Origin of the sequence: Citrobacter sp. Cb080 (assembly GCF_030334745.1) — a bacterium.
GTDB classification, from domain to species: Bacteria; Pseudomonadota; Gammaproteobacteria; order Enterobacterales; family Enterobacteriaceae; genus Citrobacter; species Citrobacter braakii.
The window spans coordinates 57,672-103,909 of sequence record NZ_JAOWDG010000025.1; the positions used below are offsets into that span (position 1 = coordinate 57,672).

The following is a 46,238-nucleotide window of genomic DNA, read 5'->3' on the forward strand; positions in this document are numbered from 1 at the left end:
TGCGCGAGCAGCGGGAGGCACTATGAGCACCACGCGTCTGCAACAACTTCTCCCGCAGTTACGCACACAGCGACCCGTTACGGTGGTGGGTGCGGCGGTGATTGATGTCATTGCCGATGCGTATGCCCTTCCCTGGCGCGGATGTGACATTGAACTCAAACAGCAAGGGGTGAACGTTGGCGGCTGCGCGCTCAATATTGCCGTAGCACTCAAGCGGTTAGGTATCGACGCCAGTAATGCTTTACCGCTGGGTCAGGGGGTGTGGGCCGATATTATCCGCAACCGGATGGCAAAAGAGGGACTGCACAGCCTGATCGATAACGCCCCAGGCGATAACGGCTGGTGCCTGGCTCTGGTCGAGCCGGATGGCGAACGTACCTTTATGTCCTTTAGTGGCGTCGAAAATCAGTGGAACGCTGACTGGCTGGCACAGCTGGAGATCCCACGTCACAGCCTGGTTTATCTCTCGGGCTATCAGTTAGCCTCTCCGTGTGGTGAGTTGCTGGTGCATTGGCTGGAAGAGCTGGAGGAAGTGACGCCGTTTATCGATTTTGGCCCACGCATCGGCGACATTCCCGAGCCCTTACTGGCAAGAATTATGGCCTGCCGTCCACTGGTATCGCTCAATCGGCAGGAGGCGGAAATTGCCGCCGAGCGGTTTGCATTAAGCCAGGATATAGAAGGTTTTGGCGCACAATGGGTGCAACGTTTTGCCACACCGGTGGTGGTACGCCACGATAAAGACGGTGCGTGGTATTTCAGCACGCAAACTTCCGGTTGCATACCGGCATTTGCGACAGCGGTCGTTGATACCATTGGCGCTGGTGACAGCCACGCTGGCGGCATGCTGGCGGGACTGGCGTCTGGCTGGTCGCTGGCTGACGCGGTACTGCTTGGAAACGCCGTGGCGTCCTGGGTGGTAGGGCATCGCGGGGGCGATTGCGCCCCTACGCGCGAGGCGTTACTCCTCGCACACAAACACGTATAGATCGCTTCGACAATAGCTGATGCTGTATTCAATAGGCCGTTGCTGCTGGTCAAGCGCTACCTGCTTGATCACCAGCACCGGCACTTTGCTGTCCATTTGAATGTGCGCCTGGAATTCTGCGTCAGGCATTCGGGCACTGACACGTGAGCGCGTGCGCTGCGGGAAAATATACTGGCTGCGAAAATAGTCATACAGTGAAACGCCGATGGCATCCACGTCATGAATTAGATGGGCAGGAACCCATGACTCTTCAATAGAAGCCGCATCTTCATCTACGTAGCGAATGCGCTTGAGCAAGAAGACGTCACTCCCCGTGGCAACAGCCAGCTGCTGCGCTACATCTTCCGGGCAAGGCACAATCCGCTTGTTAACCCACAGCGTATCTGGTTTTTTACCGCGCAACACCACCTGCTGTGAAAAACCACGCGCTTCTTTTAGCGAATACTCGAAGATGTTATTGATTTGCGTCCCGTAACCGCGGGCGCGCGTCACGACGCCTTCTTCTTCCAAAGCCTGCATCGCCTTACGAACCGTAATTCGCGAAACGCCGGTCAACTGGCTGAGATCGCGCTCGCCGGGCAGGATGTTTCCATGCTCCAGAATCCCGCTACGCACAGCGTTTTTCACCGTTTGCGCAAATTTCATATACAGCGGCGTGTTATCTGCCGCGGAAATACGTTCATTCAGTTGCGCGATAAGCTGGGTATGCGCTTGTTCCATTTATCTTTTTCCTGCAGCTGTTTCTGCAGCCAGTATACTCATTACCACCACGCGTGGAAATGATGCACCGGACCAATTCCCTCACCGACTTCCAGGGTGTCGGCCTGCGCCAATGCCGCTGAAAGCCACAACTTAGCTTCCTGCACTGTCTGTGCCCAGTTGTCATGGCGCGGACGCAGCGCCGCCAGTGCCGCCGATAGCGTACAGCCAGTACCGTGGGTATTTTTGGTCATCACCCTTGGCGCGGTAAAACGCTGCTCGCCATCACGGGTAAAGAGCCAGTCGGGGCTTTGCGCATCCTCCAGATGACCGCCTTTCATCAACACCGCCTCGCAACCCAGCGCCCGCAGCGCCCTTCCCTGCTCTAACATCTCCTGCTCAGTCTGCGCATGGGGAGCCCCGAGCAGCGCCGCAGCTTCGGGTAAATTTGGGGTGATAATCGAAACCTGCGGCAGCAAATGGGTACGCAGAGTTTCAACCGCCGAAGGAGACAGCAACGGATCGCCGCTTTTCGCCAGCATCACGGTATCCAGCACGACATTTTGCACCCGATGGCGACGCAAACGTTCGGCGACCGCTTCAACAATATCCGTTTCCGCCAGCATACCGATTTTAGTGGTGTCGATACGCACATCACTGAACACCGAATCCAGCTGCGCGGCGACAAAGTCAGGTTCAATGCGATACACCGACTGCACCCCGCGCGTATTTTGCGCCACCAACGCCGTGATAACCGAGCAGCCGTAAGCGCCAAGCGCCGAGAACGTTTTTAAATCGGCCTGAATACCCGCACCACCGCTTGGATCGGTTCCGGCAATCGTTAATGCGTTAATCCGTTTCATAGTTGCTCCTGCGCGTTCAGGTTATAGAGGGCGTCAATAAATGCCGGGACAAAACTGCCCGGTCCGGTTGATTGTCGAGTGGCTATTTGTCCGGCCTGTTTCATCCAGCTACAGGCGGAGGCGACGTTATCAAGCCGGTCACCGTGCAGGGCGCAACTGGCCGCAACGACCGCCGACAGCGCGCATCCGGTGCCCACCACGCGCGTCATCAACGGGTCACCCCCGTTCACGCAGACGGTACGCTGACCATCGGTGACATAGTCAATTTCGCCGGTAACCACGACAATGGTCCCAACCTGACGAGCCAGTGCCTGCGCTTCGGGAAGCGCAGCGGCTGCCGTATCGGTCGTATCCACGCCGCGTCCCCCGCCGTTCATACCCGCCAGAGCCAGTATTTCCGAAGCGTTGCCGCGGATAGCTGCAGGCTGTAGCGCCAACAAATCCAGACAGAAGCGACGACGAAACTCCAGCGCCCCCACGGCAACGGGATCGAGCGTCCACGGAGTTTTAGCAAGTTGTGCCCGCTCAACTGCGGCGCGCATCGCCGTAGCCCGTTCCCGGGTTAAGGTGCCGACATTAATCAGTAATGCACTGGCAATAGACGCGAACTGACTGGCTTCCTCGGGCTCGATTACCATTGCAGGTGATGCGCCCAGCGCCAGCAGCGTATTGGCCGTAAAGCTTTGCACGACCTCGTTGGTCATGCAATGTGTGAGAGGGGAAAGCGTTCTAAATTGGTGTAAGGTGTGAGCCGCGAGTGTGCGGCTGTGCAGGTCAGGCTGCATGGTTCAGCTCCTGCCCGCGCGAAGAAGGGACACGAGCAGTGTCAGACTTCCCTACGCTGGCATTATCCAGATCAGGTTGTACGCCATATGATAAACCGCATCTGTTACGGGATACACAGGCACTTATAAACTTTTAAAAACATATTTACGTGCATTTATCTGGGTGCTTAAATGGGTACATTCTCAAAAATTGGGTAATTGAAATGAAAGCACCAAAGAAAATCACTAAACAATCCCAGGTTGACGCACTAACACTACCCGCCGATAAAAATGTAATGCGGATCTCTGTACTAAACGGCGCGTTGACGGGTCTTTCGCTGGTTTTACGTCGTACTTCTTCCGGCGGCGTCACTGGCAGCTATATCACCCGCCGAGATGGTAAGGACATATCAATTGGCCCGCGCACGTCCTGGACGCTTGCGGCTGCACAGGAGCGCCATCGGGAAATCATGACCAACATGACGCGCGGTATTGACGCAAGGACAGAAGCGATCACCGTTCCGCACGATCTTAACGCCCTATTCCGCGCTTATATTAATAATCCTGCTTTTGCGCCTGCTGATTCAACGGTTAAAACATACGTTTGTACCTGGCAAAAGTATTGTAACCGCTTGTCGGCTTACGGCGAAACCACGATCGAAAACTTCACGCGCGCCAGTGCTCACAGTCTGATCCGTACCGTCGCCGAAAAGCACAGCGTAAACAGCGCTAAAAAACTGCGCGACATTCTGTTAGCACTGCGCCACTACCTGGAAAGCCAGTTCGATATAGAAGCGTTTGAAACGCTTATGACGCTGCAAAAACTGTTAGGCAAAAATAACACCGAGCTTGAACGGTCGCGACAGCCGCGCACGAACTACCTGGAAAAAGACCAGCTTCGCGCATTATGGCGGTATTTGTGCGAAGACGAAACCAGGCCTGCACATCTGGCTGCACGTATGCTTATCTGTGCACCATTGCGTAAAGGTGAAGTCGTCGGCGGGCGATGGGAGGAAGTCGACGAGGATGCGGGCTTATGGCGGATCCCTGGTTCACGTACTAAAACAGGTTTTCCGCTCAACGTGCCGATCAGTCCAGCAATGGAAGAGATATTCGAAGCGGCACGCAGATGCGTTGACGGTGGTTTTATTTTCGGAATCAGTTCGTCGGCGATTAATCACCGCTTGCCGGAAATGCGCGCGGCCTGCGGTAACGCCGAAATGACGGTACATGATTTGCGTCGCACTGCTTCGCAATTGTCGGCTAGCGATGAACTGAACGAACCAGGGAGCGGGTTAACGTTTATTGAGGCGGATCTAATTTTAAACCACGTCAAAGGTGCAAAGAGCCAAGCGAGCGCTATCGCGACCACATATCAACCTGAAACACTACAAAAAATGGTTACTGATGCGATCGCTAAGTACCAGAATTGGTTAGAAAAAGAGATAATAGACATCCCGTAACATATTGATTTAAATGAAAAAGTTATTGCCTTAGTGAAATGCGATGCCCATACTAAAAACACGTAAATATGCTCATAGAGGTAACTAACGTGTTTTTAAATAAAACTGAAGTCGCACATCGTATCGGGGTAGGTAGAACCAACGTCGATTACATTATCAAGACTGATCCGACATTCCCTAAACCTGTTCAACTCACCCCATCACGCCCGCATTGGCTGGATGTCGCGATCGATGCCTGGGCGCTGGCGCGCAGTGAGATGGTGAACCAAAAACAGGAAAGAGGCCGTGCAGCATGAATCACAAGGGAAATAAAAAAGCCCGTCCTGCCAGACGAGCTTTTTTTAATCGGTCTAAAACGCGTAGTTTAACAACAAGGGGCCTGTATGCCGCGTGCTAAACCAGCTTTAAAAATTGTACCGAATAACGGGACAAATGACAACCGCCTGAAAGAAGAAAGCGATCGCAGCCTGGAAGAAGCAATCGCCGAAGCTGAAGCGCACTGTGCCGCTGTCGTTGCGGGCAAAAAAGTAGCCGGTAACAGCTACCGTTTAGACGTCGCCAACTGGCGATCTGTCGATCTGATGAACCCGCCAGGGCTGGCGGGCGAAATTGTCGACGCTATCGAAGCACGTAACATGCGACCGTTACGATGGGCGGCAATTCCGGCAGCGCTTCAGCTAATGGCTATCGCCGCAGGGATCGGTAAGCGCAAATCGCTTAACGGCGCAAAGATGAACATTATCACGATCACGATCGCCGAATCCGCAGCCGGTAAAGACGCGGCACAAAGTTTTATCAGCGACGTGTTGCTACGTATCAGTAAAACGGCGCACCTGTTTAACCGTCCGCGTACTGACAAAGACATGATAATGAACGCCCTGGACGCCGATGGAAAAGCGCTGTACGTCGTTGACGAAGCCCACGACCTGATCGGCAGCATTAACGACAAAGGTTCTTCTCAGTACACTAAATCTATTGGCCCGCTTATCCTGGCAATGGCTACGGCGAAACTGTACACGCTGTCGGGTACGCATAAACGCGAAGTGAACGCACTGATCAACACGGCGCGCGAAAAGGCCGTTAAACGTCTTGAGCGCATCGATAAGCAGATCGACGCAGACGAAAGCAATAAAGACCTGCACAAAGCACGCACGGGACTGGTGAAGCAATTAGCGACGCTGGACGTGCAACAAACTATTGTCGACACCGGCATTAAAGATCCGCTCGTCTGTTTAATGTTAAGCAGCACGCCAGGTAATTTCGAAAAAGTAATCGACTACGGCAACATTGCAAGCGGCCTGATCGGTCGTGGCTTGTTGTTTCACTGCGGCGACGAAGCAGCGCGATCACGTGCAGACGAAATAAACGTCGACAGCACTGTCGCAGATGCACTTGCCGATCGTGTTCGTGATTTAACGACGTATGGCAGGTCGTTAAAAGTGCAGCCCAATACGCGCGCTTTTTTAAAAACTATCTTCGAATACCTGGAAGACGACGACCGCCGTAACGCGCCGATCGTTGGTGCGCTGTATCGCCGTGCTTATGAACGAGTAATTTCTATCGCGTCGTTGCTGGCTACCGACGAAGGGGAAGTCACCGACGAACACGTTAAATATGCCTTTGCACTTGTAATGCGTAACATCGAAGACGTCACCAGACTGTCGCAGCAAAACGAAATTGAAGACATCCAGACCGCGTTACAGCAACGTGTAATTGACGTAATTAAGCATTCGCCGGTAGGCGTTAAGTTTTCGGCGATAAATAAGCAGATTATGCGCCGTAGTGTTTTTGCAGAAGCGGCAGAACGTGCGCGCATTAACGGCTATAAAGATCCGCTCGCGCTTGCGATCGCTGCACTGGAACGACAACGCGTCATTGAATGCGCGGAGATCAGAAACGGTTTAAACATTCGCTTATTACGGCGAGCATAATTTATGTAATAAAGCCCGCTTCGGCGGGTTTTTTATTGGTTTCGCAAAATCTTGTACCCCGTAGCTGTCCCCCTTGTAGCCCGCTACTGGCACGGCTCTCAGCGATTACGGGGGACATGGGGTACAAACGCGCTGTCCCCCTTACAGCCCGCTACTGGCGCGGTCTGGATGGGTAAAGGGTACAATATTTATATAATTTTATTATTTTTTATATAAAAACCCAAAAACCACTGTATTTTAATTCAGTAGTTTTAATGTGTTCAAAAATATTATTATCCTTTTAGAATCGTTTTTTATCCCCTTTACCCTTCAAACCCCCGTCACGTCTAGCTTTGAAGGGGTACGGCTTATTGTCCCCCTTTGTACCCTCATTACTTGAAACCCTGTAACCACGCGGGTTTAAGAGGGGACAACATTTTAAGCCATCTTTGTACCCCGTTGCATACGACATAAGCGGTTGTCACTCACCATATACATCACTTCGACACCGTAAAAACCGGCATCACCTGTTCCGCTTTTTCGAACAGGTCGAACAGGTCGAACAGGTCATTAACAGGTCAAATACAAATTTCAGGCATCCGCGATGGCCATCGTACGCTTGACGGCGTAAACCACTGCAAAAAAGGACTCACAACGATGCCACGCGCGCCGAAACAACCTGTTAAACAGTCAACCGCTAAAGGTCGGGCTAAAACTCAATTCCAGAAAGGCCAGTCGGGTAATCCGGCGGGCAGACCGGCGGGTCGCATGAACTTCGACCGCATGATCCGGCTATGGGTCGCCGACCACAACGCAGAACACCCCGATGCGCCGCTGGACGCTTCCGGCCTGCTTAAAGATATCGGCAAGCGGGCATCCAGCGCGAAGGCGGAAACCGTGTTTAAAGCATTGCTGTCGCATATGCCGAAGCCATCGATCGATCCAATCAACATGGACGCGGTCGACTTAAGCGATCTGGACGGTCTGACGGAACGCCTTGTCGAGCAGTTATTCACCGGCGCTAACCCGGACAGCATTAAATTCGCGCTTGATTGCGTGCAGCGCCTTTCCGATATTCGCGCCGCTGAAGCGGAACGACGCGCGCTGGAGGCGTTAAGCAAATGAGAACAGGAACGACAGCAGCACGCCTTAAGAAAGTCCGTCAACGCCTGGAAGCGGCGAACGCGGAGCGGGATCTTGCCAGCGGTAAACCAACATGGAACATGCATCCGCAGTTCGTCGAAGCGTTGCGCGAATTTAAAATCTATATCGGCGATCCGGTCGACGTGTTAGGCCCCGATTGGGAAGCGTTCTTCCTGCCGTGGGAAGTCATGATCGCCGGATATGCAGATCACGACCTGAAGCGTGAATTTATGCAGCACCAGAAGGCTGACGCGGAAGAGTTCGACGCGCCATCCTGGTCATTCGGCGAAATGGTCGTCCGCCAGCACAAGGAGGACACCGGCGCATGATCATTAACACCAACCAACCGCACCCAACCAAAACGCACAACGGACTAACCAGGCAGGAACGCGAAGAACGCGCAGCGGCTGCGGCACGTCATCGGCAATTAGACGCCCTGCGCGCCCGCGTACGGGCTTCGATGGCTGACATGGATGAAACACCGGCGGATCCTGCCGCGTACCGTCAGGCGGGCGTACAGGCCGATGCAACGTGGGAGGACGTCGAACGCCGCGCACCAACTGGAAACAGGAAGATAGTCAAAGGGCGCATATTATCGGGGCGCGGTGGAAATAAGCACACGTACGGACCCCAGAAAGAGCAAAAGGATTTACCCGACCTACCACACACCACAATAGACGATCGCAGCGTGGCTGGCGTCCTGCGCACGATTGCGGCGATTAAAAATAAGGGCGACCGCCTGACGGTGTTTTATCACGACGGTGAGAGCGAAACATTAGCCCAGGCGCGCCCCTTCCTGGTTGAAATTATTTCGACAGAACTAAAACGCAAAGTCACGGCGGGAGAAGTCAACGCCGCCGCCTACTACATAGCCACTACCGGTAGTCAGTTAGTTGTTACGGGACGTTAAGTTATTGTTTTGCATCTATTTTTTGTCTTTACTTGTCCCTGGATTGTCCGTAACTTGTCCCTTGTTGATTCTCGTCAACGTTGATCATGAAACACCCTTGACCCGAAAGCGCACCCCGATGCGTGAGTAGGGTCGCTCAATCCGCCGGAATCCAACCAATGATTACACCCAAAAAACCGTAACTGTCGTAACACTGGACGCAGGCAGCAGCAACGAAACGGAGATCGAGATCCGCAGCATCGTTGACTGTTCCGTCTTGCCGCCTCCTGGACGTTCGCCAGCCTGCGCACAACTGGCGCGCTGGTTCGCGGATAAAGTCGCAGAGGGTCAAAAATTCCGCCTTTGCAACGCACCCGATGCCCTGATTAAAGAGTTTCGCCGCGCTTCAGAACGGCGAGGCATCAAAGTAAGCGCCGGTATGCCGCGTAATGAATATGGCGAACTGATCGGCCTGAGTCACATTGAACTGAAACAGAAGGAATCAAACTGATGCAAAAGAACAGCGTAGAAGTGAAACGCCACATCCTGAACAGCGCAGGCCAGCCGCATAAATACACCGGCGCAAGTGTCACGCACGTCGAGATGGCCTTCGCTGGCTATATGGCGCAGCACCATCCCGAAGTGCGCACCGACGAAGTAGACGGATGGGTCGCGGCGTATGCCAACAAAAACAAACTGGCTTAAGGTGCTGAATATGGTCAACGAAAACGAACTACGCGCCCGCCGCCACCTGATCATTTTGCTGGCTAACGGCGTACATGAAGCCCTGGCAATGGATGCCGACAAGCTGGACGACCGCATGAATGATTTATTCATTGAGAAGGTCGGATGCCGTAACTTCGCCAGCGACGAAGAGGAAGACAGCTACGTCGACGGCGTCGAAAAAATGATGTTAGCCGAAGCATTGCAACGCCTAACCCGCGCTTAAACAGTCACACGGAGACTAACCACCATGACAGCACGACGCTACATTTACCGCCGCAGCCGCGCAGAGATCGCCCGCACTATTCGCCTTGCAATGAAACGGCGAGAAGAACGGCAGCGCGCCGCAGCCGCTGCAACAAACACCAACGAAGCCGCCAATTAAGGCGGCTTTTTCTTTCACCAATAAAGTGACAATCGCTTATGGCTGACTTAACGCAATACCTGGGGGATCGTAAGTGGTCGCCCGTTAATTTCCTGTTTAACGACACGTCCGACACCGTGTTCCGTATCGATGGGACGAACCTTGCTTCCATGACGTTTGACTGTGTGGACAACGAACAGCATCACTGGTCGAACACTATTACTGAATTTCCTGTCGAAGAAAGCGTCAACATCAGCGACAACATTAAGCCGAACCCGCGCGAACTGACGTTAACCGGCTTTATCAGTAACACGCCCATCAGCGGCCTGGTTGACGAACTGGTCAACTTTACCGACCGCTTTTTAAACGGACGCATACAACCAACTGAAGGCGCTGTCGGAACTTAAGATCCCTGTAACCGTGACGACGCGTTACGAAGTCTACGAAAACATGGGGCTTGCGGACGTTTCTATCGTGCGCAGCGCGGATAACGGCGATGCGCTGGTCGCGGATCTGGTCTTCCGTCAAATCAACATTGTGTCGACGCAAACTGGAACAGTACCAGAGGGCATCGGTAAACCAGGTGCGCAAAGCGACAACGCCACAAAGACCCGCGCAGGTTCGAAGGTAGACGCGGGTAAATCCACCGGCAAAGTTATGAAAGCGGACGATCCAAACGTACCGAAGCCCATCCAGCGTCACCGGTCGGCGTTGCTCGCGATGTCAGGTGAAAAAACGGGGTATCACAAATGAACGTCGAACAAATCGCCGCACGCCTTAACACTGGTCCCGCCACACTCGGCGAGCTTGTCCGGGCAGGTGCAAGCGCTGTCGTGATCGCCGATATGGTGCGCGCAGGTGTCGCCGTGGTGCTGCAATTCCACGAGGATAGCGACGCAATGATCATCGGCGGATATGGAACGCCGGCCCCGCAATAATTCGCGACCGGTCCCGCCAGTAATCCAGCCCGCATCAGCGGGTTTTTTAGTGCTTACAGTTTAATTATGACTGTTCAATGCATCTACATCATTGATGCTTTGCCGATGTGCATCATATACTCATTACACGTTTATTAAGTGGTTGCCACTTAAACGCAAAAACGCCGCTACTGCGTCAACAGTAACGGCGTCTTCTAATCTCACAAATGAGGTAAGCATCTGTGAAACTGATCGATACTTTACCGCCTGCGCTGGATGTCGTCCATTACAAGCAAACGCCCTTCCCTGTATGCCAACTGCTCTGCGGGGTACAGTGCCATGATTAAAAACGACCGCGACGTCGCACGACTGCGGATCCCTGAAGGTAAAAAGTCCGTCACGCAGCCAGTGAAAACCATCGCGCCCGCTGGCGGGCTATACCTGCTTAAACGCGTCACGCCAGCCGGTAGCGAAGTGCTAACGTGGTTTTTCAGGCACGGCGGCAAGCGTCATACCGTAGGCAACTCAAAAACGGCCTATGCGACCGCCTGCGAGCTTTACGGCGAACTAGTGGCACAAGTGCTACGCAACGAAGTAAAACCGGCTGACGAGCGCCCACGGTGGACAATGGACACGTTGTTCAACAAGTGGATCGACGCCGAAGGGACGCCAGGCGCAGCGGTCGACCTTTCCCGCCTATGGCGTAAGCACTGGTCGCCGGTATGCGGCAACCTGGTAGCGGTCGAAATGAACTACCGGCGCATTGTGGAAATCGTTAATAACGTGCGCGCCGGTATGATTGAGCGTGATGGCAAAGTTCAGGCCAACGCCTTAAGCCGTGGTGCGCGCTTTATCCCGCGCATGTTCGCTTACGGCTTCAAACACGGTATAGCCAACGAACAAGACGAGCCGATCGCCGTACCGCAAACGCTGAAGGCCAGCATCGATAAGAACCAATTACCACCGAAGACGGAACCACGACAGGCCACCTTAACGGCGGGACAATTCCGCGAACTGTTCAACCAGCTACCCGACAACGATGCCGGTAACGCGCTGCGGGTCATTATGCTGACAGGTCGGCGTAAGCGTGAAGCCACGGAGATGGCACGGCAGGAACTGCGCGGCGACATTTGGGTCATCCCTGGCAAGCGCACGAAGAACGGCAAGCCGCAGGAAGTGCCGATCCTTAGTAACCTGCGCGCGGTGCTGGCGCGTTCCACCAACGAGATCGGGCGCTTATGGGAAGTCGGCGCGACAACACCGAACCTGGTATTAAACCGGCTGAACGTGATGGCCAGTTACGAAGACGAGAACGGCGAACCGGTAGTCGTACCGTGCACCGTGCACGACCTGCGCCGGTCGTGGGCTGAATTGCTGCGCACTGAATGTAAGTTAGACCGTGAAACTGTCGATCTGATGCTGGCGCATACGCCGCAGAACGCCGATACAACATCGACCACGTACCAGAAGTTACGCATCGATATGCAGAGCGCCGCAGTTGTCGACGGTTGGCAACGCTGGGATGCGTGGTGTAGTGAAGCAATAAGCAAAGCGGAGGGCTTTTAATATGGCACGTTTATTTTTAGCGGTAGTTCTGGCAGTGTTCACGGTATCCGCGTTCGCCGAAACAACAGAACGTTGCCGGATTAACTCGGCGGGCGACACGGTATGCACTGGCAAATACGGTAAGATCACGAAGCGATGCCACACAGACGGCACCGGCGCGGAAACATGCACCACGTATTAACGGCGTGAACAGTCATTCGCAAACCATTAACGACGATAGCCCGCTTTAGGCGGGCTTATTACTTTTTAGAAGTCACAATAGATTCTATGGTTGTTCCTCTGTTTCTTCTGAAATTACTTGTACTACTTCCCCGCACTCTCCACATACTACATGCAGTTGGCTGTCTTCTTCAGACTCGTAAATTTCACTATTTAAGCTATGACAGTTAGGGCATTTTATTTCGTTATCAAAACCAATGAACTTAAGGAATAAATTTTGAATTAATGAAACAGCAGTGCAGGTAAGTAAAAGGCAAATTTTTGCATCGGGAATGTTTTTATTTGAAGAGTGTACTGTTTCCGCTGATAAATCCCATGCAGATTCGATCGTCGATCGGCAGTACTTCCTAAGACTCGAATTACGTTTCCCTGCGGCGTATAATCCAATGATAATACGGCAGATATTTTTAAAATCAGCAGCCTTAATATTTTCTTTCTTCAAGATATCTTCATGAGTTTTATAAAGATGAGCGGCAAGCTCAACCATGCTTTCTCTGCATGTCAGCCCAATACTTTGTATGTCTTCAGGTGCGTTAATATCATTCAGTGCAATGGCGGAGGCATTTAGCCTACGACTGATGGAACGCAGCATATCTATATCTAAAGGCAATTCATCAATGACATGTTTGAAATTATCATGATGCCTTGCTTGCAGTCTTTGTGTTATGCCTAGATGAAAAGAGTACGCTTCATCGGCAGAAAAGAAATATTCATCTTGAGTGTATAAATTTAAAGGAACATTTTCACCTTCAGCAACCCACCAGTTACCATCATTTTTCGTCTTAACATTCCAAATATTAACTTCAAAACCTAAATCATCAAATGTCTGCTCGACCTACATATACTTTATATTTTCGACATCTTGTGATTTTAAATAATCAGTAATTCTTTTCTCTGCGTCAATTCTATATTCAGGTGTCATTTACATTCCCTTTAATAATATACTAATCATGAAAACACATCATCGCATAGTGATGTAATCCCTGAATACATACAGGGTTACGATTCTAAGCACTAGCAAGATTTACCAAACAATACTCCCATCTACAGTATGCCCCTTAGCAATTTTGACCAAATCAAAATCAACTAATCCATACGGATAAATTTTGTTGATTTTAAAAACAACGTTAGCGACCAATTTTATTTTAGAATTAACGGATTCGGGGCGTAATACGATGTTTGATGTCCCTTTCACTTTAGCACTAGGGTATATTAAACCGTCAACGTCTGGGTGTTTACCCAAAAGAAGACGACAAAAAATTCTTGAGTAAACATAATTTACCTCATGCGCATTAGTGCTGTTTAATAGTTCTGCCGAAAAAGCATCCATATACAAATATGACAACAGAGCACGGATATCATCTTTACCAATTCTGCCAATGGCGTCACGTATTTCATTAGAAACGCCTGGTGAAATAGTAGTAACCCCATGATAGCTATTGTAAATTTCACCTATAGCAAAACATCGCATTCCGTGTTCTGACTTTTCCGGTAACTGAAAATGCGCTAAATGAACATAATCCCCTTCTCGGGCATTAATTTCAGCAAGGGCGGTACCTGGATTAAATGCGCCATAGAAAATTGCCTGCCCTTCTTCATTCATTCGACCTGTTTTGCATTTATCTAACGGCGGAGGATATATCTCACTGATATTATTATACCCGTGTTCAGTTAAACATTTCCTTGCCCGAAAAATTTGCCTATCATAGCCAAACTTAAAGTTAATACCCCCAAACGATTCAAGATACCAGCTTAACAACTTTTCTACTTCTTCCGGTTCAACTGTGCTTAGCAAATCATTACGAAATCGATCAAGACTATTTATCTCAATCACTTTTAATTTATTATCCATGTACATCCCCATTACTTCTTAATCCTGTGCATAGCTGTGCGCTTCATGCTGGCTTGTTCCCATACTTGCGCCCTATGCACAGGCTAACGTTTCCAATCTACTTTTCAATGAGCTGGTGCAAAAAAGTGTGTTTACCGGTTGTAATCAAAGATGGGTGCTTTTCTGGGTGTATTACGACGAAGGATGCCGACAATACTGGCTCTGACATCCCCCAGATCAGGTGGTACGGGTATTTCTCAGCCCATCAGCGATGGGGCACCCCGAGTCGTTGAAACACAAGTTTCGGTAACAGAATACTGCCAACGCTTGATGATGTAAATTAGCGCAGCACCATGGCCCTCCACGAAATTACGGGGTAAGGTTGCAGCTATTCTGTACATTCATTTACACTTTTTACGAAATGACTGGCGTGATCACAAAAAAGTTCTTGTCAGATGCCCTATAAGCCAGGAATGATACACGACTGATGTTGATGACCCGAACAGGTAAAGAGGATGGGTATGAAGAATAAAATGTTGCTGGGTGCACTCCTGCTTGCAAGCAGCGTCGTCTGGGCCGCACCGGCCGCAACAGCTGCTCCCACCGGAATTGATAAGTATGAGTTGAGCGGTTTCATCGCCGACTTTACCCATTTTAAACCTGGTGACACGGTCCCACCGCTGTACCGTACTGACGAATATGCGATTAAGCAATGGAACCAACGCAACCTGCCAGCCCCTACCGCCGGTACCCACTGGACCTATATGGGTGGTGCGTACGTGCTGATCAACGATGCTGACGGTAAGATCATTAAAGCCTACGACGGCGAGATTTTTTATCATCGTTAATAGAAAAAACACGTACTTTCAGCAAGAAAGTACGTGAAATACCCGCAAATCAATTAGTCATAAGATACTGCAAATATCACTTTACTTTGTATTTCACCAGGCAGTAATGATTCCCCTGTCACGCGAACATATTTCGCAGTAATAGGGAAAGTATACTGATTACTGATTGCTTCCAGTTTGGTCATTCTGTTCATCAGATTATCCCCCTGTTTTAGAGGAGAAGTCGCGGTGCCATTATATATCTGGAACCCCACCCCTTTGGCGCCATTCGCTATCGTGTTTTTTAGTATTTTCCCGCTTTCATCCCAGTCACCGCGCACCACTTTAAAAGTGACGGGATTGGTAGTAACGTTATATATACTTTCGCAATTCAATACCAGATTTGTGGAACCCGATTTGGTATTATTAACCGTGAGCATCTCATTCAATGTGGTATCTGGCATTTTAATTTCGTATCGGGGTAATGAAAACTGACACGTGGTGGGTTGATGCGTTACTGTAAAGCTTAAATTCTGTGTAAAAGCTGAATTACTCGATAAACGTCCGGTAACCCAGCAATAAAGATAAGCTAGCCAGTTTGAAGTACAAGAATTATCAGAGGTAATACTTACTGCCGGGTCGCTCAGACTAAACGCATCACCGGATACTGTCTGCTTAATAGTCCCTGAATTTACATATCTTGCTGAGATGGTGAAACTTTTGGTATCCAGCACTTCGCCGGCACTAACCGTTTTCTTACCAACACTTACTGGAAAATCATTGCTGGTCAGATTGATATTAATTAAAACCTTCTTGCCGCTGCCCCCCTGAATTGCAACAATGTAATCCTTGAGCGGTGTTGTATAATATAAGCTATCACTGTTGGCTGTACATACTATATTGCCACTGGAACTGAGATTGATTTGATTCGTTGCTATTCCAGATGTCATATCCAGATTAATTGTCGTTAACCCGCCATTTTTTGCCTGAAATGTACACCCGGCATCAGCACCAAAGGATGACAGCAGCAAAAATATCAAAAATACGTATCCTTTCATATCTTGCATCCTTATCGGCAAATATAGACTTTATTCTCATCAATCACCCTATCGAAGGTAATTTTACAGAACTGTCCCTGCTGTTTATTAACTGCAACATGTACCGACGCGGGAATGTCGTTGGTGCGAATAAATAACCGACTACCCTGCCCCACCAGGCCAACATTATTACCGATATCATCTTCCACTTCATAACCGAAAGATAACGGAGAGCCGTCCGGACGCTCGGCAAGGAAGTACCAGGGTTTGCGCCGATCGGTTTCAAACTCCGTCATCACGACCGCACCGCGATAAGGTACTGTACCTTTTCGATTGCCCAGTAATGCCACATCGCTATTAGTGTCGGAAAGATCCAGCATCAGCATATTTTCACGGTACGGCGTCAGACTGTCGTAAACCGCGTAACCTTTACTGTTGGTTGTTAGGTAACGATGCCCTTGCACAGCCGCACCCTGTAACCCAGGCGCTTTAACAATGGCGAATGTATCTGAAAGCCGGGGAGTCAGAGCCACGCCCTCAGACCACACCACGATCCCCCCCTGAATATTGCCGCTGGCCTGTTGATACTTATTCGATTGGCTGTAACTACTGCCTACAGTCGCCACTGGCGCGCGCCAGACCATGCTAACGCCCGCCGTTGTCTCGTTCCCCTGTCGTTGCTGACTGAGGTTGGCACCATAGCTGAATTGATCGCGATGACCCGTCACCCCGCTTAAGCTGGTGTTATTCGACTGAAAGCCGTCATTATCAAACGTCGTGGAATTAGAGACGAATAGATCGCGTCGAGGATTGGAAATACCGTCCCCCCACGAGAACGGGATGGAGATATACAGGTTAAAACGCTTATCCTCGTGGTTATCCTCATCGTACGTTTGACTCACGGCAACGGTATAGCTAACTCGCTGCCAGGCGTTAGAGTAGCTAAGCTGATAATCTTTGCCGTTTCCACTGCGTTGCCAATAGTCGCGCCACAGGCCGCTAACCGCCAGGGATCCCCAGTTTTCGGGTAACGCTTGATTTATATTCAGTGAAAAACTGTTCTTGCGGCCAAAGTCGTTTTGATAGTAGTCCGCAATGTCATAAACATCGTTTTTATCGCGATTATAGTTATTTTTATTATTCGCCCACACGTAGTCATTAAAGGTACGATAATCCCGCGAGGAGTAACGATAAGCTGCCAGTGCAAACTGCGTACCGGTCTGCGTGACATATTTGTTCCATGCAACCTGATAGCTCTGACCATCAAAAACATCACCATTATCCTGCTCGCTATGCGATCGCGTGGCGTCTACCGATACTGCGCCAATGGGGGTATTCCAGCCAGTCCCAAGCACAAATGAAGAATAGTTTTGCGACAGCATTGTACCGCCATAGACCGTTAGCAGATTGTTCAGACCATACTGATAACTCCCTTGCAGGAAATCATACTGATTGCCAGCCCCTTCAATATGGCTACGCCCTGCAGCGAAATCATATTTCGATACGCCAGACTGCAGCATATTTGGCACAGATGAAAAAGGCACCAGATAATGAGATATCGAACCGTTAGCCTCTTTCACACTGACATCTAAATCCGAACCGCCACCAGCGAGTTGTAGATCATCAATAGCAAATGGGCCTGGTGGCACTTCTTTCTGGTAAATAACAAAACCATTTTGTTCGATGGTTACCAGGGCGTTGCTCTGGGCAATCCCACGAACTACAGGGGTAAAATTCTGTTTTGAGTTTGGTAACATTTGCATATCGCGCCAGATACGCACACCACGAAAACGTACGGCATCAAAAATATCAGCCCCGGTATACATGTCACCGGCGCGCAATGTACCAAGAATCGACGGCACACCACGTTCCACATATAACGTGTTGCTCTTCCATTTGCCGTTGCCCTCGTTACCTTTCGTATAGTTGTCACTTGAATGCAACTGCCACCCCAGCAGGTTCAACCCGCTATTCAGGTTCACATAGCTGCTTTTATCATCACCACCGTGTTTATAATTACTGTAATACTGGCTGGCGTAATAAGAGGTATAAAAAGCGTTCACCCCACGATCCCAGGTTTCAGGCGGCATATATCCTGGTTCATATTCAATCACATACGCCTGAGGCACGCTTAAATTTAGAATAAACTCCCCAATGTCATAACTAACACTGCCGCCCTGCACTGCTGCACGCAGCGGCACGCAGCCTTCTTGTTTATCCGTTTTAATGTTCCCGGTGCGAATACCAATTTGCTGCAATTGTGCCCAGGACAGACATGTCAGTTCGGGATCGTCTTTAATATCAATATCGTACCGACCACGCCACTTATTATTAAGATAAACATCCATTTCATATATACCGGGCATTGGCTTATCGCCATCAATTTGATAGCGAGAGATTTTCTCACCATTCAAACCACCGATCATAAAGTGGGTATCAAACGTGTCTTCTTCAGCCCATGCGGATGAAGCAGCCAACACCGACAGGATTGACAGTGTAATAGAATTTATCGTTGACATAATCAATCCTTGACTATCTTTCCGTTTTTATTTTTTCACTTAAGTAGTTTCCGTGATCATCAACAAGAGTAACCTTGTAATGATTAACGACAGCAGTGGTGACGACCTTTTTATCTGACCACGGAGCAAGTAACACTGTCTCGCTGTTTATTTTTGAATTACCCACTAGTTCAGGAATAGTAATCCAGTTGGCAGAATTATTTTTGATATTAATTCCACCGCTGACATCTCTGACGCTTAAGCGAGAAAAGCTTTTTTCATCTACACCGGCGATACCCTGCGGGCGATATATAAATTTGATGCGATTCTGCATAGCAAATTTAATCATGTTCTTACCTTCTGATTCCGCAGAATTAGGAGGAATATCTAACACATTCAGAAAAAAAAAGACTTTCACGATCTTCCGGTAGCGTATTTGCCAATTGCTTAATTTTCAGTTGTTGGCCAGAGCCTCCGCTGACCTTTGCCACCGGAGGGCTCATTACAAATGGCACGTGGATTTTTTCGGGTGGCAGACTGGTATCTCCGTCATCTATCCAGGATTGAACCAGCGAGCTGCGACTGCCTTCATTCATTAACTGCACGGTGATTTCTTGTTTCTGTGCCGGATAAATGACACGGGTGCCGTAAATGTATATGCCGCCCCACGCAGGCATTACTGTACCGGCCAGCAAAAATACGAGTATTTTTTTCATTATAATTATCCTTACTGCAGAAATAATCGGCGGCCGGAGCCGCCGACAAACAGGATAGTCATCTTAATCAGTAACAACAGTCATCGTCAGCGAAGAGGCCACATCACCAGCGGAGACATCGGCAGTACCAATTTTCGCATAGCGTGCGCTAAAGTTCAGAGTATATTTATTGTCCGCAGTTTTAGTTAACTCAATACCTGTATCGGGGTTAACCTGTTTAGTAAAATCATCACCATAGTAAACGGTGAAGCCAGCGCCATTATTTGCTGCGGTATTTCGTGTAATATATTTATTTTTGCTGTCAAATTGGGAACTGGAGAAAGTAATTTTTGGCGCTTTACTTCCTGTACATTCAACCGTCAATGGCACGGTGGTTTTATTTGAGTATCCTTCATAAACACCACCAGCACTTAAGGCATTTAATCTGTCAGCACCAATTTGGTTCATACCAATGGTCGCAGTGGTATCCCCTGTAAATTTACAGGTGGTCCCTACTACCTTACCAGTAATAATCAGTTCACCCTGATCAGAATCAGCAGCAAAAGCCCCAGCGCTCATAACTACAGCGGACAGAACAGCAGCGGAAATAATTGAACGTTTCATCATATATTCCTTAATGAATTAACTTCTATTGGTTAAGAGGACTTAACCCGTGAAATTAAATTCGCACACCAGAAACGTTATCGCAATGTAAACGCGTTGTTTTATTGATTTAAAACAAATTGCAAAGCGCAATATAATAGAAACAAATCAGTCGATTTTTTTATTCTTTTAAATTAATAAATTTACGAGATTAACTGTTGGGATGAAATTCTTCAGAGAAATGATCAGCCACGTATTATTCACAATAATAATGCATGGCTGATAAAAGACCTTTAATCGTAATGCGTCATCACAATTTGTCGTGTAGCGTCACCGGTGATAGTAACAATTTCAGTTACCGCACCTTTTGTTGGATTGGAAACACCCGCTCTGACGTTTGAAAAGGAAATGGCATTGCCACAGCGTTGCTGCACTTCGTTATTTACAACATCAGCGCTACAGGTGGGTTCAGTTACCCGACCATTGATATTCAGGGTGGCAGTATCTGTGGCGAAAGCAGAAGCGCTCATTCCATAAGCCAAAGTAATAACTCCCAAGAATAAATTTTTTTTCATTACGTTCATTATTCCTGTATCGGTTGGGAAACAGCACACAAGCCGTCTTTCCAGTAGATTATGGATTAACTGCCTCGCTAAGGCTAATTGAGATTGTAGATTAATTCGACCAATTTTATCAATTTAAATGATGCATTGAGGGTATTTATTCAGAAAAAGACATGAATTATACAGTCCGGATAAATAATTGAGTGAGATTTTTCATCCAAAATATTCACCGCATCAATACATTATTGATACGGTGAATATTTTTAACGCTATTAATTACACCGCGCGGAAGGCAATTTCACCCGGGATCACTTCCCCTTGCCAGTAGAGCTGGGCAGCGACACGTCCTGCCAGGTCGCGGTAAATGGCGGTAAATTCGCTGTCAGGACGGCTGATGACCGTCGGCGTACCACGATCCAGGTCTTCACGCAGAGAAATATGCAGCGGCATCTGTCCCAGCAGTTGGGTGTGATACTGCTCAGCCAGTTTCTGCGCGCCACCGGTGCCGAAGATTGGCTCGTGATGACCGCAGTTGCTGCAAATATGCATACTCATATTCTCAACAATACCCAGCACTGGCACTTCGACTTTTTCGAACATCACGATGCCTTTTTTCGCATCGATCAGCGCGATGTCCTGCGGAGTGGTCACCACAACAGCCCCCGTGACCGGAATGTTTTGCGCCAGCGTCAACTGGATATCACCCGTACCCGGCGGCATATCCAGTACCAGGTAATCAAGATCCGGCCATAAGGTTTCTTGCAGCATCTGCAGCAGGGCTTTGCTGGCCATCGGGCCGCGCCACACCATCGCATTATCGTCAGTAACCAGATAACCAATAGAGTTTGTCGCCAGGCCGTGAGACATGATCGGCGCCATATGGGTACCGTCTGGAGAGGTTGGACGCTGATTTTCCGCACCGAGCATCGTCGGGATTGACGGGCCATAAATATCGGCGTCCAGTATCCCTACCTTAGCCCCTTCCGCAGCCAGCGCCAGCGCCAGGTTCACGGCAGTAGAGGATTTACCCACGCCACCTTTACCCGAACTGACGGCGATGATGTTTTTTACACCATTAATGCCCGGCTGGTTTTTCACGCGTTTCAGCGTCGCAATGTTATGCGACAGTTTCCAGTCGATCGCTTTCGCACCAGTAATACGCAGCAGATCGGCGCTACATTGCTCTTTTAAGTCCTCAAACGCGCTCTGCCAGACAAACGGCATGACCAGCTCAACGTGCAACGTGTCATCCATCCAGGCGACGTGGTGCAACGCTTTAAGCGTCGTCAGATTATGCTTCAGGGTTGAATGCTGAAAATTCGCCAGCGTCCCGGCAACCATCGCGCGCAGGGTCTCTGGTGATTTGGCCTGGGATTGTGCGTTCATCCCGACTCCTTTTTGTTGTTCTGAAAATACAATAGTCACCAGGTAGTTTACTCCAACCGCAACAATTATTCATTTACGGATAAATGCCCTTATCGCTTGGCGCAGTAATTACCATTTTGGTACTATCAAAGCCCTTTTCACTACAAAAGAAGTAATTGCCCACTATGACTCAAGTCGCGAAGAAAATTCTGGTAACGTGCGCGCTGCCGTACGCCAACGGCTCTATCCACCTCGGCCATATGCTGGAGCACATCCAGGCTGATGTCTGGGTCCGTTACCAGCGAATGCGCGGCCACCAGGTTAACTTCATCTGCGCGGACGACGCACACGGTACGCCAATCATGCTGAAAGCACAGCAGCTTGGGATCACGCCAGAGCAGATGATCGGTGAAATGAGTCAGGAGCATCAGACTGATTTTGCGGGTTTTGACATCAGCTATGACAACTACCACTCTACGCACAGCGAAGAGAACCGTGAGCTGTCTGAGCTGATTTATACGCGCCTGAAGGAGAACGGTTTTATTAAGAACCGTACTATCTCCCAGCTTTACGATCCGGAAAAAGGCATGTTCCTGCCGGACCGTTTCGTTAAAGGCACCTGCCCGAAATGTAAATCTCCGGATCAGTACGGCGATAACTGTGAAGTCTGCGGCGCAACCTACAGCCCGACCGAACTTATCGAGCCGAAATCCGTCGTTTCTGGCGCGACGCCGGTAATGCGCGACTCCGAACACTTCTTCTTTGACCTGCCGTCATTCAGCGAGATGCTGCAGGCCTGGACACGCAGCGGCGCGTTGCAGGAGCAGGTCGCCAACAAAATGCAGGAATGGTTCGAATCCGGCCTGCAGCAGTGGGATATTTCCCGCGATGCCCCATACTTCGGTTTTGAAATCCCGGATGCGCCAGGCAAGTACTTCTACGTCTGGCTGGACGCACCAATTGGCTATATGGGTTCGTTCAAAAACCTGTGCGATAAGCGCGGCGACACGACCAGTTTTGATGAGTATTGGAAGAAAGATTCCGACGCCGAGCTGTATCACTTCATCGGTAAAGACATCGTCTACTTCCATAGCCTGTTCTGGCCGGCGATGCTGGAAGGCAGCAACTTCCGCAAGCCGACCAACCTGTTCGTACACGGTTATGTGACGGTAAACGGTGCGAAGATGTCCAAATCTCGCGGTACCTTCATTAAGGCCAGCACCTGGCTGAAGCACTTTGACGCCGACAGCCTGCGCTACTACTACACAGCGAAGCTTTCTTCACGCATTGATGATATCGACCTGAACCTGGAAGACTTCGTTCAGCGTGTAAACGCCGATATCGTCAACAAAGTAGTCAACCTGGCATCACGTAACGCAGGCTTTATCAGCAAGCGTTTTGACGGCGTACTGGCTGCTGAACTGGCCGACCCGGCGTTGTATAAAACCTTCACTGACGCTGCTGCGGTGATTGGCGAAGCATGGGAAAGCCGTGAATTTGGTAAAGCTATCCGTGAAATCATGGCGCTGGCCGATGTGGCAAACCGCTACGTTGACGAACAGGCTCCGTGGGTCGTTGCTAAACAGGAAGGCCGCGATGCCGACCTGCAGGCGATCTGCTCCATGGGTATCAACCTGTTCCGCGTCCTGATGACTTACCTGAAACCGGTTCTGCCAACGCTTGCTGAACGTGTAGAAGCTTTCCTGAACAGCGAGCTGAGCTGGGATGCCATTAATCAACCGCTGCTCGGTCACAAGGTCAACACCTTTAAGGCGCTCTACAATCGCATCGACATGAAACAAGTTGAAGCGCTGGTGGAAGCGTCGAAAGAAGAAGTGAAGGCCGCTGCCGCACCGGTATCCGGCCCGCTGGCGGATGACCCGATTCAGGAAACCATTACCTTTGACGATTTCGCCAAAGTTGACCTGCGCGTGGCATTGATTGAAAACGCCGAGTTTGTGGAAGGTTCTGACAAACTGCTGCGTCTGACGCTGGATCTCGGTGGCGAGAAGCGTAACGTCTTCTCTGGTATTCGTTCTGCCTATCCGGATCCGCAGACCCTGGTTGGACGTCAGACCATTATGGTTGCTAACCTGGCACCTCGTAAGATGCGCTTCGGCATTTCTGAAGGGATGGTCATGGCGGCAGGTCCTGGCGGGAAAGATATCTTCCTGTTAAGCCCGGACGAAGGCGCAAAACCTGGCCAACAGGTGAAATAAATCAGACATCTCGAGCGCTGCAACTGCAGCGCTTTTTTTTGCTGAGGGATTTACCTTTAATCTTAAACACACTCCCCCACTCCATTTTCGGACTGCTCAGCCATCGCTATTAGATTTATTCTATACTGCTCTGCTATTAAGGCCGCCCGGCCCAATCATATTCATTAGGGTTATTATTTAGCATTCGATATTCATAAAATGGAGTTTTACATGACAGCGTTACAAAAATTAGTTTCTCTCGCCGTGGCATCGGTTGTGGTTTTTTCCCTGGCGGGTTGTGGTGATAAAGAAGAGACGAAAACATTCAATGCCAATCTTAACGGTTCGGATATCACCGTCTCTTACACCTATAAAGGTGACAAAGTTCTGAAACAAAGCTCCGAAAGTAAAATCAGCTATGCCTCTATCGGTGCCAGCAATAAAGAGGAAGCCGCAAAAGTATTCGACGCGTTAAGCGCCAAATATCAAAATATTGCAGGCGTAGAAGAAAAGCTCACCTATACAGATACCTACGCGCAGGAAAATGTCACTATCGATATGGAAAAAGTCGATATAAAGGCGTTGCAGGCAATTTCCGGAATGAAGCTTTCTGAGAAAGCCGATAAAAATATCAGCATGAAGCAAATGCAAACGGTAATGGAATCGGCGGGTTTTAAAGAAGTGAAATAACATCCTGGCGACCCGAAATTCATCGCGGTCGCCAGCGTCGTTTTACGCTTTCTTTTTGTGCACTCGCGACGTCAAACCCCGCAGGAAATAACGCAGAAACTGATCGCCGCATTCGCGATAGTTCTTATGGTCCGGCGCGCGCATCATGGCGGTAATTTCCGGCATCGACACACGAAACTTCTGCTCGGTCATAATGGCCAGAATATCATCGGTTTTCAGCGAAAAGGCGATACGCAGCTTTTTCAGCACCGTATTGTTGTTAACACGACGCTCAAGCGCCAGTTCCGGCGCAGACTCGTCTTTACCACGCAGATGATAAATCAGACCGTTTAAAAATCCGGAGAGAATGATATCCGGGCAGCGAATAAACCCGGCTTCATCTTCTTTTGTCATCCAGGTATCAAAACCTGCGGAGGTGGATTCCATGTCAGCAAGCGCAAGAATACGCACCATGTCGTTATTGTTCGCTTTCAGGGTGTAGCGCAGGCTACGAAGAATATCGTTACTTAGCATAGAGCCTTCAACTGTCGGTGATGCAATGGCGCGCAGTGTATCAGTTTTACAGTCCAATCGCCTCTTTTAGACTTTTAAGATAACGGCGACTTACCGGAACTGTCAGCCCGTTGCGTAAAATCAGTTCGGCCTGACCGTTTTCTTCCAGACGGATCTCCCGCAATTGCGCCATATTCACCAGATACTGCCGATGGCAGCGCAGCAAAGGTGTACGGCTTTCCAGCGTTCTGAGCGTCAGTTCGGTGAAACCTTCTTTACCATCGCTGCTGGTCACATACACGCCGCTCATGCGGCTGCTGATAAACGCCACGTCATCCATTTGCAGCAGATAGATTCGGCTGTGGCCGCTGCACGGAATAAACTTCAGCGCCTGCTGATTCTCCGGCAGTAGCGATACATCCTGCTTCGTGCGCTCCTGACGCAAACGGCTCAGCGTTTTTTCCAGTCGCGCCTCTTCAATCGGTTTGAGAAGATAATCAAACGCGTGTTCTTCAAAAGCTTTCACCGCATATTCATCAAAGGCAGTAAGGAAAACAATATACGGACGATGCTCAGGATCAAGCATGCCAACCATTTCCAGACCGCTGATACGCGGCATCTGAATATCAAGGAACAGGACATCCGGACGCAGTTTATGTACCGCGCCGATGGCTTCCACCGCATTCGAACATTCGCCGACGATCTCGATGTCGCTTTGCGCCTGCAACAGGATCCGCAGATTCTCCCGCGCTAACGGTTCGTCATCGACAATCAGCACTTTGATCATGCCAGTTCCTCCAGAGGAAGTCGTAAAGTGATTCGGGTAAAGCGGTCAGGTTCACACGCTACGCTGATGCCAAAATCGTCGCCAAACCGCTCGCGCAGTCGTTTATCAACCAGATTCATACCCAATCCGCTGGCCTCAGACGTTGGCTGATACAACCCGGCGTTATCTTCAATATCCAGCATCAGATACTGCCCTTCGCGGCGGGCGGTAATCGACACTTCGCCGGTATCCAGTAGCTGAGAGGTACCGTGTTTAATGGCATTCTCCACAATAGGTTGTAGGGTAAAGGCAGGTAATTGCTGATACGAAAGCGCATCTGGCACCGTCAAAGTCACCTGCAGGCGCGACTGAAATCGCGCCTTTTCAATTTGCAGATAGGCGTTAACGTGCTCAATTTCATCAGCCAGCGTCACAATCTCCGACGGGCGTTTTAAGTTTTTGCGAAAGAACGTCGACAGATACTGCACCAGTTGGCTGGCCTGCTCGCTATCACGTCGGATCACGGCTTTGATGGTGTTGAGCGCATTAAACAAAAAATGGGGATTCACCTGTGCATGCAGGAGTTTGATTTCCGACTGCGTGAGCATCGCTTTTTGCCGCTCATACTGCCCGGCCAGAATCTGCGCCGAAAGCAGTTGGGCGATCCCTTCCCCCAGCGTGCGGTTGATCGAGCTAAAGAGGCGGTTTTTGGCTTCATACAGTTTGATGGTCCCCATCACCCGCTGGTTTTCACCCCGCAAAGGGATCACCAGCGTCGAGCCTAATTTGCATTGCGGGTGCAAAGAGCAGCGGTAAGGGACTTCATTCCCATCGGCATACACCACCTCTCCGGTTTCTATCGCCCGTTGGGTGTACGACGACGAAATAGGTTTTCCGGGTAGATGGTGATCGTCACCAATGCCGGTAAATGCCAGCAGCTTCTCGCGGTCGGTAATTGCCACAGCACCGATATCCAGCTCTTCATACAGCACCTGAGCGACCTTCATGCTGTTAACCTCGTTGAACCCCTGGCGCAAAATCCCCTCCGTTGAGGCGGCAACTTTGAGCGCAGTGGCGGAAAAAGCAGAGGTATATTTTTCAAACATCGCCCGTTTATCGAGCAAAATACGCATAAATAAGGCTGCGCCCACGGTATTCGTCACCATCATCGGCGCAGCGATATTACTGACCAGCCGAAACGCATCGTCAAACGGCCGGGCGATTAACAAGATGATCAGCATCTGCACCAGTTCGGCGACAAAAGTAATGGCTCCCGCGGTCAGTGGACTAAAGACTTTATCGGTACGGCCACGACGGGTGAGCACGCTGTGCACCAGCCCGCCGAGCAAACCTTCCACAATGGTCGAAATCATGCAACTGAGCGCCGTCATTCCGCCCATTGAATAACGATGTAAGCCACCGGTTAGACCGACCAAACCGCCGACCACCGGGCCGCCAAGCAGCCCGCCCATCACCGCGCCGATAGCACGGGTATTAGCAATAGAATCATCAATGTGCAGCCCGAAATAGGTGCCCAAAATGCAGAAAATGGAAAAGGTAACGTAGCAAAGCAGCTTGTGCGGAAGCCGGATCGTGACCTGCATCAGCGGGATAAACAAACGCGTTTTGCTCATGAGCCACGCGATAACGAGAAACACACACATCTGCTGAAGCAGCAGCAACACCAGATTAAACTCGTACATACCTGCCAACCACACATCACTTAAAAGCGCGTAACATACATGGGCTGCGCGTAACTTTCTTTGAAGTGTTGCAAAAAAAAAGGAATTTGTGAGAACGATCACTCGAAAGCGCGAGCATGACTACAAATTCACCCATTTGTTGATCAAAAAACAGACAAAACTACCTGGTTCGCAAAAGAGCGTCTAAAGTAAAACTGGGACCTCGCGAGCATAAGTGAGACGACGATGGCGCTTTACACAATAGGTGAAGTGGCTTTGCTTTGTGATATCAACCCTGTCACTTTACGCGCGTGGCAGAGGCGTTACGGATTACTGAAACCGCAGCGAACAGACGGCGGGCATCGCCTGTTTAACGACGCGGATATCGACCGGATCCGTGAGATAAAACGCTGGATAAATAACGGCGTTCAGGTCAGTAAGGTAAAAATGTTGCTCAGTAACGAGAACATTGATGTGCATAACGGCTGGCGCGAACAGCAAGAGACGCTGTTGAGCTATTTGCAAAGTAATAATCTGCATAGCCTCAGGATGTGGATCAAAGAGCGCGGTCAGGATTATCCCGCACAAACGCTCAACACCCATTTGTTCATTCCGTTACGCCGTCGCCTGCAATGTCAGCAGCCGATCCTGCAGGCGTTACTGGGGATCCTCGACGGTGTCCTCATCAACTACATCGCGATTTGTCTGGCCTCGGCGCGCAAGAAACAGGGGAAAGATGCCCTGGTTGTCGGCTGGAACATTCATGATACCACCCGCTTATGGCTGGAGGGTTGGGTAGCCAGCCAGCAGGGATGGCGCGTTGACGTCCTCGCCCACTCGCTAAACCAATTGCGACCAGAACTGTTTGAAGGCCGAACCTTACTGGTCTGGTGCGGCGAAAGCCAAACGCCCGCTCAGCAGCAACAACTGAACGAATGGCGCGCGTTAGGTCACGATATTTATCCACTCGGTATTTAAAGCCAACCAGGATCGGCTCTTAATATTCTGTTAACAAACGTGTACAATCCTTAGATTCACATAAGGAGTGCATAATGAGCGCAGCTAAAATCGGTGTCATTACCCTCTTCCTGCTGATGGCCATCGGCGGTATCGGCGGCGTCATGCTGGCAGGCTACACATTCATTTTACGTGCCGGGTAAGGTGGCTCGCTAATCGCTCAAACCCGCGGTCAACTATCACCGCAGCCAGCGCGACCAGCAGCGCCCCCTGAATCACATAGGCGGTATTGAACCCGCTCAGGCCGATGATAATCGGCGTGCCCAACGTGTTGGCCCCGACGGTTGAGGCTATCGTAGCGGTGCCGATATTAATAATCACCGACGTGCGAATTCCCGCCAGAATAACCGGTGCCGCCAGCGGCAACTCCACTTTCCGCAGCCGCTGGCCCTGACTCATGCCCATTCCGCTGGCAATATCCATCACGCTGGGAGAAATTCCACCGAGTCCCGCCAGAGTTGCCTGCAAGATTGGTAACACGCCATACAAAATCAGTGCGATAATCGCGGGTTCAAGCCCAAACCCCATCACCGGTACGGCGATCGCCAGCACGGCGACCGGAGGAAATGTCTGCCCCACGGCGGCAATCGTTTCCACCATCGGCCTGAATTCCGCGCCCCAGGGCCGGGTTACCGCTATTCCCGCTCCAGTGCCAATGATGACGGCAATAAGGCTTGAAATCCCAACCAACGCAAAATGACTCAACGCCAGCGCCGTAAAACTTTCCTGCTGATACACGGGACGCGGCAGCGCCGGAAATAGCGAACTAAACAGGGCCTGACTGTGAGGCAACCCAACCAACAGGATCAGAAACAGCGCAACAAGCCATAGCAATGGATCAGCAAGACGTTTCACGGGTCGGCGTCTCCGAAAGCAAATCGCGAAAATGAAGCGTCCCGCAGGGCAACCCCTGCGGCGTCACGACCGGCAAAACATCGCAGCCACGCGCCACGAACACCGACAATGCATCACGTAGCGTCATCTCATCCACCAGCGGCTCGCCGTCTGAGTGTTCACCGCGACGGATAAAATCCCCTACCGTACGCAGCGACAACAGCCTTACGCCCAGTTCACTGCGGCCAAAAAAAGTTTGCACGAAATCATTCGCTGGCGCAGTGAGCATCGACAGCGGCGTGCCTTGCTTCACAACTTTTCCCGCATCCATCAAAATCAGATGCTCCGCCAGTCTCAACGCCTCGTCGATATCATGTGTCACCAGCACAATGGTACGTCCCAATAAACGATGGATACGCGTCATCTCCTGCTGCAGCGCGCCGCGGGTGACCGGGTCCAGCGCGCCAAAAGGCTCATCCATCAGTAGCACCTGCGGATCTGCCGCCAACGCTCGCGCAACCCCAACCCGCTGCTGTTGTCCGCCGGAAAGCTGATGCGGATAACGGTGACGCAAACTCGCCTCAAGGCCCAGCAGCGCCATTAGTTCATCTGTTCGGTCATCAATACGTGAACGTGACCACTTTTGCAGCTGCGGTACGGTGGCAATATTCTGCGCGACGGTCCAGTGGGGAAACAAACCAATAGACTGAATCGCGTACCCCATGCGCCGTCGTAACTCCAGCACCGGCAGGCTGCGGATCTCCTCCCCGGCGAAACGGATCTGCCCGCTGTCATGTTCAACCAGCCGGTTGATCATCTTTAGCGTGGTAGACTTGCCCGAACCTGACGTGCCAATTAATACCGAAAAGCTGCCCTCTCCTAACTGCAGGTTCAGGTCATCGACGGCTTTTTGCTGGCCATAGGTTTTACTGACATGGCGAAATTCAATCATTATTCGATACCTTTAGCAGCGCGATCCCTAAATCAAACAGCGCATCAATCAACACAGCCAGCACAACGACCGGGATCACGCCCAACAGCACTAAATCAACGGCGCTACTGAGCAATCCCTGAAAGACCAGCGCGCCAAATCCCCCTGCACCAATCAGCGCGGCTATCACCGCCATTCCCACCGTCTGGACCATCACCACTCGCAAACTGCGCAAGAAGACCGGCAGCGCCAGTGGAAACTGCACCGAGATAAACCGCTGACGCGCGCTCATCCCCATCGCCCGGGAGCTTTCAAGTACATCGCGTGGAACCTGATTCAACCCAGCCACTACGCCGCGAACAAGCGGTAAGAGCGCATACAGCACCAACGCAATAAGCGCAGGCGTCAGACCGGTTCCCGCTACGCCAAGCGAACCCAGCAAGGGAAAGTGCTTCACCAGTCCGGCAAGCGGCGCAATTAACAGGCCAAACAGCGCGACGGAGGGAATAGTCTGGATAATGTTCAGTACCGCGAATACCGGCCCCTGACGGGAGACAGAAAAAGTACACCAGACGCCCAGCGGCACGCCAATGAGCAGCGCGGGCACCACGGTAGCGAACAGAATCGTCAGATGCTGCGCCAGGGCGTCGTTAAAGACATCCTGGCGGTTGGCATATTCTTTAAGCAGAGAAAGATCGTTAAACGTACCGGAGAGCAGTAACACCAGCGGCAAAATGAATATTTGTGCGTGCAATAACCAACGCCACGACGCCCGTTCGGTGATGCGACGAATGGCGTCACTGGCTGCCAGCAGCATCAATCCCAGCCCTAACCAGAACCCGCTGCCCAGGCTGGTTCTGGCCAGCGGACTACCCGTTTGGGCCAAATACGTTGCCGTTGTGCCGGCGATGACCAGCACCGCAATCACCAACAGTTGGCTAACGATAAGCGTCAATATATTGCCGGATTTTCCCGGTACAAAGCACAGAAGAAACAGCAACACACAGGCCGCCGCTAATCCCCATGCCATGTCGGGTTGGATATCCCAGAGTTGACGACCTTCACCGGAAACCAGGCGATTGGGAGCATAGCTGATGAAAGGAAGCGCTGCCGCCACGATGGTCAGAAACACCAGCAGCAACAGCACCCGATTTACTGAAATATTCGACAAAACACCCACCCGCTGCAAACTCCGTTACTTCACCCATCCTTTTTGCTTCAGGTAGTCTGCTGCGACTTTTTTCGCATCCAGCCCCTCCACGGCGATACTGGCATTCAGCCGTTGCAGCGTTTTTTCATCCAGGCTGGCAAATACCGGTTGTAGCCATTCTGCCATTTGCGGGTAGTCCTTCAGCACCGATTCACGCACAACGGGCGCTGGCGCATAAATGGGCTGTACGCCTTGCGGATCGCTTAATGTTTGCAGACCAAGCGCCGCAACCGGACCATCGGTACCGTAGGCCATCGCTGCATTGACCCCTGAGGTCTGCTGCGCCGCCGCTTTAATCGTCACCGCGGTATCCCCCCCCCGCCAGCGACAACAGCTGATTCTGATTCAGTTTGAAACCATAGGTTTTTTCAAAGGCAGGCAGCGCGTCAGCCCGTTCGATAAATTCCGCAGAGGCGGCAAGTTTGAACGTCCCCCCGTCTTTCAGGTAACGGCCTAAATCGGCAAGGGACTCAAGCTTATTCTTTTGCGCGACATCCTGGCGAACCGCAATGGTCCAGGTGTTGTTGGCGGGCGCAGGCGTTAGCCAGATCAGCTTATTTTGCTCTGCGTCCAGCTTTTTCACTTTGTCATAACCGGCCTGCGCATTTTTCCACGCAGGATCATTCTCATCTTTAAAAAAGAATGCGCCATTGCCGGTATATTCCGGATAAATATCCAGTTCACCAGAGGTAATTGCCCCACGCACCACCGGAGTGGTACCCAGCTGTACTTTATTAACGGTTTTCACGCCGTGACTTTCGAGCACCTGCAAAATAATGTTGCCGAGCAGCGCCCCTTCGGTATCTATTTTTGAACCGACCGTGACGGGTGACGCGGCCTGTAAGGGCAAGCTGATCGCGGCTAATAACGCCAGCGAACCCACCCAAACTTTTGAAATTATCATGCTGCACTCCTCATTCTTTTACGGCCCTTTTCAGAGACTTGAGGAAAAAGCATAGTCGAAAAATCAAGCCTTAACCTGGCAATTGGGTAGTAACACTGAGAGTTACTCGCGGTAAGGCGATAATACAATAAAAAAAATCCGGCAAACCCAAAGTGAGTTTACCGGATGGTACGATTTCGCAGGCCTGATAAGCGTCACGTTACCAGGCATGATATCAATTACTACAGCAGTTCAAATTCGCCCTGCTTCACTCTGGCAGAATCCACGCCGATAAAGACGTTGAACTTGCCCGGTTCGGCATCGTATTGCATACGCTGGTTCCAGAATTTCAGCGCTTCAACATCAATTGGGAAGCTAACAGTTTGGGTTTCACCCGGCTTAAGATTCACCTTCTCAAAACCTTTCAGCTGTTTTACCGGACGACTCATTGAAGCGGTAACATCCTGCAAATACATCTGAATCACCGTCGCACCTTCGCGTTTGCCGGTGTTGGTCACCTGCACGCTGGCCGTCACGGTCCCGTCACGCTTCATCGTCGGAGAAGAGAGTTTCACATCAGAAACCGTGAATGTGGTGTAGCTCAGGCCATAGCCAAAGGGATACAACGGACCGTTCGCTTCGTCAAAGTAGCGCGACGTGTACTTATTCGGCTTATCGGCATTATACGGGCGACCGGTATTGAGATGGCTGTAATAGACCGGGATCTGTCCGACAGAGCGCGGGAAAGACATCGGCAACTTGCCTGACGGGTTGTAATCGCCAAACAGCACATCGGCGATGGCGTTACCGCCTTCCGTCCCGGCAAACCAGGTTTCGAGGATCGCATCGGCCTGTTGATCTTCCTTAACCAGCGCCAGCGGACGACCGTTCATCAGTACCAGAACCAGCGGTTTACCCGTGGCTTTCAGCGCGGTAATCAGGTCACGCTGACTCTGCGGAATGGTGATATCGGTGCGGCTGGAGGCTTCATGCGCCATTCCCTGCGCTTCACCAACTACCGCGACGACCACGTCAGACTGCTTCGCGGCGTTAACGGCTTCATCAATCATCGCCTGCGGCGAACGCGGGTCAACCTTCACCGCCTCTTCATACTGGTTGAGGAAGTCGACAATGCCTTTGTCGTTGGTGATGTTCGCCCCTTTGGCGTATACCACTTTGCCCTGCTCGCCGATGGCATTTTTAATCCCCGTCAGCACCGTTACTGACTGATCGGCAACCCCGGCAGCAGACCAACCGCCCATCACATCACGCTTGCTGTCGGCCAGCGGACCGACAACCGCTACGGTGGCGGATTTTTTCAGCGGCAATGTTTCCAGACGGTTTTTCAGCAGCACCAGGCTTTCACGCGCCACTTCACGCGCCTCTTTGCGGTGCAAACGGCTTTCCGCGTTGGTGTCCTGCGGGTCAGATTCTTTGGCCCCCAGATGGCTGTACGGATCGTTAAACAGCCCCATATCATATTTCACGTTCAGCACATGACGCGCAGCGTCGTCCAGCTCCGCCATCGTCACCTTACCTGACTTAATCAACCCCGGCAGGTATTTGCTGTAATACTCATCGCTCATGCTCATGTTGATGCCGGACTTGATCGCCACACGCACCGCATCTTCAGGATCGGCGGCAGTGCCGTGCTTAATCAGTTCCTTAATCGCGCCGTGATCGGAAACGGTAATGCCCTTAAAGCCCCACTCATCGCGCAGCACGTCTTTTAACAGCCATGCATCCGAAGTCGCCGGCGTGCCGTTCAGCGAATTAAGCCCCACCATCACCGCACCGCTACCGGCGTCCAGTCCGGCTTTGTACGGTGGCATATAGTCGTTGAACAAACGCTGCGGGCTCATATCGACGGTGTTGTATTCCTTGCCGCCTTCAACCGCGCCATAGGCGGCATAGTGCTTGACGCTGGTCATCACCGAATAGCGATCGGCCGGGCTTTTACCCTGCATCGCTTCCACCATGGTTTTGCCCATCGTGGCGGTCAAATACGTATCTTCGCCAAACCCTTCCGAGGCGCGGCCCCAGCGCGGATCGCGCGAGACATCGACCATCGGCGCCCAGGTCATATTCAGACCATCATCGGCGGCTTCATACGCAGACACTCGACCAACGGTTCTGACCGCATCAAGATTAAAGGAGGATGCCAGACCGAGGCTTATCGGGAATACGGTACGCTGACCGTGCAATACGTCGTAGGCAAAAAAGAGAGGGATTTTCAGGCGGCTGAGATCCATCACCTGATCCTGCATTTTGCGGATATCCTGGCGCGTGACGGTGTTAAAAATTGCCCCAACCTGCCCGTCTTTGATCATCTCGCGGATGGCTTCTTTCGGGTTATCAGGCCCGACGCTTATCAAACGCAGTTGCCCAATTTTCTCATCCACGGTCATCTGCTTAAGTAAATCGGTAACGAAGGCATCCCGCGCCTCTGGCGTCAGTGGATGGTTACCAAACAGAGTGTCCGCCAACGCTGGTTGCAATGCCAGACTCACCGCGACACCTACAGAACATAGCCATTTCATGTTGATTCTCTCTTTATTTTTTCCCGACGAGGCAGCGAAAATATAACAAAAACCGCAGTTTGCCGTAAGACTAAACGGGAGCGATAAAGAAAGCTAAGGTTATTCTCCTAATTTTCGAAACCAGCGCGAATCAGTAAAAGACGAACCAGAGACAATATGAATGAGAAAGCGTATTGTCATACAAAGCGCTATGCTTGTTCCTGATATTGAGTCCCACCACAAGGAGTGGAGAATGTCTTCCATTACAACAGATAATAAAGCTTTCCTGAATGAACTGACCCGTCTGGTGGGTCATTCACACCTGCTGACAGAACCTGCTAAAACCGCCCGCTATCGCAAGGGATTCCGCTCCGGCCAGGGCGATGCGCTTGCCGTCGTGTTCCCCGGGTCGCTTTTAGAACTGTGGCGCGTTTTGAGCGCCTGCGTCGCCGCGGATAAAATTATCCTGATGCAGGCCGCTAACACCGGCCTGACCGAAGGGTCTACGCCGAGCGGTAATGATTACGACCGCGAGATTGTCATTATCAGCACCCTGCGTCTTGATAAGCTGCACGTCATCGGCAAAGGTGAACAGGTGCTGGCCTATCCAGGAACCACGCTCTATTCGCTGGAAAAAGCGCTCAAACCGTTTGGCCGTGAGCCGCATTCGGTAATCGGATCTTCCTGTATCGGCGCTTCGGTTATCGGTGGCATTTGCAACAACTCCGGCGGCTCGCTGGTACAGCGCGGCCCGGCATACACGGAGATGTCGCTGTTTGCGCGTATTGACGAACAGGGAAAATTACAGCTGGTTAACCATCTGGGTATTGAGCTGGGCCAGACCCCGGAGCAGATCCTGAGCAAACTGGATGACGAGCGTATTAGAGATGACGATGTTCGCCACGACGGGCGTCACGCGCACGATCACGACTACGTTACCCGTGTCAGAGATATCGACGCGGACACGCCCGCACGCTATAACGCCGACCCGGATCGCTTGTTTGAATCGTCCGGTTGTGCAGGCAAGCTCGCGGTCTTTGCCGTGCGTCTGGACACCTTCGAAGCCGAAAAAAACCAGCAGGTCTTTTACATCGGCACCAACCAGCCAGAGGTGCTGACGGAGATCCGCCGTCATATTCTGGCAAAATTCGAGCATCTGCCGGTCGCCGGTGAATATATGCACCGCGATATTTACGACATCGCTGAGCAATACGGCAAAGATACGTTTCTGATGATCGACAAGCTCGGCACCGACAAAATGCCGTTCTTCTTCACCCTGAAAGGCCGCACCGATGCGATGCTGGAAAAAGTGAAAATTTTCCGTCCTCACTTCACCGACCGGGCAATGCAGAAATTTGGTCATTTATTCCCCAGTCACTTACCGGCGCGCATGAAAAGCTGGCGCGATAAGTACGAGCATCACCTGCTGTTAAAAATGGCCGGTGGCGGCGTGGCTGAAGCCCAAAACTGGCTAAGCGAGTATTTCAAAACCGCTGAAGGCGACTTCTTTGCCTGTACGGCGGAAGAAGGCAGCAAGGCGTTCTTGCACCGCTTTGCGGCGGCTGGCGCGGCTATTCGTTATCAGGCCGTACATGCGGATGAGGTGGAAGATATTCTGGCGCTGGATATCGCGCTGCGCCGTAACGACACCGAATGGTACGAGCATCTGCCCCCAGAGATCGACAGTCAACTGGTGCACAAACTCTATTACGGTCACTTTATGTGTTACGTCTTCCATCAGGATTACATCGTGAAAAAGGGCGTGGATGCGCATGCGCTAAAAGAGCAGATGCTGGAACTCCTGCGCGAGCGTGGGGCGCAGTATCCGGCAGAGCATAACGTCGGGCATCTGTATCAGGCGCCGGAAACCTTGACCCGTTTTTACCGTGAGAATGACCCCACCAACAGTATGAATCCAGGTATTGGGAAAACGAGTAAGCAGAAGTTCTGGAAAGAATCGTAAACCTGAAAAAGATAAGCGCTACCGGGCATGTTGCCGGGGCGCTTTGCTTGCCCGGCCTACTGCTACATTCGCTATGCGTAGGCCGGATAAGACATCTTATTTAATCGTTCTGTGCGGTTTGCTCGCCCTTCGCCGAACCTGCCGCCGCCATCTGCGCAGCTTTTTGCTTTTTATAGCTCAGCGCCGCCGCCGGAACCGGCATCACCTTGCCCGTTTCAATCCAGGTACGTAAACGGCTGGCATCGGCAAAGTGAGTATATTTACCAAAGGCATCCATCACCACTAGCGCCACCGGTTTGTTGTTAATCACCGTGCGCATCACCAGACAGTGGCCTGCCGCATTGGTAAACCCGGTTTTCGTTAACTGAATATTCCAGTTATCGCGGTATACCAGATGGTTGGTGTTACGAAACGGCAGCGTATACGCAGGGTTGGCAAACGTCGCCATATCTTCACGCGTGGTACTTAACTGGCCGATCAGCGGATACTGTTTGCTGGCGATCAGCAGCTTGGTTAAGTCACGGGCGGTCGAGACGTTATGAATCGACAAGCCAGTGGGTTCCACAAAGCGTGTCTGAGTCATGCCGAGCGCTTTCGCTTTGGCATTCATGGCTTTGATAAACGCGTTGTATCCGCCCGGGTAATGATGCGCCAGGCTCGCCGCCGCACGGTTTTCTGATGACATCAGCGCCAGCAGTAACATGTCTTTACGGCTGATTTCGCTGTTCAGTCGTACGCGAGAGTATATGCCTTTCATCTCCGGCGTCTGGCTAATATCGACTTTCAGCTTTTCATTCAGCGGCAGTCGTGCATCAAGCACCACCATCGCCGTCATTAATTTGGTAATCGACGCAATCGGACGCACAAGGTCCGGGTGGTTCGAATAGATAACTTTGTTGGTATTCAGATCAACGATCATCGCGCTACCGGACGCTATCTCAGGTTGAGAAGCCGCTGCGGTAGTTGCCGTTTTCGCCACGGCTTGGGGTGCAAAAGGAACGGCCAGCACCAGGGCAAGGCTTAATAATGAAACTCGGAATTTCAGCATGATGAGATTTCTGATAATGGTTCACGCACGTCACAACGCACACCGCCAGAGATTAAGTATTATCTCAAGCTAGCTCAGGCATCATAGCGATCCGGCAGGTTTGCTGCCACAGGAGAATCGTCTCGAAATGCTGCGTTGCTGACTTTTACGTCAACAACGCAGCGTAGACAGGTTTATCCGTCAGAATAACCGATAGCCGTAACCCCACAGGATTACCGTAATAGCCAGCAGTACCTCCAGTACCAGCACACCGATCGCCAGCGTCGAACTGGAAAAACTCAACCCTTCCTCACGAGTGATATTCAGGAACGTCGGAATACCGAGATAAAGTAAATAACCGGTGTAAAACAGCGCGAGAGTCCCGACTAATGCGCACAGCCAGACCAGCGGATAAAGTGCGACCAGCCCGCTTAAAAAAAGCGGCGTCGCGACATATCCGGCAAAGACCATACAATGCGCCAGCGACGGACGCTGCGGGTAGTTACGCGCCATCCACCAGATAACCCGGCCCATGACGGCAACGCCCGCCAGCATCACCCCGTAAAACAGAATCGCCATTGCAAATCCAGTCAACAGGGATAATTTCAGGATATTGCCATCGCCAAAATCCCAGCCGATTTGTGTGGTACCGATGAACGCACAAACAACCGGGATTGCCGCCATCAGCAGTACATGGTGGGTGTAGTGATGCGAAACGCTTTCGTTTTCGCTGTTGATCACATGCATTTCACGATCGGGATGGGAAAACAGCCCCCAGACATGGTTCATACCGCCCCCTTCTTGTCAGCTCCGGACCTCAACAGTTCAAGTATAATTCAGCTTTGGATTAATTTTTGTACAACAACAAAAATGACGAACCGCTAATTCAGCGCTTTTAAACCCCACGATGATTCACAGGGTGTATGCTTAACGTCGGGAGGTCATCCAGACATATGGATATAAACAGTCTTATTGCACATTACGGTTACGCCGCATTGGTCATTGGCAGTTTGGCCGAAGGTGAAACCATTACCCTGCTGGGCGGCGTGGCGGCACATCAGGGATTACTTAAATTTCCTCTGGTGGTTATCTCTGTGGCCCTGGGCGGGATGATTGGCGATCAATTGCTGTATCTGCTTGGGCGTCGTTACGGTGGAAAAATTTTGCGTCGTTTCTCAAAACATCGCGACAAAATCCGCCGGGCGCAGAAAATGATCCAGCGCCGTCCTTATCTGTTCGTAATTGGCACCCGTTTTATGTATGGTTTTCGCGTGATCGGCCCGTTGCTGATTGGCGCAAGCCATTTACCGCCTAAAATTTTCCTGCCGTTGAATATTCTGGGGGCGCTGGCGTGGGCGCTGATATTTACCACTCTGGGTTACGTGGGGGGAGAAGTCATTGCGCCGTGGCTACACAATCTCGACCAGCATATTAAGCACTGGATATGGCTGGCTCTGGTGATTGTGCTGGTGCCTGGCGTTCGGTGGTGGTTAAAAAAACGCAGCAGCAAAAGTACAGCCCGGTAGCGCGATGTCTACCGGGCGGGTGCGTTACGAAGCGTGGTAGCCGCCCCCCAGCGCACGGTTCAACTGAATTGAGGCATCCAGCCATTGCCCTTGTAAAAGCAGAGCGTTGCACCGTTCACGTAATGCCGGGATCTTTGCCTCACTGACCCGGGAGCCCGCAATAATTCCGGCATTGAAGCGCGCCTGCGCCAGACCCACTACGCGCAGTGCATCATGCTCAATCTGCTGCTGATGCTGATTCTTCTGCGCCAGTGTTTCTACCTGCGATGCTGCACGCGCCACGTCATTCACCGCATCCACCACGGCTTTGTTGTAATTCGCCACCGTCAGGTTGCTTTGCGCTTGAGTAATGTCGAGATTCGCGTTCAGCCTGCCGCTATCAAAGATAGGCAGCGTCAGCCCGGCCGTTACGCCCATTTGCTGCGCGGAATGGCGAAACAAGTCGCTCAGATGTAACGCATCCTGTTGTAAAAATGCCATCAGATTTACATCGGGATAAAACGCCGCTTTCGCCGCATCAATGCTGCTCAGCGATGACTCAATGTACCAGTGCGCCGCCTGCAAATCCGGTCGGCGGGCCAGCAGCGAATAACCTAGCTGGGACGGGAGCTGGCTTTCCACCGCGGGCAGCGGGGTCGAATGGAGTTTCAGGGCTGTGGACTGCGAGTTGGTCAGCGCGCTCAACCGCGCTTCAATTACCTTCATTTTACCGCTGACATCGTTCAGTTGCTGCTCTGTTTTGCTGGAATCGATATCGGTTTCAACACCTTCCACCGAAGAAGTAAGACCATTTTGATACAGTTGACGATCAACGTTAATGACGTTCTGCTGCTCGGTTTCGATTTGCGTCAACACGGTTTTCAGCCCGGCCTGCGTTTGCCATTCCCAGTAAAGACGAGCCACACCACTCGCCAGCACCTGTCGCGTTTGCTCGCGCTCGGCTTCACGCGCCTTAACGGCCCCAATACGTGCCGTCACTTCGGCCCGATTTTTACCCCACAGATCCAGATTCCAGCCAGCAGTTAAACCAAAGGTGCCGTTGGTGTACCACGGCCCGGTCGTCCCGGCGGCCGGATCGGTAATGGCAAACGGACCCATCAGCCCTTCGGCTGACATTCTCTGACGCTCTACATCTGCTGAGAAATCGATCTCCGGGCCATCCTGCGCCTCCACAGCCTTAGCCTGCGCCTCCGCCAGTTGAATGCGCTGTTCCGCGACCTGCATATCAGGGGAGTTGCGTAACGTGCTGTCAATCAGCGCATTAAGCTGGGGGTCATGGTATGCCTTCCACCATTGGCTGTCCGGCCAGCCATTTTTTAACGCCGCAGGCAATGTGGTATCGACATTCGCAGCGGGGGTCTGCTGTGACAGAGACTGGCGGTCATCATGCATCGGCGCGCAACCTGACATCAAAATAAAAAGCGGCAACAATGCCGTCGTGACAAAAGCAGAATTACGATTCATGGAGAGACACAGGTAAGAAAAGATGTGCTGAGATTACGACTTGTCGCGTTTCCTTTTTTAGTTACGCGTGGCAATACACCTTTGGCAATAAAAATATATAATCGGAAAAATATACACCCAACAAATAATTTAGATTAATTAATTTTAATAATTTATGGATGGAGACATTATGTCACAGAATATCTATGACGATCCCGAGTTCTTTGCCGGATATGCCACGCTGGACCGTTCAGTAAAAGGGCTCGACGGTGCGCCAGAATGGCCGACAATACAAGCGATGCTCCCCACTCTGCAGGGAAAAAATATCCTCGATTTGGGTTGCGGATATGGCTGGTTTTGCCGCTACGCGCGCGATAACCAGGCGGCCAGCGTAGTGGGACTGGATATTTCACAAAAGATGTTAACCCAGGCGCACAGCATGACGCAGGGTAATGGCATCGTTTATCGCCGTGAAGATCTCGAGACGCTTTCCCTGTCACCAAATTCTTTTGACCTGGTTTATAGCTCACTTGCCCTGCACTATTTGCGCGATATCGCGCGATTATTCGTCACGATTTACCAGTCGTTAACACCGGGAGGCATGTTGGTATTCTCTGCCGAGCATCCCATTTATACTGCACCGCTTAACCAGGGTTGGATAAAAGATAAAACCGGGCAACAGTCCTGGCCGGTCAATCATTATCAGCAGGAAGGCACACGCATCAGTAACTGGTTCGCGGAGGGTGTCAAAAAACAGCACCGTAAGCTGGCGACCTGGATTAATGCGCTGATAGCCGCCGGATTCGAAATCGTTTGTGTCGATGAATGGGGACCGTCCGCTGAACAGATTGCTGAAAACCCGGCGCTGGATGAAGAAAAAGAGCGGCCAATGGTGTTTCTGCTCAGCGCACGTAAACCGGAGTAAGGTCATTACAGGAAGATTTTCAGAGGCTTTCCTATACTTAACCTGAACTCACCAAAAAAGGAACGCTGATGAAAATCTTACTGTGGATTATTTTAGTTATTTTTCTGATTGGGTTATTGGTGGTGACTGGCGTGTTTAAGATGATTTTTTGAAACAAAGGCCACTCCGGTGGCCGATTAATATGTTAATGCAATTTAGCGATATCAATGGCCTGAATCGCGCGCGCGATATCCGGTGAATTGTTTAATGCGCGAATTTCCTGAAACAGCGCGGTTGCCTCTGAGTATTCTTTACGCAAATACCCTAACCATTGTTTAATCCGCGCCACGTGATACAGCCCGGTATCACCCTGCTTTTCAAGACGAGTATATTTTTGCAATAGCATCACGACATCAGGCCACGGCATACGTGGCTCGTTGTATTTCACCACACGGCTCAGGTTCGGAATATTTAATGCCCCACGGCCAATCATCACCGCATCGCATCCGCTGATAGCCATACAATCCTGGGCGCTTTGCCAGTCCCAGATTTCGCCATTTGCGATAACCGGAATGGTAAGCCGCTGGCGGATCTCACCGATCGCCTGCCAGTTGATATGCTCGGCCTTATAGCCCTGTTCCTTGGTTCGGCCATGCACCGCCAGCTCGCTGGCGCCAGCCTGCTGAACGGCATCAGCAATTTCAAACTGCCTGTCGCTGTTGTCCCAGCCCAGACGCACTTTCACCGTCACGGGCAGATGCGCAGGCACCGCCTCGCGCATGGCTTTTGCGCCCCGGTAGATGAGTTCAGGATCTTTTAATAACGTTGCGCCACCGCCGCTGCCGTTGACCAGCTTCGACGGGCAGCCACAGTTCAGATCGACACCAAACGAGCCCAGTTCTACCGCGCGCGCCGCGTTCTCCGCCAGCCACTGCGGATACTGCCCCAGCAACTGTATGCGCACCCGCGTGCCGGATGGCGTCCGGCTATTGTTATGCAGTTCCGGGCAGAGCCGATGGAATACTTTTGCCGGCAGGAGCTGATCCACCACGCGCACAAACTCGGTGATGCACAGATCGTAATCATTCACTTCAGTCAGCAGCTCGCGCACCAGTGAGTCGAGCACGCCTTCCATCGGCGCCAGTAAAACACGCATATCGTCACCCGCAAAAAAAGAGGCGCTATGGTAGCGCCTCCGTTCGGGAGATTAAAGAGGCTCAGTGCGGCAACAGGCAGTTATCTTCTTTCCAGCCGTACAGCCATTCCATACCACGATAAAATTCCGCCTGAGATTTGCCTTTCCACAGCAGATTACGCACCTGGCGCTCGACGCCTGCGGCGTGGTACACACGTCCCATTTCGCGCGTCGACCAGACGATGCGCGCAGTACGCGGAATACGCACCGACTCATACAAGGCAAAGGCATCAGCCGCATCGCCGTCACACTGCTGTAACGCCTTACCGAGAGTGACGGCATCTTCAAGCGCCATACAGGCGCCCTGCGCCATATATTGTGCCACCGGATGCGCAGCATCACCCACCAGCGTAATGCGGTCGGTCCCCCATTTCTCTACCGGTTCGCGGTCAGCGGTGGACCAGCGACGCCATGAGGTCGGCTTATCCAGCATCTGGCGCGGACGCGCATGAATACCGGCAAAATAGGAGAGCACTTCCTCTTTACTGCCATCCTTTACCCCCCACTCCTCCTGCTGACGACTGTGTGTAGCGCGGCACATAAATCGCGAAACTTTGACAGCTAAAATTGGATCGCATCAAGCGTTCTAAGTTTAAGTGACATTGGTGCAAGATTTGATATGAAATGATGCCGAACGTTGGAAACGTATCATAGCCGCCAGATTGGCGGCTTAGTGCGGTAGTTCACAAAACTGAAGCAGAATTAGCGCAGATAGGAAATTTTTTATAAAGTGTCGAAACTCCCACTCCATATTGTTCAGATACCTCTTTATGCGTTCTTCCAGCCTTCAGCGCTGACTCACATCTATTCCAGTCATCGTCTGTAAACTTAGGTCGCCGCCCACCGCAGCGCCCCTTGGCGCGGGCCACAGCCAAACCAGCCAGCGTCCGCTCACTATTAAGGTCAGACTCATACTGTGCTGCTGAGAGGATATTACGGAAGTTATAACGGCCACTAGCTGTACTGAGGTCAACACCATCAGTAATGGACCGTATGTTTACATTGCGCTCTGCCAGGTTCTGAAAGGTCAGTAAAGCGTGCAGAACGTTACGGCCGATACGATCCAGTTTCCATATAACCAGTTCATCTCCTGGCTCCAGCATATCAACCACCTTTTTCAATATTGGACGGTTTGTCTTACGACCTGAAGCCTTCTCTTCGAATATTAATTTGCATCCAGCAACTCTGAGCGCCTGCATCTGAAGCTCGGTGTCCTGATGGTTACTTGATACTCGCGCATACCCAATAATCATAAGTCTGATCTCCATTCGTTTGAATGCGTTCAGGCTAACAAAAAAGCACTGAAGGTTGGGGTTCAGGAACCGCAGGATTGAATGTGATACGAGGCTCTTTACCTGGTTGACGATTCACCGTTTTAGCGAAACTTCTCGGTTGACGTTTTTGTTATTTCCCGAAAAGGTTCCTATTCTGGTTGAACAGGCCAGGTGATATCAGGTGCAGTTGATGTATCAACACGCATCAATAACACCCTGTATGTTTTCCATTCAGCCAGTGCGGAGGTTTCCTCTGCCGTCGCTATCCCCGCATCAACTGCATCCTGCCGCCACGCGATTTCAGAATCTGCGTTGCTTCGCAATGCACTGCGCTCCTGCTCTGCCAACGCTATCAGTTGTTCATGGGTTGGGGCGGGAACAGAGATAATGGTTACTATTCCGTCGCTATCTACAGTGAATGTGATCTTGACCCTCCATCTCCGAACAGCTTTTGTATCTTAAGTTAACGATGTCCGCTGCCGCCGGTATTCCCTCGGGGAGTGATATCCCAGCGCGCTGTGCGGGTGGTTTTCATTGTAATGCGTGAACGCTACTGCAAGGTTTCGCAGTGCTGTTCTCACATCCGGTTTTGGCATGAACGCGATATAGTCTTCTTTCATCGTTTTCACGAACCGTTCGGCCATGCCATTACTCTGCGGGCTGCTCACCGCTGTTGTGCAGGGCTCCAGATTCAGCTCTCTCGCGAACCTCCGCGTTTCATACGCGGTATACGCTGAACCGTTATCCGTCAGCCACTGCACCGCTGTGTCGGGCAACCTGTCGCCGAAGCGCTTTTCCACCGACCTCAGCATCACATCCTGCACGGTCGAACTGTCATAGCCTCCCGTGCTTGCTGCCCAGTCTATGGCCTCACGGTCGCAGCAGTCCAGCGCGAACGTTACCCGCAGTTTTTCGCCGTTGTCGCAGCCGAACTCGAAGCCATCTGAACACCAGCGCATATCGCTTTCTGCCACCGCTATCTTGCCCTTATGTTCACGCTTCGGTCGCTCTGGTTTGTGATGCAACAACAACAGGTTATGCTCACGCATTATCCTGTAAAGCCGTTTGGCATTCACAGGTAGCTGTCCCTCTGTGCGACGTTGCTTGCGCAGGATGCCCCACACGCGTCGATAACCATAACTCGGCATATCGCTGATAATGTTGAGGATAGCCGACAGTATTTCTGCGTCTGCTTCTTCATTACGCCGGTTACAGCGCCTGTCCTGCCAGTCGGCAGAACGGTTAATCCGCAGTGACAGTTGCGCACGCGACACGCCCATGGTCCGGCAGACCATGGCTATTCCCCGTCCTTTGGCAACAAGGGCGCGTGCGCTATCCATTTTCGCGACTGACCGTACTCCACGGCTTCTTTCAGGATCTCAACTTCCATCGTCTTCTTGCCCAGAAGGCGCTGAAGCTCCCGGACCTGCTTCAGAGCAGCAGTAAGCTCAGAAGCAGGAACGACTTCCTCTCCAGCCGCAACGGCGGTGAGGCTGCCTTCCTGATATTGCTTCTTCCACTTAAACAGCAGGCTGGGCTGGATACCATGCAGGCGGGCGACATGGGAGACATTCATACCCGGCTCCATCGTCTGCTGGATAATGGCGATCTTCTCCTGAGGAGTTTTACGTTTACGGACTTCTTGCCCTAACAGGATCCCGGTCATCTCAAAATTGGCGTTAGTGTTAGACATATATTCAAGCCTATCTCTTATCTGGAGATACAGCTACTGTCCGGTGTTTCAGGGGGCTACATCA

General features: G+C 51.3%; 48 protein-coding genes and 3 pseudogenes (1 of these 51 only partly in view). 24 read left to right on the plus strand and 27 right to left on the minus strand.

All coding sequences use genetic code 11. From position 1 onward, the window contains the following. Together OGV38_RS02735 and OGV38_RS02740 are read left to right on the plus strand one after the other, a co-directional pair. Positions 1–26 carry the final stretch of an ADP-ribosylglycohydrolase family protein gene (locus OGV38_RS02735; RefSeq protein WP_019077202.1) on the plus strand. 979 nt of this gene lie to the left of the window's left edge, so the window shows 26 of its 1,005 coding nt (coding positions 980–1,005); its start codon lies beyond the left edge, outside the window; its stop codon occupies positions 24–26. After that, positions 23–988 (plus strand): PfkB family carbohydrate kinase, encoded by a 966-nt coding sequence (locus OGV38_RS02740; RefSeq protein WP_153647017.1) that lies wholly within the window; start codon positions 23–25, stop codon positions 986–988. Before OGV38_RS02735 ends, OGV38_RS02740 begins: the two co-directional genes overlap by 4 nt. Here the strand turns inward: OGV38_RS02740 and OGV38_RS02745 are convergent. From OGV38_RS02745 to thiM, 3 genes are read right to left on the minus strand one after another with little or no spacing between them, the layout of a single operon-like run. Continuing rightward, a complete protein-coding gene (locus tag OGV38_RS02745; protein WP_181521127.1) occupies positions 962–1,708 on the minus strand; it encodes a GntR family transcriptional regulator in 747 nt (248 codons plus the stop codon). The genes OGV38_RS02740 and OGV38_RS02745 overlap by 27 nt on opposite strands. A 41-nt stretch (positions 1,709–1,749) precedes the next feature. Continuing rightward, positions 1,750–2,550, minus strand: a complete 801-nt coding sequence (thiD, locus tag OGV38_RS02750) for a bifunctional hydroxymethylpyrimidine kinase/phosphomethylpyrimidine kinase (protein WP_016156956.1) — start codon at positions 2,548–2,550, stop codon at positions 1,750–1,752. Next, the gene (gene thiM, locus OGV38_RS02755) at positions 2,547–3,335 is read right to left on the minus strand and encodes a hydroxyethylthiazole kinase (protein ID WP_181521126.1); all 789 of its coding nucleotides are present in this window, start codon (positions 3,333–3,335) and stop codon (positions 2,547–2,549) included. Before thiM ends, thiD begins: the two co-directional genes overlap by 4 nt. Positions 3,336–3,538: 203 nt before the next feature. Between thiM and OGV38_RS02760 the strand changes: the two genes are divergently transcribed. From OGV38_RS02760 to OGV38_RS02820, 13 genes are all read left to right on the plus strand, one after another. Continuing rightward, positions 3,539–4,777, plus strand: a complete 1,239-nt coding sequence (locus OGV38_RS02760; protein ID WP_181547901.1) for a tyrosine-type recombinase/integrase — start codon at positions 3,539–3,541, stop codon at positions 4,775–4,777. Between the two features lie 89 nt (positions 4,778–4,866). Then, on the plus strand, positions 4,867–5,073 hold the full coding sequence (locus OGV38_RS02765) for a helix-turn-helix transcriptional regulator (RefSeq protein WP_159162431.1): 207 nt from the start codon (positions 4,867–4,869) through the stop codon (positions 5,071–5,073). An 87-nt stretch (positions 5,074–5,160) separates the two neighbouring features. Next, positions 5,161–6,708 carry a hypothetical protein gene (locus OGV38_RS02770; protein ID WP_128361326.1) on the plus strand — a complete coding sequence of 516 codons (1,548 nt, stop codon included), beginning with the start codon at positions 5,161–5,163 and terminating at the stop codon, positions 6,706–6,708. Between the two features lie 636 nt (positions 6,709–7,344). Beyond that, positions 7,345–7,812: a DUF5681 domain-containing protein gene (locus OGV38_RS02775; RefSeq protein WP_094762023.1), complete on the plus strand. Its 468-nt coding sequence runs from the start codon at positions 7,345–7,347 to the stop codon at positions 7,810–7,812. Beyond that, entirely contained in the window at positions 7,809–8,159 is a 351-nt protein-coding gene (locus OGV38_RS02780) for a hypothetical protein (protein WP_181521124.1), read from the plus strand. The genes OGV38_RS02775 and OGV38_RS02780 overlap by 4 nt, the downstream gene beginning before the upstream one ends. Continuing rightward, entirely contained in the window at positions 8,156–8,740 is a 585-nt protein-coding gene (locus OGV38_RS02785; RefSeq protein ID WP_094762021.1) for a hypothetical protein, read from the plus strand. Before OGV38_RS02780 ends, OGV38_RS02785 begins: the two co-directional genes overlap by 4 nt. A gap of 489 nt (positions 8,741–9,229) precedes the next feature. Further along, entirely contained in the window at positions 9,230–9,424 is a 195-nt protein-coding gene (locus tag OGV38_RS02790; RefSeq protein WP_094762019.1) for a hypothetical protein, read from the plus strand. Then, positions 9,399–9,668 (plus strand): hypothetical protein, encoded by a 270-nt coding sequence (locus tag OGV38_RS02795; RefSeq protein WP_141195438.1) that lies wholly within the window; start codon positions 9,399–9,401, stop codon positions 9,666–9,668. Before OGV38_RS02790 ends, OGV38_RS02795 begins: the two co-directional genes overlap by 26 nt. Before the next feature lie 24 nt (positions 9,669–9,692). Beyond that, positions 9,693–9,827, plus strand: coding sequence for a hypothetical protein (locus tag OGV38_RS02800; RefSeq protein ID WP_254922078.1), 135 nt, complete (start codon positions 9,693–9,695; stop codon positions 9,825–9,827). A 38-nt stretch (positions 9,828–9,865) separates the two neighbouring features. Beyond that, positions 9,866–10,213 carry a phage baseplate protein gene (locus OGV38_RS02805; RefSeq protein ID WP_286472915.1) on the plus strand — a complete coding sequence of 116 codons (348 nt, stop codon included), beginning with the start codon at positions 9,866–9,868 and terminating at the stop codon, positions 10,211–10,213. A 13-nt stretch (positions 10,214–10,226) separates the two neighbouring features. Then, entirely contained in the window at positions 10,227–10,559 is a 333-nt protein-coding gene (locus tag OGV38_RS02810; protein ID WP_286472916.1) for a phage baseplate protein, read from the plus strand. Then, positions 10,556–10,744 (plus strand): hypothetical protein, encoded by a 189-nt coding sequence (locus OGV38_RS02815; RefSeq protein ID WP_104446716.1) that lies wholly within the window; start codon positions 10,556–10,558, stop codon positions 10,742–10,744. Before OGV38_RS02810 ends, OGV38_RS02815 begins: the two co-directional genes overlap by 4 nt. A gap of 318 nt (positions 10,745–11,062) precedes the next feature. Continuing rightward, positions 11,063–12,289: a site-specific integrase gene (locus tag OGV38_RS02820; RefSeq protein ID WP_104446717.1), complete on the plus strand. Its 1,227-nt coding sequence runs from the start codon at positions 11,063–11,065 to the stop codon at positions 12,287–12,289. A gap of 265 nt (positions 12,290–12,554) precedes the next feature. On the opposite strand, the gene OGV38_RS02825 is transcribed toward OGV38_RS02820, so the two are convergent. Both OGV38_RS02825 and OGV38_RS02830 read right to left on the minus strand, forming a co-directional pair. Further along, the gene (locus OGV38_RS02825; protein ID WP_286472918.1) at positions 12,555–13,100 is read right to left on the minus strand and encodes a TFIIB-type zinc ribbon-containing protein; all 546 of its coding nucleotides are present in this window, start codon (positions 13,098–13,100) and stop codon (positions 12,555–12,557) included. A 432-nt stretch (positions 13,101–13,532) separates the two neighbouring features. Continuing rightward, positions 13,533–14,360: an RES family NAD+ phosphorylase gene (locus OGV38_RS02830; protein ID WP_094762035.1), complete on the minus strand. Its 828-nt coding sequence runs from the start codon at positions 14,358–14,360 to the stop codon at positions 13,533–13,535. Between the two features lie 494 nt (positions 14,361–14,854). Between OGV38_RS02830 and OGV38_RS02835 the strand changes: the two genes are divergently transcribed. Then, on the plus strand, positions 14,855–15,187 hold the full coding sequence (locus tag OGV38_RS02835; RefSeq protein ID WP_019077205.1) for an RcnB family protein: 333 nt from the start codon (positions 14,855–14,857) through the stop codon (positions 15,185–15,187). Positions 15,188–15,240: 53 nt separating this feature from the next. Here OGV38_RS02835 and OGV38_RS02840 read toward each other — a convergent pair whose 3' ends face one another. From OGV38_RS02840 to apbC, 6 genes and pseudogenes are all read right to left on the minus strand, one after another. Beyond that, positions 15,241–16,224 carry a fimbrial protein gene (locus OGV38_RS02840; RefSeq protein ID WP_181521123.1) on the minus strand — a complete coding sequence of 328 codons (984 nt, stop codon included), beginning with the start codon at positions 16,222–16,224 and terminating at the stop codon, positions 15,241–15,243. An 11-nt stretch (positions 16,225–16,235) separates the two neighbouring features. Next, positions 16,236–18,722, minus strand: a complete 2,487-nt coding sequence (locus tag OGV38_RS02845; protein ID WP_019077207.1) for a fimbrial biogenesis outer membrane usher protein — start codon at positions 18,720–18,722, stop codon at positions 16,236–16,238. A gap of 13 nt (positions 18,723–18,735) precedes the next feature. Further along, a pseudogene (locus OGV38_RS02850) lies at positions 18,736–19,417 on the minus strand (fimbrial assembly chaperone). A 63-nt stretch (positions 19,418–19,480) separates the two neighbouring features. Further along, positions 19,481–20,020 (minus strand): fimbrial protein YehD, encoded by a 540-nt coding sequence (gene yehD, locus OGV38_RS02855; RefSeq protein ID WP_269517342.1) that lies wholly within the window; start codon positions 20,018–20,020, stop codon positions 19,481–19,483. A gap of 272 nt (positions 20,021–20,292) precedes the next feature. Then, a complete protein-coding gene (locus tag OGV38_RS02860; RefSeq protein WP_029139599.1) occupies positions 20,293–20,574 on the minus strand; it encodes a DUF2574 family protein in 282 nt (93 codons plus the stop codon). Between the two features lie 264 nt (positions 20,575–20,838). Then, positions 20,839–21,948 carry an iron-sulfur cluster carrier protein ApbC gene (gene apbC, locus OGV38_RS02865; RefSeq protein WP_016153686.1) on the minus strand — a complete coding sequence of 370 codons (1,110 nt, stop codon included), beginning with the start codon at positions 21,946–21,948 and terminating at the stop codon, positions 20,839–20,841. Between the two features lie 164 nt (positions 21,949–22,112). On the opposite strand from apbC, the gene metG reads away from it, so the two are divergent. Both metG and OGV38_RS02875 read left to right on the plus strand, forming a co-directional pair. Beyond that, complete coding sequence (gene metG / locus OGV38_RS02870) at positions 22,113–24,146, plus strand: methionine--tRNA ligase (RefSeq protein WP_269517343.1); 2,034 nt, start codon at positions 22,113–22,115, stop codon at positions 24,144–24,146. A 210-nt stretch (positions 24,147–24,356) separates the two neighbouring features. Then, positions 24,357–24,815: a YehR family lipoprotein gene (locus OGV38_RS02875; protein ID WP_047416218.1), complete on the plus strand. Its 459-nt coding sequence runs from the start codon at positions 24,357–24,359 to the stop codon at positions 24,813–24,815. A 42-nt stretch (positions 24,816–24,857) separates the two neighbouring features. Here the strand turns inward: OGV38_RS02875 and OGV38_RS02880 are convergent, their stop codons facing one another. Genes OGV38_RS02880 through OGV38_RS02890 form a run of 3 tightly spaced genes read right to left on the minus strand, consistent with a single transcriptional unit; the run spans position 24,858 to position 27,776 of the window. Further along, positions 24,858–25,328, minus strand: coding sequence for a YehS family protein (locus OGV38_RS02880; RefSeq protein ID WP_286472919.1), 471 nt, complete (start codon positions 25,326–25,328; stop codon positions 24,858–24,860). 46 nt (positions 25,329–25,374) lie between these two features. Further along, a complete protein-coding gene (btsR, locus tag OGV38_RS02885; RefSeq protein WP_016153690.1) occupies positions 25,375–26,094 on the minus strand; it encodes a two-component system response regulator BtsR in 720 nt (239 codons plus the stop codon). Then, positions 26,091–27,776, minus strand: a complete 1,686-nt coding sequence (locus OGV38_RS02890; RefSeq protein ID WP_016153691.1) for a sensor histidine kinase — start codon at positions 27,774–27,776, stop codon at positions 26,091–26,093. The genes btsR and OGV38_RS02890 overlap by 4 nt, the downstream gene beginning before the upstream one ends. A 225-nt stretch (positions 27,777–28,001) precedes the next feature. Between OGV38_RS02890 and mlrA the strand changes: the two genes are divergently transcribed. Both mlrA and OGV38_RS02900 read left to right on the plus strand, forming a co-directional pair. Beyond that, positions 28,002–28,733: an HTH-type transcriptional regulator MlrA gene (mlrA, locus tag OGV38_RS02895; RefSeq protein ID WP_016153692.1), complete on the plus strand. Its 732-nt coding sequence runs from the start codon at positions 28,002–28,004 to the stop codon at positions 28,731–28,733. A gap of 74 nt (positions 28,734–28,807) precedes the next feature. After that, complete coding sequence (locus OGV38_RS02900) at positions 28,808–28,915, plus strand: protein YohO (protein WP_003027354.1); 108 nt, start codon at positions 28,808–28,810, stop codon at positions 28,913–28,915. On the opposite strand, the gene OGV38_RS02905 is transcribed toward OGV38_RS02900, so the two are convergent. The 5 genes and pseudogenes from OGV38_RS02905 to bglX form a co-directional block, all read right to left on the minus strand. Further along, on the minus strand, positions 28,896–29,627 hold the full coding sequence (locus OGV38_RS02905) for an ABC transporter permease (RefSeq protein ID WP_016156966.1): 732 nt from the start codon (positions 29,625–29,627) through the stop codon (positions 28,896–28,898). The genes OGV38_RS02900 and OGV38_RS02905 overlap by 20 nt on opposite strands. Further along, complete coding sequence (locus OGV38_RS02910; RefSeq protein WP_016153694.1) at positions 29,611–30,558, minus strand: ABC transporter ATP-binding protein; 948 nt, start codon at positions 30,556–30,558, stop codon at positions 29,611–29,613. Before OGV38_RS02910 ends, OGV38_RS02905 begins: the two co-directional genes overlap by 17 nt. Then, positions 30,551–31,717, minus strand: a complete 1,167-nt coding sequence (locus OGV38_RS02915; RefSeq protein WP_286472920.1) for an ABC transporter permease — start codon at positions 31,715–31,717, stop codon at positions 30,551–30,553. The genes OGV38_RS02910 and OGV38_RS02915 overlap by 8 nt, the downstream gene beginning before the upstream one ends. Positions 31,718–31,732: 15 nt before the next feature. After that, positions 31,733–32,651 (minus strand): annotated as a pseudogene (osmF, locus tag OGV38_RS02920) (glycine betaine ABC transporter substrate-binding protein OsmF). A 221-nt stretch (positions 32,652–32,872) separates the two neighbouring features. Then, complete coding sequence (gene bglX, locus OGV38_RS02925) at positions 32,873–35,170, minus strand: beta-glucosidase BglX (RefSeq protein WP_286472921.1); 2,298 nt, start codon at positions 35,168–35,170, stop codon at positions 32,873–32,875. 232 nt (positions 35,171–35,402) lie between these two features. Here bglX and dld point away from each other — a divergent pair, with 232 nt between their 5' ends. Further along, positions 35,403–37,112 carry a D-lactate dehydrogenase gene (gene dld, locus OGV38_RS02930; RefSeq protein WP_016153698.1) on the plus strand — a complete coding sequence of 570 codons (1,710 nt, stop codon included), beginning with the start codon at positions 35,403–35,405 and terminating at the stop codon, positions 37,110–37,112. 100 nt (positions 37,113–37,212) lie between these two features. Here the strand turns inward: dld and pbpG are convergent, their stop codons facing one another. Together pbpG and OGV38_RS02940 are read right to left on the minus strand one after the other, a co-directional pair. Then, complete coding sequence (pbpG, locus tag OGV38_RS02935) at positions 37,213–38,160, minus strand: D-alanyl-D-alanine endopeptidase (RefSeq protein WP_016153699.1); 948 nt, start codon at positions 38,158–38,160, stop codon at positions 37,213–37,215. A gap of 180 nt (positions 38,161–38,340) precedes the next feature. Further along, a complete protein-coding gene (locus tag OGV38_RS02940) occupies positions 38,341–38,928 on the minus strand; it encodes a Yip1 family protein (RefSeq protein ID WP_016153700.1) in 588 nt (195 codons plus the stop codon). Between the two features lie 164 nt (positions 38,929–39,092). On the opposite strand from OGV38_RS02940, the gene OGV38_RS02945 reads away from it, so the two are divergent. Then, positions 39,093–39,665 (plus strand): DedA family protein, encoded by a 573-nt coding sequence (locus OGV38_RS02945; RefSeq protein ID WP_016153701.1) that lies wholly within the window; start codon positions 39,093–39,095, stop codon positions 39,663–39,665. A gap of 24 nt (positions 39,666–39,689) precedes the next feature. Here OGV38_RS02945 and mdtQ read toward each other — a convergent pair whose 3' ends face one another. After that, complete coding sequence (gene mdtQ, locus OGV38_RS02950; protein WP_047416225.1) at positions 39,690–41,129, minus strand: multidrug resistance outer membrane protein MdtQ; 1,440 nt, start codon at positions 41,127–41,129, stop codon at positions 39,690–39,692. A 169-nt stretch (positions 41,130–41,298) separates the two neighbouring features. Here mdtQ and OGV38_RS02955 point away from each other — a divergent pair, with 169 nt between their 5' ends. Next, positions 41,299–42,033: a class I SAM-dependent methyltransferase gene (locus OGV38_RS02955; RefSeq protein ID WP_286472922.1), complete on the plus strand. Its 735-nt coding sequence runs from the start codon at positions 41,299–41,301 to the stop codon at positions 42,031–42,033. A gap of 68 nt (positions 42,034–42,101) precedes the next feature. Continuing rightward, positions 42,102–42,185: a small membrane protein YohP gene (locus OGV38_RS25050; protein WP_019077217.1), complete on the plus strand. Its 84-nt coding sequence runs from the start codon at positions 42,102–42,104 to the stop codon at positions 42,183–42,185. A gap of 32 nt (positions 42,186–42,217) precedes the next feature. Here OGV38_RS25050 and dusC read toward each other — a convergent pair whose 3' ends face one another. The 5 genes and pseudogenes from dusC to OGV38_RS02980 form a co-directional block, all read right to left on the minus strand. Next, positions 42,218–43,168, minus strand: coding sequence for a tRNA dihydrouridine(16) synthase DusC (dusC, locus tag OGV38_RS02960; protein WP_019077218.1), 951 nt, complete (start codon positions 43,166–43,168; stop codon positions 42,218–42,220). Positions 43,169–43,229: 61 nt separating this feature from the next. After that, positions 43,230–43,775: an FAD-dependent monooxygenase gene (locus OGV38_RS02965; RefSeq protein ID WP_286472923.1), complete on the minus strand. Its 546-nt coding sequence runs from the start codon at positions 43,773–43,775 to the stop codon at positions 43,230–43,232. A gap of 115 nt (positions 43,776–43,890) precedes the next feature. Next, positions 43,891–44,460: a recombinase family protein gene (locus OGV38_RS02970; protein WP_023293620.1), complete on the minus strand. Its 570-nt coding sequence runs from the start codon at positions 44,458–44,460 to the stop codon at positions 43,891–43,893. A 170-nt stretch (positions 44,461–44,630) separates the two neighbouring features. Next, a pseudogene (locus tag OGV38_RS02975) lies at positions 44,631–44,891 on the minus strand (tail fiber assembly protein); the annotation flags it as partial. A gap of 48 nt (positions 44,892–44,939) precedes the next feature. Continuing rightward, a protein-coding gene (locus OGV38_RS02980; RefSeq protein ID WP_117086587.1) for an IS3 family transposase occupies positions 44,940–46,147 on the minus strand; the annotation gives its coding sequence in 2 pieces (ribosomal slippage) (positions 44,940–45,826 and positions 45,826–46,147; 1,209 coding nt in all). Positions 46,148–46,238 lie beyond the last annotated feature (91 nt).

Coding starts and splice junctions, on each gene's coding strand:
- OGV38_RS02955 (WP_286472922.1), top strand. CDS start 41,299: ATGTCACAGAATATCTATGACGATCCCGAGTTCTTTGCCGGATATGCC.
- btsR (WP_016153690.1), bottom strand. CDS start 26,094: ATGATCAAAGTGCTGATTGTCGATGACGAACCGTTAGCGCGGGAGAAT.
- OGV38_RS02940 (WP_016153700.1), bottom strand. CDS start 38,928: ATGAACCATGTCTGGGGGCTGTTTTCCCATCCCGATCGTGAAATGCAT.
- OGV38_RS02830 (WP_094762035.1), bottom strand. CDS start 14,360: ATGGATAATAAATTAAAAGTGATTGAGATAAATAGTCTTGATCGATTT.
- OGV38_RS02825 (WP_286472918.1), bottom strand. CDS start 13,100: ATGCTGCGTTCCATCAGTCGTAGGCTAAATGCCTCCGCCATTGCACTG.
- OGV38_RS02770 (WP_128361326.1), top strand. CDS start 5,161: ATGCCGCGTGCTAAACCAGCTTTAAAAATTGTACCGAATAACGGGACA.
- OGV38_RS02780 (WP_181521124.1), top strand. CDS start 7,809: ATGAGAACAGGAACGACAGCAGCACGCCTTAAGAAAGTCCGTCAACGC.
- OGV38_RS02970 (WP_023293620.1), bottom strand. CDS start 44,460: ATGATTATTGGGTATGCGCGAGTATCAAGTAACCATCAGGACACCGAG.
- pbpG (WP_016153699.1), bottom strand. CDS start 38,160: ATGCTGAAATTCCGAGTTTCATTATTAAGCCTTGCCCTGGTGCTGGCC.
- thiM (WP_181521126.1), bottom strand. CDS start 3,335: ATGCAGCCTGACCTGCACAGCCGCACACTCGCGGCTCACACCTTACAC.
- OGV38_RS02805 (WP_286472915.1), top strand. CDS start 9,866: ATGGCTGACTTAACGCAATACCTGGGGGATCGTAAGTGGTCGCCCGTT.
- OGV38_RS02890 (WP_016153691.1), bottom strand. CDS start 27,776: ATGTACGAGTTTAATCTGGTGTTGCTGCTGCTTCAGCAGATGTGTGTG.
- metG (WP_269517343.1), top strand. CDS start 22,113: ATGACTCAAGTCGCGAAGAAAATTCTGGTAACGTGCGCGCTGCCGTAC.
- dld (WP_016153698.1), top strand. CDS start 35,403: ATGTCTTCCATTACAACAGATAATAAAGCTTTCCTGAATGAACTGACC.
- OGV38_RS02900 (WP_003027354.1), top strand. CDS start 28,808: ATGAGCGCAGCTAAAATCGGTGTCATTACCCTCTTCCTGCTGATGGCC.
- OGV38_RS02740 (WP_153647017.1), top strand. CDS start 23: ATGAGCACCACGCGTCTGCAACAACTTCTCCCGCAGTTACGCACACAG.
- OGV38_RS02880 (WP_286472919.1), bottom strand. CDS start 25,328: ATGCTAAGTAACGATATTCTTCGTAGCCTGCGCTACACCCTGAAAGCG.
- OGV38_RS02910 (WP_016153694.1), bottom strand. CDS start 30,558: ATGATTGAATTTCGCCATGTCAGTAAAACCTATGGCCAGCAAAAAGCC.
- OGV38_RS02815 (WP_104446716.1), top strand. CDS start 10,556: ATGAACGTCGAACAAATCGCCGCACGCCTTAACACTGGTCCCGCCACA.
- mlrA (WP_016153692.1), top strand. CDS start 28,002: ATGGCGCTTTACACAATAGGTGAAGTGGCTTTGCTTTGTGATATCAAC.
- OGV38_RS02760 (WP_181547901.1), top strand. CDS start 3,539: ATGAAAGCACCAAAGAAAATCACTAAACAATCCCAGGTTGACGCACTA.
- OGV38_RS02820 (WP_104446717.1), top strand. CDS start 11,063: ATGATTAAAAACGACCGCGACGTCGCACGACTGCGGATCCCTGAAGGT.
- apbC (WP_016153686.1), bottom strand. CDS start 21,948: ATGAACGCACAATCCCAGGCCAAATCACCAGAGACCCTGCGCGCGATG.
- OGV38_RS02785 (WP_094762021.1), top strand. CDS start 8,156: ATGATCATTAACACCAACCAACCGCACCCAACCAAAACGCACAACGGA.
- OGV38_RS02860 (WP_029139599.1), bottom strand. CDS start 20,574: ATGAAAAAAAATTTATTCTTGGGAGTTATTACTTTGGCTTATGGAATG.
- OGV38_RS02875 (WP_047416218.1), top strand. CDS start 24,357: ATGACAGCGTTACAAAAATTAGTTTCTCTCGCCGTGGCATCGGTTGTG.
- thiD (WP_016156956.1), bottom strand. CDS start 2,550: ATGAAACGGATTAACGCATTAACGATTGCCGGAACCGATCCAAGCGGT.
- mdtQ (WP_047416225.1), bottom strand. CDS start 41,129: ATGAATCGTAATTCTGCTTTTGTCACGACGGCATTGTTGCCGCTTTTT.
- OGV38_RS02800 (WP_254922078.1), top strand. CDS start 9,693: ATGACAGCACGACGCTACATTTACCGCCGCAGCCGCGCAGAGATCGCC.
- OGV38_RS02795 (WP_141195438.1), top strand. CDS start 9,399: ATGCCAACAAAAACAAACTGGCTTAAGGTGCTGAATATGGTCAACGAA.
- OGV38_RS02845 (WP_019077207.1), bottom strand. CDS start 18,722: ATGTCAACGATAAATTCTATTACACTGTCAATCCTGTCGGTGTTGGCT.
- OGV38_RS02835 (WP_019077205.1), top strand. CDS start 14,855: ATGGGTATGAAGAATAAAATGTTGCTGGGTGCACTCCTGCTTGCAAGC.
- OGV38_RS02945 (WP_016153701.1), top strand. CDS start 39,093: ATGGATATAAACAGTCTTATTGCACATTACGGTTACGCCGCATTGGTC.
- OGV38_RS02840 (WP_181521123.1), bottom strand. CDS start 16,224: ATGAAAGGATACGTATTTTTGATATTTTTGCTGCTGTCATCCTTTGGT.
- OGV38_RS02745 (WP_181521127.1), bottom strand. CDS start 1,708: ATGGAACAAGCGCATACCCAGCTTATCGCGCAACTGAATGAACGTATT.
- dusC (WP_019077218.1), bottom strand. CDS start 43,168: ATGCGTGTTTTACTGGCGCCGATGGAAGGCGTGCTCGACTCACTGGTG.
- OGV38_RS02775 (WP_094762023.1), top strand. CDS start 7,345: ATGCCACGCGCGCCGAAACAACCTGTTAAACAGTCAACCGCTAAAGGT.
- bglX (WP_286472921.1), bottom strand. CDS start 35,170: ATGAAATGGCTATGTTCTGTAGGTGTCGCGGTGAGTCTGGCATTGCAA.
- yehD (WP_269517342.1), bottom strand. CDS start 20,020: ATGAAACGTTCAATTATTTCCGCTGCTGTTCTGTCCGCTGTAGTTATG.
- OGV38_RS25050 (WP_019077217.1), top strand. CDS start 42,102: ATGAAAATCTTACTGTGGATTATTTTAGTTATTTTTCTGATTGGGTTA.
- OGV38_RS02790 (WP_094762019.1), top strand. CDS start 9,230: ATGCAAAAGAACAGCGTAGAAGTGAAACGCCACATCCTGAACAGCGCA.